The sequence below is a fragment of the Enterococcus sp. FR204 genome, assembly GCF_031143325.1.
Lineage (GTDB): Bacteria > Bacillota > Bacilli > Lactobacillales > Enterococcaceae > Enterococcus_B > Enterococcus_B faecium.
Genome location: NZ_JAKZIW010000017.1, coordinates 1 through 43052 on the forward strand (window position 1 = coordinate 1; position 43052 = coordinate 43052).

Annotated in this window: 33 protein-coding genes and 3 pseudogenes; 5 read left to right on the top strand and 31 right to left on the bottom strand. The window is 39.0% G+C overall.

What is annotated here, in order from left to right:
- Positions 1-154: 154 nt before the first annotated feature.
- The 3 genes from RG571_RS05900 to RG571_RS05910 form a co-directional block, all read right to left on the bottom strand.
- Positions 155-2230: a DNA topoisomerase III gene (locus RG571_RS05900; RefSeq protein WP_002339105.1), complete on the bottom strand. Its 2076-nt coding sequence runs from the start codon at positions 2228-2230 to the stop codon at positions 155-157.
- Positions 2163-2540, bottom strand: a complete 378-nt coding sequence (locus RG571_RS05905) for a DUF1033 family protein (RefSeq protein WP_002291196.1) — start codon at positions 2538-2540, stop codon at positions 2163-2165. Before RG571_RS05905 ends, RG571_RS05900 begins: the two co-directional genes overlap by 68 nt.
- Positions 2541-2668: 128 nt before the next feature.
- Complete coding sequence (locus RG571_RS05910; RefSeq protein ID WP_002323745.1) at positions 2669-3229, bottom strand: TetR/AcrR family transcriptional regulator; 561 nt, start codon at positions 3227-3229, stop codon at positions 2669-2671.
- Positions 3230-3378: 149 nt separating this feature from the next.
- Between RG571_RS05910 and RG571_RS05915 the strand changes: the two genes are divergently transcribed.
- Complete coding sequence (locus tag RG571_RS05915; RefSeq protein WP_002325116.1) at positions 3379-4671, top strand: multidrug efflux MFS transporter; 1293 nt, start codon at positions 3379-3381, stop codon at positions 4669-4671.
- Between the two features lie 59 nt (positions 4672-4730).
- On the opposite strand, the gene RG571_RS05920 is transcribed toward RG571_RS05915, so the two are convergent.
- From RG571_RS05920 to mnmA, 3 genes are all read right to left on the bottom strand, one after another.
- On the bottom strand, positions 4731-5846 hold the full coding sequence (locus RG571_RS05920) for an aminotransferase (RefSeq protein WP_002339107.1): 1116 nt from the start codon (positions 5844-5846) through the stop codon (positions 4731-4733).
- 13 nt (positions 5847-5859) lie between these two features.
- Positions 5860-7281 carry an arginine-ornithine antiporter gene (gene arcD / locus RG571_RS05925; protein WP_002286721.1) on the bottom strand — a complete coding sequence of 474 codons (1422 nt, stop codon included), beginning with the start codon at positions 7279-7281 and terminating at the stop codon, positions 5860-5862.
- Positions 7282-7526: 245 nt separating this feature from the next.
- A complete protein-coding gene (mnmA, locus tag RG571_RS05930) occupies positions 7527-8648 on the bottom strand; it encodes a tRNA 2-thiouridine(34) synthase MnmA (protein ID WP_002286726.1) in 1122 nt (373 codons plus the stop codon).
- A gap of 403 nt (positions 8649-9051) precedes the next feature.
- Between mnmA and RG571_RS05935 the strand changes: the two genes are divergently transcribed.
- Positions 9052-9651: a metallophosphoesterase gene (locus RG571_RS05935; protein WP_002318907.1), complete on the top strand. Its 600-nt coding sequence runs from the start codon at positions 9052-9054 to the stop codon at positions 9649-9651.
- Positions 9652-9788: 137 nt separating this feature from the next.
- On the opposite strand, the gene efmA is transcribed toward RG571_RS05935, so the two are convergent.
- From efmA to RG571_RS05960, 5 genes are all read right to left on the bottom strand, one after another.
- The gene (gene efmA / locus RG571_RS05940) at positions 9789-11075 is read right to left on the bottom strand and encodes a multidrug efflux MFS transporter EfmA (protein ID WP_308947554.1); all 1287 of its coding nucleotides are present in this window, start codon (positions 11073-11075) and stop codon (positions 9789-9791) included.
- A 270-nt stretch (positions 11076-11345) separates the two neighbouring features.
- A complete protein-coding gene (locus RG571_RS05945) occupies positions 11346-11690 on the bottom strand; it encodes a DUF1831 domain-containing protein (protein ID WP_002286736.1) in 345 nt (114 codons plus the stop codon).
- Between the two features lie 136 nt (positions 11691-11826).
- Positions 11827-12972: a cysteine desulfurase family protein gene (locus RG571_RS05950; RefSeq protein WP_002295158.1), complete on the bottom strand. Its 1146-nt coding sequence runs from the start codon at positions 12970-12972 to the stop codon at positions 11827-11829.
- A 178-nt stretch (positions 12973-13150) separates the two neighbouring features.
- On the bottom strand, positions 13151-14125 hold the full coding sequence (locus tag RG571_RS05955; protein ID WP_002286741.1) for a ribose-phosphate diphosphokinase: 975 nt from the start codon (positions 14123-14125) through the stop codon (positions 13151-13153).
- 79 nt (positions 14126-14204) lie between these two features.
- Positions 14205-15080, bottom strand: coding sequence for a dihydrolipoamide dehydrogenase (locus RG571_RS05960; protein ID WP_230340902.1), 876 nt, complete (start codon positions 15078-15080; stop codon positions 14205-14207).
- A 129-nt stretch (positions 15081-15209) separates the two neighbouring features.
- Between RG571_RS05960 and RG571_RS05965 the strand changes: the two genes are divergently transcribed.
- On the top strand, positions 15210-17117 hold the full coding sequence (locus RG571_RS05965; protein ID WP_002339108.1) for a M13 family metallopeptidase: 1908 nt from the start codon (positions 15210-15212) through the stop codon (positions 17115-17117).
- 540 nt (positions 17118-17657) lie between these two features.
- Here the strand turns inward: RG571_RS05965 and RG571_RS05970 are convergent.
- The 5 genes and pseudogenes from RG571_RS05970 to RG571_RS05990 all read right to left on the bottom strand — a co-directional run bounded on the left by RG571_RS05970 (position 17658) and on the right by RG571_RS05990 (position 23324).
- Positions 17658-20924: pseudogene (locus tag RG571_RS05970) on the bottom strand (LPXTG cell wall anchor domain-containing protein).
- Positions 20925-21195: 271 nt separating this feature from the next.
- On the bottom strand, positions 21196-21741 hold the full coding sequence (locus RG571_RS05975; RefSeq protein WP_002291217.1) for a cysteine hydrolase family protein: 546 nt from the start codon (positions 21739-21741) through the stop codon (positions 21196-21198).
- 11 nt (positions 21742-21752) lie between these two features.
- Entirely contained in the window at positions 21753-22445 is a 693-nt protein-coding gene (locus RG571_RS05980) for a 5'-methylthioadenosine/adenosylhomocysteine nucleosidase (protein ID WP_002291218.1), read from the bottom strand.
- 18 nt (positions 22446-22463) lie between these two features.
- Positions 22464-22748, bottom strand: a complete 285-nt coding sequence (macP, locus tag RG571_RS05985; protein WP_002339111.1) for a cell wall synthase accessory phosphoprotein MacP — start codon at positions 22746-22748, stop codon at positions 22464-22466.
- Between the two features lie 12 nt (positions 22749-22760).
- Positions 22761-23324: an NUDIX hydrolase gene (locus RG571_RS05990; RefSeq protein WP_002325125.1), complete on the bottom strand. Its 564-nt coding sequence runs from the start codon at positions 23322-23324 to the stop codon at positions 22761-22763.
- Between the two features lie 227 nt (positions 23325-23551).
- On the opposite strand from RG571_RS05990, the gene RG571_RS05995 reads away from it, so the two are divergent.
- Complete coding sequence (locus RG571_RS05995; protein WP_230340903.1) at positions 23552-24247, top strand: 5-bromo-4-chloroindolyl phosphate hydrolysis family protein; 696 nt, start codon at positions 23552-23554, stop codon at positions 24245-24247.
- A gap of 123 nt (positions 24248-24370) precedes the next feature.
- Positions 24371-25567: a toxic anion resistance protein gene (locus RG571_RS06000; protein ID WP_002318484.1), complete on the top strand. Its 1197-nt coding sequence runs from the start codon at positions 24371-24373 to the stop codon at positions 25565-25567.
- A 99-nt stretch (positions 25568-25666) separates the two neighbouring features.
- On the opposite strand, the gene RG571_RS06005 is transcribed toward RG571_RS06000, so the two are convergent.
- The 15 genes and pseudogenes from RG571_RS06005 to mazE form a co-directional block, all read right to left on the bottom strand.
- Positions 25667-27043, bottom strand: coding sequence for an amino acid permease (locus tag RG571_RS06005; protein ID WP_002286768.1), 1377 nt, complete (start codon positions 27041-27043; stop codon positions 25667-25669).
- A gap of 36 nt (positions 27044-27079) precedes the next feature.
- Positions 27080-27946, bottom strand: a complete 867-nt coding sequence (locus RG571_RS06010; protein ID WP_002286769.1) for a GRP family sugar transporter — start codon at positions 27944-27946, stop codon at positions 27080-27082.
- 88 nt (positions 27947-28034) lie between these two features.
- Positions 28035-29060, bottom strand: a complete 1026-nt coding sequence (sapS, locus tag RG571_RS06015; RefSeq protein WP_002286770.1) for a two-component system sensor histidine kinase SapS — start codon at positions 29058-29060, stop codon at positions 28035-28037.
- A gap of 17 nt (positions 29061-29077) precedes the next feature.
- Positions 29078-29752, bottom strand: a complete 675-nt coding sequence (gene sapR / locus RG571_RS06020; RefSeq protein ID WP_258430435.1) for a two-component system response regulator SapR — start codon at positions 29750-29752, stop codon at positions 29078-29080.
- A 180-nt stretch (positions 29753-29932) separates the two neighbouring features.
- On the bottom strand, positions 29933-30829 hold the full coding sequence (locus RG571_RS06025) for a class C sortase (protein WP_230340904.1): 897 nt from the start codon (positions 30827-30829) through the stop codon (positions 29933-29935).
- A 73-nt stretch (positions 30830-30902) separates the two neighbouring features.
- On the bottom strand, positions 30903-32600 hold the full coding sequence (locus RG571_RS06030; RefSeq protein ID WP_002339114.1) for a SpaH/EbpB family LPXTG-anchored major pilin: 1698 nt from the start codon (positions 32598-32600) through the stop codon (positions 30903-30905).
- Entirely contained in the window at positions 32593-33906 is a 1314-nt protein-coding gene (locus tag RG571_RS06035) for a pilin N-terminal domain-containing protein (RefSeq protein WP_308947556.1), read from the bottom strand. The genes RG571_RS06030 and RG571_RS06035 overlap by 8 nt, the downstream gene beginning before the upstream one ends.
- Positions 33906-38411, bottom strand: a pseudogene (locus RG571_RS06040) (SpaA isopeptide-forming pilin-related protein). The gene RG571_RS06035 and the pseudogene RG571_RS06040 overlap by 1 nt, the downstream one beginning before the upstream one ends.
- A gap of 297 nt (positions 38412-38708) precedes the next feature.
- On the bottom strand, positions 38709-39227 hold the full coding sequence (locus tag RG571_RS06045) for a phosphatase PAP2 family protein (RefSeq protein ID WP_002286782.1): 519 nt from the start codon (positions 39225-39227) through the stop codon (positions 38709-38711).
- Between the two features lies 1 nt (position 39228).
- On the bottom strand, positions 39229-39846 hold the full coding sequence (locus RG571_RS06050) for a YesL family protein (protein WP_258430654.1): 618 nt from the start codon (positions 39844-39846) through the stop codon (positions 39229-39231).
- The gene (locus RG571_RS06055; RefSeq protein ID WP_002286786.1) at positions 39843-40697 is read right to left on the bottom strand and encodes a carbohydrate ABC transporter permease; all 855 of its coding nucleotides are present in this window, start codon (positions 40695-40697) and stop codon (positions 39843-39845) included. Before RG571_RS06055 ends, RG571_RS06050 begins: the two co-directional genes overlap by 4 nt.
- A pseudogene (locus RG571_RS06060) lies at positions 40694-41221 on the bottom strand (carbohydrate ABC transporter permease); the annotation flags it as partial. The gene RG571_RS06055 and the pseudogene RG571_RS06060, both read right to left, overlap by 4 nt.
- Positions 41222-41327: 106 nt before the next feature.
- A complete protein-coding gene (locus RG571_RS06065; RefSeq protein WP_002339123.1) occupies positions 41328-41513 on the bottom strand; it encodes a hypothetical protein in 186 nt (61 codons plus the stop codon).
- Positions 41514-42362: 849 nt separating this feature from the next.
- The gene (locus tag RG571_RS06070; protein WP_002302307.1) at positions 42363-42704 is read right to left on the bottom strand and encodes a type II toxin-antitoxin system PemK/MazF family toxin; all 342 of its coding nucleotides are present in this window, start codon (positions 42702-42704) and stop codon (positions 42363-42365) included.
- Positions 42704-42934, bottom strand: a complete 231-nt coding sequence (mazE, locus tag RG571_RS06075) for a type II toxin-antitoxin system PemI/MazE family antitoxin (protein WP_002323011.1) — start codon at positions 42932-42934, stop codon at positions 42704-42706. Before mazE ends, RG571_RS06070 begins: the two co-directional genes overlap by 1 nt.
- Positions 42935-43052: the final 118 nt, after the last annotated feature.

The following is a 43052-nucleotide window of genomic DNA, read 5'->3' on the forward strand; positions in this document are numbered from 1 at the left end:
TTGTCACAGTCCTTTTTTCCGAATAAATGGTGTTCCAGAAGTAGCTTCTTCGGAAATAAGCCGAAATTTCACAAAAATTTGAGAAGCAATTTTCGTAAATTCCTTCTTATTTCTTGAAGCTGACCACTTCTGTCACAACCTCTTTCATATCTTATTATTTCTTCATTGCTGCTTTTAGTGCTGCTGCTAATGGGCTTTCTTCTGGTTCTTCTGCTTGTGCATATTTTTTCAGCAAGCGTCGTTCTTCATGTTTGGTCATTTTCTTCTTCTTCTGCTCTTTTTTATCAAGCATTTTTTCTGTCGTTCCATCGTGTTTACAACGGAAATAAGCACCGTTTTTACCTTCGATGATTTCCATTTTCCGGTGACATTGCGGGCATCGATGATTAGAGACTTTTGGATCTTTTCTTCTGCGGTAGTTGCAATCTGAATTGGTGCAGACATAGATTTTGCCGTCACGTGTGTTTTTCTCGCGCAGATTGGCCCCACATTCTGGGCATTTCTTTTGGGTAATCGAGAAATCTTGATATTCTTGTTTGCTTGATTTGATCTCATTCACCAAGCGTTTTGTTTCTTTTTCGATTCCATTCAAGAAGGTTCCTGCTTGTTTCTTTCCTGCAGCAATAGCTTCAAGGTCTTTTTCCCAGCTTTCTGTCAAATCTGGTGTTACTAAAGAGGGATTTACCAATACTAATAATTGCTTACCTTTAGGAGATACTTGCAGTCCTTGAGGGGTACGTTCCATCAGTTCAGATTTGATTAGTTTCTCGATAATCTCTGCACGCGTAGCTGGAGTTCCCAGACTGTATTTTTCCATTTGACCAAGCAAGCTTGCTTCTGACAATGGTTTAGGCGGTGCAGATAGTTCTTTTTTGATGGTGAAATCGGGATTGATTCTCATTCCTTTTTCCCATTTGACTGTTTCCGTCTCAGTTTCAGTTTCGCCTTTCCATCCTGCTTGGACGACACGATTTTGCCGAAAAATGAATCGTTCTTTACCAAATTCAACCGTAACTTTTGTTTGGCTGACTTTATGGGATTGAGCAAACAGTCCTAAAAAACGAGAGACAATCATTTGATAGATTTTTTGCTCTTCATTACTTAATTTTTCATAACGTGCTCTGTTTTCAGTTGGCAAAAGTGCATGGTGATCGGTCACTTTACTGTCTTGGAATACTTTTGTCTGTTGGACGATGGCTCCGTTTTTCAAATACTGCTTGACCTCAGGAGCAAAGTCGCTGACTGCTTGCAATCGTTCTTTCATCGTACTTTTCATGTCATTTGTCAGATATTTGCTGTCTGTACGCGGATAAGTAACGATCTTATGGGTCTCATACAAACTTTGTACAAGACTTAATGTTTTCTTTGCAGAATAGCCATAGCGTTGATTGGCTTCTCTTTGGATCTCTGTTAAATCATAAGGCAATGGCGCAGATTCCGTTTTTAATTTTTCTTGGACTTCTGTGACAGTTCCTTTGCTTGTACTGATCAATTGAACAAGTTTTTGTGCTTCTTCTTGTGTTTTTAAAGCAAATTGATTTTTTTGAAGCATTTTGGCTTGTTCTTTTCCAGCTTGCAACGTGATCGTGAAATACGTTTGTGGACGGAACTGCTCGATTTTCTTTTCTTGGTCTCTCACTAATGCTAGTGTCGGTGTCTGCACACGGCCTGCTGATAAATTATCCGCGTACTTCACAGTTAAGGCTCTGGTCACATTCAATCCTACCAGCCAGTCCGCTTTTGCCCGGGCAAGAGCAGATTCATACAATGCATCATATTCTTTCGCAGGTCTTAGTTGCTTGAATCCAGTTTTGATTGCTTTATCTGTTTGAGAAGAGATCCATAACCGCTTCACTGGTTTATTGAAATGCACATACTCTAAGATCCAGCGAGCAACAAGTTCCCCTTCTCTTCCGGCATCTGTCGCAATGACTGCTTCTGAGACATCTTTTCGCTGAGCCAGCTGCTTGATTGCTTTTAATTGATGTCCTGTTTTAGGAAGTGGTTTGATTCCTAGTTTTTTAGGGATCATTGGCAACGTGTCCATTTGCCAGCTCTGCCATTCCTTATTCAGATCTTCCGGCATTTTCAATCCTAATAAATGACCAAGGGCCCAAGTAACGATCACCTTGGGTCCTTCATAATAATTTTTGTGCTTTTGATTAGCACCAAGCACCTTGCTTAGGTCTTTCGCAACGCTTGGTTTTTCCGCTAGAATTAGTTGTTTCATAAAATTCCTTTCCGCTTTCTACTGTGATGGGCTGATGATTTTTCAACAACGCAAGTCCTTTGTATTGCTGTAAATCATCGTCACACTCTTCACACCAGCGCTCATCTCCGTCATTCCAAAAGGCGCTGAGAAAGTTACTTTTTGCATTGATATATTCATAATTTTGATGGATTTCGTTCCATTGTTTTTCGTACGCTTGTCGTGCTTCTTCGAAAGACTCGAATGTTTCTTCTGCTTCAATATCTTCTTCCCAGTCTTCAAAAAACCACCAAGGCTCATTGTCCCCGAACATGGTAATTACTTGATACATACTCGTGCTCCTTCTTTCAGCTTTTCTAGACTCATCTTAGTCACTTTTCAAGAAAGTTGCAAGAATTTTCTCTTATAAAAGGATCATTTAATGAACATCTTGAAAATGATATAAATGAATCTGATTGTTTAAGGCAAAGTAGCGATAAAGTCATTGATCATCCAAAAATAGCTGTCCTCTGGATCGATTGTCGGTTCTTTTGTAAAGTATCCTAAAAAACGCAAGGAAAGATAGCCGTGGATCATACTACGTAATTCTCTGCTTCGGTGGACTTTTTCTTCTTTCGTTAATTGAAAAGCCTCAAAGATCTGCAAAATGATCTGATTCGTTTCATGGATTCCATCTAATAAAACAGCTTCATTGGTATGCGGTACACTGATCAGTAACTCATACACTGCTTGATTTGAAAAAGCAAAGGATCGATAAGTTTCTGCATAGATCTGCAGTGCTTCCTGACCACTTTTTCCCACAAGAGCCCGACGCAGCTGGTCATTAAGTTCCTGCAGAAGTTTCGCTGTTAGCGCTGTTTTGACATCACGAATATTTTTGAAATGGTTATACAGCGAGGGAGCCTTGATATCCAAGCGTTTGGCTAAATGCTGAAAGGTTATTTGCTGAACATCCATCTCTTCTGCTAGTTCTCGAAAGCAGTCGATGATTTTCTCTTGAGACAGATTTCTTTTTTTCATTTCCATGTTTCCTCTCATAAAATAAATACTTCACTCTTTCAGTTTACCACGAAAAAGAAAGAGAAAAAAGAGACTTTCATTGATAAACTACATATTGTAGTTTATAATAAAGAGCTGTAGATGAAAATTTTCAGAAAGAAGGAGTCTAATTGGCTGCAAGAATAAAGGAAAAATTATTTAGGAAAAGAGAAACTTGGGAACAAAACTTGTTTGTCTTATGGTTTGGAACATTTATGGCTGGTATCGGATTTAGTTTAGTCATGCCTTTTATGTCACTTTACATAGATACGTTAGGTAATTATAGTACGTCACAATTGAACTTTTGGAGCGGATTGACTTTTTCATCTACTTTCTTGGTGACTACACTGATCTCTCCTTGGTGGGGAAAATTAGCCGACCAAAAAGGAAGAAAATTGATGCTGTTGCGTGCTTCATTAGGAATGGCAATCGTCATTTCTTTGATGGGTTGCGTGACTAGTGTGTATCAATTAGTCGCATTGCGTCTGCTTCAAGGGATTTTTTCTGGTTATATCAGTAATGCCACTGCCCTTGTCGCAACTGGGACGCCAAAAGAAAAAAGTGGTCAAGTTCTTGGAACCTTAGCAACTGGTTCTGTTACAGGAACATTACTTGGACCGCTTCTTGGCGGGATCTCTGCTTCAGCGTTTGGCTATCGCCCTACCTTTTTCATTACAGGGATCATCTTATTTTTCGTCTTCTTGTTGAGTCTGTTTTTCGTCCATGAAAAATTTGTCCCAGTGAAAAAAGAAAACATGGTTTCTGCCAAACAGATTTTCAAAGACTTGAAATATCCACACGTCGTCATCGGTATGTTCGTCACAACGATGATCATCCAAGCATCCAACAATTCCATTAGTCCAATCATCAGTCTGTACATTCGTCAATTGCTGCATGGACATGGGAATGTTACGTTGATCAGCGGAATCATCGCTTCGATACCTGGGATTGCCACTTTGATAGCCGCTCCAAGATTTGGTCGCTTAGGTGACAAGATTGGGAGTGAAAGAATACTTGCGATTGGTTTGGGTTTTGCGATTCTGGTTTATATCCCAATGGCATTCGTCACGAATGTTTGGCAATTAGCTGCCTTACGTTTTTTGATTGGTATCTCTGATGCTTGTCTGCTCCCTGCTGTCCAAGCATTGATCACAAAATATTCGCCTCATCAAGCTGCTGGACGGATCTTCAGTTATAACCAATCTTTCCAAGCAACTGGTAACGTAGTAGGGCCTATGATCGGCTCCAGTGTTTCCAGTGCATTTGGTTATCGTGGCGTCTTTCTTTCGACTTCTCTTCTTGTTTTGGTCAACTTCTTGCTTGTACGACACAATACACAAGAGATCCATCAGCAAGAAACTGCAGAAGAAAAAGCTTCAGGAGTCTCCATATCTTCAGGGCACTCTCCTTCTCATAGACAATAAGCGTAAATGAAAAACACTGCTTGAACAGTTGTCACAGACTGTCCTTGCAGTGTTTTTGTTTAGGCCTGTTTTTTCAAGAACTCAGATAAGAGGAATAATCCCTTTTCCAAGGTTTCTTTTTTACAACAGTAACCTAGTCGGGCATGCTTCGGTAAATCAAAGGCACTTCCTGGTACTAATAGTACTCCTGTTTCTTCTAATAAATTGATACAAAATGTCTGGTCATCTTCTTCGATGGCTAATTTAATGAAAGAAGTAGAGACGTAATTGGGAGCGACAAGTTCAACTTTCGGTTCATTGGCTACCCATTGTTTTAAAATCACAAGGTTCTCTGTAATGATCTTTTTGTTTCGCTCCAATATTTTTTCTTTATTCTTCAATGCATGTACAGCAAGATCATCTGACAGGACTCCGCCGCAAATCATCGTGTAGTCTCGATACTTTCGAAAAACTTCTGCCAACTCAGGTCCAGTAGCTGTCCAGCCAATACGAATACCTGGAATGGAGTAGGTTTTGGATAGGGAATTGGTTGCTATACCTTTTTCATAGACATCTACGATCGACAAGAATTCACCTTTATCCGTTAAAGGCGCATATACTTCATCTATCAATACATATGCATCTACTGTACGAGCAATTTCTGCGATTTTTTCTAAAGTTTTCCGATCTAGCAATGTGCCTGTAGGATTGTTTGCACTATTCAAACAGATGATTTTTGTTTCAGGTTTGACTAAGGCTTCTAGCTGTTCTAAATCAAACTGCCAATCTTCTTCCTTCAAATGAACAAAGTCAACAGCGGCACCTAAAGATTTGGGGATGTCATATAATTGCTGATAAGTAGGAAGCATCGAAACAACATGGTCTCCTGCTTCCACTAACGCGTATAGAGCTAAAAGATTAGCACCAGTCGCTCCATTCGTTTGTAAGATGTTTTCCGGATTGACGGTTTGATAAAGAGAAGCGACTTCTTCTTTGAAAACATCTGATCCTTCGATCCAGCCATAGTCCAATGGTTCGTTTTTGCGTTTTTCGAAAAATTCACTTACGCTAGTCCCATCTAAGCCAACGAGTTCGTCTAATGTCAATGCTTCGATCGAGCTTTGTGCAATATCATATACCGCTTTCTTTTCCCATTTATTTAGCCATTCTTCTACACCGAAATTTGCGATTTTCATGTTTCTTTCCCCCTTATATCTTGATCCAGCCTACAGCAAGCAACCCGATTGAAAGCAGTGCGGCCACACAAATCAGCCCAATCATTACTTTTTCTTTTCCCGTAATTTGATGTTTGGTTTCACGACAAGCGATCCAGTAGAAGCAAAAACCAGGAAGATAGGCAATACTACATAAAAGGACATAAGAAAATCCTGCTAAAATGATGCCCATCAATTCAAAAACTACAGCAATCCCACCGATCACTACTTGTTTTTTGATTCCTTCTTTTAAAGAAAACTGGACTTGATAGATCCCGACAAGTAGATAACAAATCAAAATTGCCGCTGTACATAAAGAATAGGCAAATTGATAGGCATAATCAGTAACTAAGAAAGTCAATAAGAATAGATTAGTCAAGATTGCAGTAACAACTAACGAATAAGTTGGGGCATTTTTTTTATTCGTTTTTCCCCAACCTTTCGGCAACAGACCGTCTCGAGCCATCAACATCGTTGTTTCTGCTGGGAGCATCGTCCAAGACAACCAAGAACCAATGATCGAAATAATCAAGCCGATATTGATCAGCGCTGCTCCCCAATTTCCCACGATTCCTTTTAAAATATTTGCCATAGCAGGTTGTGAAATAGTTGCTAACTCTTCTTGAGATAAGACGCCGTATGGCAAGATCGAAGCAAGGATATAGATAAACAATAAACAAAGCAGACCAATGATCGATGCTTGCTGGGCTTCTGAACGTTTCTTCGCGCGGTTGGCTAAAACACTTGCGCCTTCGATCCCTACAAAGACCCACATCATAACCATCAAACAACCTTTAATCTGCAACCAGATCGTTCCTTGCTGCCCTGTTCCATTCACTAGATTATCAGATACGTTACCCCAAAAATCAGCAGTGAATATATTCACTTTAAATGCGATAAATACAAATATTAAAAATAGGAATAATGGCACTAATTTACAGATCGTCACGATTGTATTGATGACGCTCGCTCCTTCAACTCCATTGTTTACTAATAAAGTCAGACCCCAAATAAAAATACTTGCAAATAAAATAGAAGGAACATTTTGTCCACCTTTGAATATCGGGAAAAATTCTCCCATGGCGCTCATCAGCATCGTTGCAAAAGCAACATTTCCCAGCCACGCAGACAACCAGTAACCCCAACCACTGATGAAGCCACCTAATTTACCAAATGAAGCTTCCGCGTAACCGAAAATACCACCATCTAGATCTGGACGTTTTTCTCCTAAATGATTCAGCGATAATACCAAAGCTAAAATACCAATCCCAACGATTATCCATGAAAGGATCGCTGGCCCTGGAGCTGCAGAACTAGCCAGATCACTTGTGATCCCAAACACACCGCTTCCGATTGACGAACTGACAACCAGAGCAACCAGTCCCCATTTGCTAATACCCGTCGATTTCTTTTCCATTTCCATCACCCTCACTTATAAAATTGAACAAATCACTTGCAAAAGATTCCCTTCTATTTTGCAACTGCTCTTGCTTAACAAAAAGCAACTTTATTCATATTATTGGATATTATGAACTTTTTACACAAGTATTTCAAGTATAAAATGAATAAAAATTAATTTTATTGCAAAAAAACAGCTATGCTATCCAAAAGAAAAGGTGTTTCTTTTGTTAGCCATAGCTGTTTTGATTCATTTAATATCGCTTAAACGTATTGTAAAACTTTTGTTTCTTGATATGCGTGGTCGATCAAACCACCACCCAGACATTCCATTCCATCATAAAATACAACTGCTTGTCCAGGAGTGATTGCACGTACAGGTTCGTCGAATACGACTTCTGCACGATTATCATCCAATAAGCGAACTGTCACAGGAACGTCTTGCTGACGATAACGGAATTTCGCTGTACACTTGAATTCTTTTGGCATTGGTTCATTCGTCGTAAAGTGGATTTCACTTGCATCCAAGCTTGTGGCATACAATGCAGGATGATGGAACCCTTGCCCCACATATAATGTGTTTGTCGCTAGATCTTTTCCTACAACAAACCAGGGTTCTTGCGAATCTCCTCCGCCACCGATCCCTAGTCCTTGACGTTGACCAATCGTATAATACATCAAGCCAGCATGTTGTCCTTTGACTTCACCATCAAGAGTGACCATATTTCCTTTTTTTGCTGGCAGATAGTTGCTCAAAAATTGTTTGAAGTTCTTTTCACCAATAAAGCAGATTCCCGTTGAATCTTTTTTCTTAGCAGTCGCAAGGCCTGCGCGTTCAGCAATTGCCCGTACTTCTGATTTTTCCATGCCGCCTAGAGGGAACATCGTTTTTGAAAGCTGTTCTTGTGATAATTGACTAAGGAAGTAAGTTTGATCTTTATTATTGTCTACTCCACGAAGCATGTGGACCACGCCGTTTTCATCGCGAGTGACTTGCGCATAATGTCCAGTAGCTACATAATCGGCGCCAAGATCCATTGCATAATCCAAGAATGCTTTGAATTTGATTTCTTTGTTGCACATCACGTCTGGGTTAGGTGTACGTCCTGCGCGGTATTCGGCTAGGAAATATTCAAATACACGATCCCAATATTCTTTTTCAAAATTCACAGAATAATAAGGAATCCCGATTTGAGCAGCTACTTTCGCTACATCCTTATAATCTTCCGTGGCCGTGCATACACCGTTTTCGTCCGTGTCATCCCAATTTTTCATGAATATTCCGATCACGTCGTATCCTTGTTCCTTTAACAAAAGTGCTGTTACAGATGAGTCGACACCGCCGCTCATCCCTACGACAACGCGTGTTTTGCTGTTGTCTGTCATGATATCACCATCATTTCAATTAGATTCTGAAACATCTACGAGTTGAAGGTCGCAACTTTTCAGTATTTTACATTATACGTCATATTTCTGAAAATTTCATCCCTTAATTATCAAGTCGTAAAAATACTGTTCTACTGGACCTATTCAGTACACAAACATGATAGTCAACCAAAAAATCACTCATCTTTTGAGCATTCGATATAAAAAATTGGCATACTCATAAAAAGGGCCAGCCTTTCGGCAATAAGGAATAATTTTATAAATTGTGAAAAACTATTTTTCAAAATTGCTTCTTATCGCTTAAAGCTGCACGTCTCATTTACAACCTTTTCTTTTTAGATGTTATGAGTTGCTCAGATAAGTGATTTTGTTTACTCTAAGAAAAAAGGGAGGCAAAAGATACATGAATTACTTTACCAGTGATATGCACTTTTTCCATGAACGCTTATTAGGAAAAAACGACTTTGCTCCGCGGCTCTTTGCAAATGTGGATGAAATGAACCAACAGTTGATCACTAGCTGGAATGCAGTAATAAAAGAAACCGACCATGTTTATCATCTAGGCGACCTTGCTATGCATCCGCAATATGAAAAAGCAAATGCAGAAATTTTGGAACTGGTCACTCAACTGCAAGGAACAATCCACTTGATCAAAGGGAACCATGACAGTCGCGCTTTTTTCCGTTATTTAGAAAAAAATGATCCTAGGCTTACTGACGGAAGTCCCAAATTTTATTTTTATGATGTAGGTGCCATCGTTAAATTCGACCATCAACAATATTACTTGACTCATTATCCGATGTTGCTCGGGCCTAACGACACTATCCGCAATCTTCATGGACATATCCATCATTACAGCGTACCTATCGAGAACGATGTCAATGTAGGCGTAGACGCACCGGAAAGAGAACTCTTAAAGGAAAAACTACCATTTGGCACTCCGTTATCTGAGCAACAAATCAAAGAAATCTATGAAGCAAAGAGGGAGTACGATAGGTCGTGAAAAAACTGCCCTATATCAAGTATTAAACAAATAAAGATAATTACTCATATTTTTCATTTGAGTAGGCTTATTGCCACAGGAACATTAGGATCAGAAATGGAGTTGTAACAAGACTTCTGTCACAACTCCATTCCATACTATTCGTCTTTTTGCTCATGGTGTTCTTTTACCAGTTTTTTCTGTAATTCTTTATCATAATTTCGGGCAGCTGACGTTAAAAATAAAACGATTCCGCATAATAAAATCCCGATTCCAGAAAACAAGAACATTTTTTCTACCCCTAAACGATCAGCTAATGGTCCTGCAAATAATAATCCAATTGGACCTGCCAGGTTCATCAAAGAGTTGAAGTTCCCTAAGACACGACCTAAAACATTCGATTCATAACTCTGCTGGATCATTGCCATCAGCAGTGTATTGAAATATGGCGTTGCACAACCTGCTCCTGCATTCAAGATAAGAAAGTACAAGAACCCTTGACTATCGTTTGGAACCAATCCGCTTGCACCGATCGTCAGGCCCATAATGATGTAGGCTATAATAATAGGTTTCATTCGGTCTTTCCATGTTCCTATAAAACTGATCAGTGCACCGCCTAAGAGCATTCCGACTGCGTAGACTACTTCCACTGCTCCCGCCTGTCCAACGGAACCACCAAAGTAATCTAGCGTCATCAATGGATACAGACTGATTGCTGGCATGAACAACAGAATCACAAATGCACCATTGATCGTTATGTACCATAACCCTTTATTATCCATCAATTGCTGCAGCCCAAATTTTGCATCTTTAAAAATAGTAAGCGGAACTTCCAATATTTCAGGAGAAACTTTTGGGATCTTCACAAAAATCAATAAGCCGACACCAAAAACTGCCCCCAATACATCTAATAAAATAAGGTAATTGACAGGAACGACTGAAAACAAAGCCGCACCTAGAGCTGGCGCAATGATGAAATTCGCTGATTGGACCATTCCTAACTGTCCATTCGTCCTTGTTATGTGAGAAGATGGAACGATTGTCGGCATAATCGACTGGATCGTTGGCATTTGGAATGTTTGTGCGACCGAACGCATAAACAAAGACACAAAAACTAGCCAAATCGGGAAGGATTCTGAAATCGTTCCGACTACTGCTAAAATAAGCGCGAAAATCGCTACAATAATATCCGTGACAATCAAAAGAGCTTTTTTATCCCAGCGATCCACTAGCGGTCCTACAAATGGGCTTAGTAAAACCATGGGAATCATTCCTAGTAAAGTAGCAAAACTCAAAATTGTCGCCGAACCGGTTTCTCTTGTCAAATACCAGATGATCGCATATTGGACGACCATACTAGTGATTCCTGACAAAAACTGTCCCGATAAAAAGAACAAATAATTTCTCTTCCAATTCGTTAAAACGACCGACTGTTCATTTTCCATAAACATCCCTCTTTTCTTTTTCATTTTGTATAGCGTTTGCACAACAATCATTATACGGGATTCTTTTTTCAAAAAATACCTTTTTCCCTAAATAACAAACGTTTCAATTTAAATTTCTTTACTTAGAAACAATAAATCAGCAAAATATTAAAAATAACAACATGTGTTAAATTTAAAAATAAAAAAGACAACTAATTTGCGTCGTCCTTACAAAGTTAGTCATCTAACAATAGGCCGTTTCAAAACTAGTTGTCTTTTTATATCCACAGATCATTCGACTTTTTCGAATAACCCACGGCTAATCATCCCATCCATCAGAAAATAAAATTTATCTTGGCTCATTTTCTGTTTTGGATCTTTGAAAATATTGACTGCTTTCAATCCATTTGCTGTAGTGATCGACATTTTCAATGTTTGAATATCTTTTGATACAGTGATTTTTAATTTGAATCCTTCTTTGCTTTGCGGCGTGGCATCTAATGGTCGGATCAATTGATAATTGCCTCCGTTTGTTTCTGTAAATCCATTATCGCGCAATGTATATCTTTTTGCATCAGGATGCAAACGATAGCTAATTGGTGCGCCCAGTACCGTTGCTGTTGTTTCAAATGCCATGATTTTCACCTCGATAAAATTAGTTTCTCTTTATTATAAAAGTTTATCCTGATTTTTACTAGGTTTTTCAGTTAAGTTCCCTAAAAAATGAAGGCGTTCTCTCAGACATCTGTTCATATAAGAATGACTTCACTAGTTATTTTTTGACAGCACGAACCAATTGATCAAGGAAATACTGGATGTCGTCTTCGGTATTTCCCAAACCAAAGCTGATACGGATGGATTCTTTTAGTATCGGTGTATCTTCTCCATACATTGCTTCTAATACGTGTGAAGGCTCGATATTTCCTGCTGTACAAGCTGAACCAGTAGAAATAGCGACCCCATTAAGATCAAGCTTCATCAGTAGCAAATCATTTGCTTCGCCAATTAAGCGAAGATTCAACACATGAGGGAGTTTATTCGTTAAATCACCATTTACTTGATAAGGGATTTCGTTTGCTTCTAATGTATCAAGAATCAATTGCTGGAATCCTTTATATTTGTTGTTACGTGCTTCACGTTCTTCAGGTGACAGCAGTTCAACTGCTTTTGCCATACCCCAGATCCCTGCTAAATTTTCTGTACCTGCACGCCGCTTTTCTTCCTGCTCCCCGCCTAAAAGCAATGCAGGGATATTTACTCCGTCTCGTTTATATAAGAAACCGACGCCTTTTGGCCCATTGATTTTATGAGCAGAGATACTTAATAAATCGATTCCTAATTCTTCTGGATGGATCGTTTGGTTTCCGTACGCTTGTACCGCATCTGTATGGAAATAAGCTGGATGATCCGCTAAAAGTTCACCGATTTCTTTGATTGGCATCAAATTTCCGATTTCATTGTTCCCGTACATCACAGAGACCAAGATTGTATCTTCTCGTAACGCTTTTTTGACCTCTTCGATCGACAGATTCCCTTTTTCATCTACAGGCAGATATGTAACGTCAAACCCCTTTGTCTCTAAATATTTCATGGTATTAAGAACAGCAGGATGTTCGATAGCTGTAGTGATTAGATGTCTGCCTTCTTTTTGACGCGAGAACGCTGTTTCTAAGATAGCTGTATTATCCCCTTCTGTTCCCCCACTGTTAAAGATGATCTCGTGAGGTTTTGCTTGCAGACTGTCTGCAATGATTTGTCTTGCTGTTTCCAATTTTTCATGCGCGTGGCGACCAAATCCATGTATGCTTGAAGGATTTCCAAACGTGTCTTGCATGATTGCCGTCATCGCTTCAATTACTTGTGGATGCATGGGGGTAGTTGCCGCATGATCCAGATAAATAGTTTTCACTTCATTCATCCCTTCCAAATTATTGCTAGGCACATTCTAGCATAAAATAGCGAACAAACCAAAGAAGAGCTCATTTTGTCTAGAGGACGTTTCATGGGCATAGAAAAAAGGAGCTGTAACAAAAGTCTTGTCGCAGCTCCTTGAAGCTGCTCACTTCTGTCACAACTTCTTTCCCTCTTTTTTTTGTTTATTCGAATTCTTTTTCTTCCAGACGGAATAACGGACTCATCGGTGTATTTTCATGGATGCGTTTGACCGCTTCACCCATTAATTCTGAACATGTAACGATTGTTAAGTTTTCTGGATGACGATTTTCTTCTGTGAAAACAGAATCAGTGATACAAATATCTTTGATTGGTGCATTGTCTAAAATACTTTTCGCATGATCGGACAATAATCCATGTGACGCACAGGCATATACTTCTTTTGCGCCGTTTTCTTTTAATACATTTGCTGCTCGTGCAAGCGTTGCTCCTGTGTTCAAGATATCATCTACCATGATACATGTCTTTCCTTGAACATCACCGATCACATAACCACCCTCAGTTGAAGCATCATCTGCATGATCTACGATGGCTAATGTGCTGTTCAAATATTCTGAAAGACTACGTGCACGCTGAACACCGCTGTTTTTTGGCGAAACAACTACGATGTCATCTCCCGTCAGACCTAATTGACGGTAATAATGAGCAAACAACGGCATCGTAAATAAATTATCTACAGGAATATCAAAGAATCCTTGTACTTGAACCGTGTGCAGATCTAAAGTCAGTACTCGAGTTGCCCCTGCTTCTTCGATCAAGTTAGCGATCAATTTCGCAGTGATCGGTTCATGAGGTTTCGCCGTGCGGTCTTGCCTAGCATACCCATAGTAAGGCAATACGACATTGATCGTTTTCGCACTTGCTCGCTTCATTGCATCGATCATGATCAGTAGTTCCATATAGTAGTCATTGACAGGTGCATTCGTTGATTGAACGATATACACATGATCCCCTCGAATACTTTCTTCGATATTGATGGAAATCTCGCCATCACTAAATTGCTTCACGACGCTTTTACCTAATTCTGTTCCGAACACTTTCGCGATTTTTTCAGCTAATGGACGGTTGCCATTCAAACTAAAAATCTTCAACGTGTCATCCTGATACTTATTACTCATGTAGTCCTCCCCAAAACTTCTCTATTCTTCGATAGTTTAACATATTTTTCCAAGATTTTCTGTTAATTTCAGCAAATTCTTAAGGAAGTGAAACTGTTCCGTTACTCCAACTGGCAGGAATGACTTTATGATAATCGCCCCAGTTGTCGTGTACTTTGTAATAACGTTCTCCTGTTTCAGTTTCAAAATAAGCGTACGCTGTCACCCAATGATTGCCATATGTACTGCCAAGTACTTTCAAAATACCAATCATCACAGGTTTGCCTTCACGTATACGTTTTGTAGCTCGCTGCCATGAACCTAGAAGAGTTGCTCGTGCACGCTCATGATTGCCATTCTTCTTTAAAAAACTAGAAATCCCTGTACTAACCTGAAAAGGAATCGTAGGAAGTCCTAGTGGTTGGATCTGGCTACGCAATGCCTTCGTCAAAACCAACGAATCAGCCGTATTTTTCTTGCGAATCTCATTTGGAAGCATCCACCCCTTACGATAGTCTTGATAATAGGCAAGGAGAACTGCTGCCGCGTAAGTACCACAAAGATAGCCTGAGGGGGTAGCCCATTTCTTATACCTCAAAAAACGTTCTTCTGGCAATCCCACCCAGCAATTTGCGAGTTCCTTTCCTGACCTTTTTTCTTCGATCAAAACGAGAATATCTTCTTTTCTGTTGATCCATCTAGATAACTCGATTGGCTCTTCATTGATCAGCTTCCATTTTTTACAAGAAAGACCCTCTTGATAAGTATATTTTGCTGGAGAATATTCTACCGGATGTCCTGATTGATCGATAATCACATAACTTTGATCTTCAAAAACCAGAGCTAAAAAAAGCAATTTACTTTTTCTTGACTGCAGCTGCTGAGTGCTGGCTAATTTTTTAATTTTTTTATCTACTTTGAAATATAAAGGTTTATCCACTACTTGATTCAGTTGGGATCGCCTCCTTTTTTTCATTATAAGTGAAGGATTGAAAAAAACAAATCAGTTTGATTGTTCGAATTTTCAATTTTTTATGTTCTATTTGTTAATTCCTTCATTTTGTAAGATAATGGGCACACGAAACAAAAAAGGAGCGATCGATGAATGAACAAAGAACGATTGAAACAAGATTTCTATGAAGCAGTCAATGAAGAATGGCAAAAAACAGCAAAAATCCCTGCAGATAAACCAGCTACAGGCGGTTTCCAAGATTTAGTTGACGGGATCGACCAACTTTTGATGGAAGAAACAGACGATCTGCTTGCCCATCCAGAAAAAGTGTCTTCAGAAAAAATGAAACATTTCCTTGCATATTATCAACTGGCAAACGATTATGACCGAAGAAATGAGTTGCATGCTCAACCACTTCAACCTATAATCGAAAAAGTTGAATCATTGCAGTCTTTCGACGAATTGAATAAGCAATTTCCAGAATGGCTGTTGGATACATTACCATTGCCATTTAATCTGGATGTAGATGCAGATATGAAGAATGCGCAAACGAACGCCTTCTTTGCTTATCCGCCTTCTTTATTCCTTCCAGATAAGACGTATTATGCATCAGACCATCCCAACGGTGCACAACTAATAGGCGTTTTCTTTGATATGGCTGTTCAGTTATTAGAGCTTGCCGGCAAAGAAAAAAGTCAGGCAGAAGCAATCACGGAACAAGCAGTGCAATTTGATAAATTGATTGCTCCTCATGTAAAAAGTGCAGAAGAAAACGCAGATTACAGCAAAATGTATAATCCGCAATCTTTTGATACATTTATTCAATACACAGATAAACTGGACTTGAAAAAACTTGTCACGGGTTTGATTGGGACAACTCCAGATAAAGTGATCGTAACTGATCCAGTGTACTTCGATCATTTGAATGACATCCTGACAGAAGCTCATTTTCCGTTATTCAAAAGCTGGATGATCATTAAAACAGTACGTTCTCTTAGTGGTTATCTATCAGAAGAATTCCGCCAAGTCAGCGGAATCTATTCTCGCGTATTGTCTGGAACAGACGAAGCAATGCCTCAGAAAAAAGCAGCGTATTACCTTGCCTCTGGACAATTCGATCAAGTAGTTGGCGATTACTACGGAAAAAAATATTTTGGCGAAGCTGCTAAAAAAGACGTAGAACAAATGGTGAAAAAAATGATCGCCGTTTATAAAAAACGTCTAGAAGAAAATGACTGGCTTGGGGATGCAACAAAAGAAAAAGCCGTCATAAAATTAAATAACTTAGGTATCCAAGTAGGCTACCCCGATAAGATCCCAGCATTATTCGACCAGTTCAAAACAGTACCTGCAGATCAGGGTGGTACTTTGCTTTCAAATACTCTTGTTTTCAGCAAACTCACATTAAAAGATCGTTTCAGCAAATGGAACAAACCAGTGGATCGTTCAGAATGGGAAATGAGTGCTGACACGGTCAATGCTTATTATCATCCATTTCGGAATGTGATCGTCTTTCCGGCAGCGATCCTTCAAGCACCATTTTACAGTCTAGAACAATCAAGCTCTGCTAATTATGGTGGAATCGGAGCTGTTATCGCTCATGAGATTTCCCATGCATTTGATAATAACGGCGCTTTATTTGACGAATATGGCAACTTGAACAACTGGTGGACAGAAGAAGATCTTACACAATTTCAAAACAAAGCACAAGCAATGATCGAAGAATTCGATGGTCTGCCTTTTGCTGACGGAAAAGTAAACGGAAAATTAACCGTTTCGGAAAATATTGCTGATGCAGGCGGTCTAAGCTGTGCATTGGAAGCAGCAAAAACGGAATCAGATCTTTCTATCGAGGAATTCTTTGTCAATTGGGCAACGATTTGGCGTACAAAAGCAAAAAAAGAATACCAACAACTTTTACTGCAAATCGATGTCCATGCCCCTGCTAAACTCCGAGCAAACGTGCAACCAAAAAACCTTGACGAATTCTATGAAACATTTGGTATCACGGAACAAGACGCTATGTATCTAGCGCCAGAAAAAAGAGTGCGAATCTGGTAAGAGGTTGTGCCAGAAGTGGTCAGCTTCAAGAAATAAGAAGGAATTGGGGAAAATTGCTTCTCAAATTTTTGTGACATTTCGGCTTATTTTTCGAAGAAGTTACTTCTGGAATACCATGTATCAGAGGTTGTGAAAAAGCCGCTTAGTTTCAAGTAGTAAGAAAAATTTTGTGAAAATGGCTTTCCACATTTTTGCATAAATTTGACTTACTACCGAGAAACTGGCTTTTGAACACCGTTTATCGAGAGGTTGTGAAATCAGCGTCCTGACCTGAGTATTAGAGAAAAAAACGGAAAAATAGTTCTTCATATTTTGCCGTTTGTTGAGCTAATACCGAGGGTCAGCTGATTGAACACCGTTTAGTGGAGAGATTGTGAAAAAGCTGTCCTGCATCAAGTAATAAGAACAGCCAATCAAAAGCAGCAAGGAGAACCTCATCTATAAAAAAATAGAAGGAAGTGAGACATCTATTGGTCTCATTTCCTTCTATTTTTACTTTCCTCAGTCAATTGTTTTACATCATAAAAGGAGAAATTCCACTTATTTTTTTCGCTGTTTCATGACATAAACAACTACACCGATTAACAAAATTCCTCCAGCTAATGCTAGCAACGGGTTATTAAATTCTCCCGTTTTTGGGAGTCCTTGAGTGCCATCTTTTTTACTTTCTTTTGCTGTCCTATCCGGATGAGAAGGTTTTCCATTTGGTGATTCATTTCCTGGATTTTCTCTTTCTGGTTTGTCATTTCCCGGGGGCACATCGGCAGTTTCTCGCACAGTGATCGCTTTTTGCTGGGTAACAGATTCTGTATGAGCAGACCATTTTTCCCCATCAAATATTTCCGAACGATAAGTGACTTCTAGCGTATATTCTCCTTTTGAAGGTGCTGAAAAAATAGCGGTATGATTAGAAAATTGAGCACTTGACTGTGTTTCAACGATTTGGATCTTTTCTGGGAAATAACGCATATCTTCAAAGACAGGCGTTCCTTGATTTGGTGTGAAAGTTGACACAAAAACTGTAAAAGGCTTCAGTTCAATGATATTTCCTTCTGCATTCTCCGCCACACCATTTGCTTCTTGTATAATAATCGGATTATTTTGTTCATTTGGTTTTGTCTAATTTGGTTCTTGTACGATTGCATACTCTGGATATTCCGAAGACGGTGAGGTTTCTCCGTCAAAAATAGCACCTACAGATAATGGAAGACCATCCACTCTTTCCTTTTCTGTTTGACGATTCCCCGGTTTAATCTGCATCAGTCCATGAACATGGATACTTCCATTTTCATAGCGCGTAACAGGCTGCTGACCTTCTTTCGAACATGTATTTAGAGACTCGATCCAATCTTTTGATACGGTATGTCCAAGAGTATTTTCTGATTGTTTCTCTCGTTCATTCCAATAGTAGTTCAACGAGTGGTAGATTTGATCTTCGTTTTGATTCAATGGGCGGATCTGCTCTCTCATCTCAAGATTCTCTGTTCGGAAAGATAAGATACCAGAAGCATGGTAGTCTGTGTTTCCTGCTGAAGAGGTATAAAGAGCCACATTATATGAACCGTTATTAAAACTTGTACTGCTATTGACGATAATATCTGTTCCGCTATTGGAATCGATTCCTTTCGCAAGATTTTCGAAAGACAAACTATTGATCAATTCATGAGGGCCCGTTAAAGAAGAACCGCCCATTTTGAATCCATTACCGTTACCTTCTCCCTCAATTCCCGGTACCCAGCCGTTTCGATAAGCAACTGAGTTTTTGATGATTACTTTTCCGATCGAACCTGTTTCATTTTTAGCAAAAAGGTCCCAACCGTCATCTGCATTATGATACGCGATACAACCGTCAAATACATTTCCTTCTCCTATTGTCAGTTTGGCCGCAAATCCATCGGCATCTTCAAATCCTGGATCGGCATTTTCAAAAGATGTACAGTTCTTGACTAAGTTATGCGCGGGCCATGCTTCGAAAGGATCATTTGAGCTACCGCTGATTTGGATTCCTGTATTTCCATTCCGATAAGCATGAATCTCTTCGATCAAATTATGATTTCCAGAAATCTGTAATCCTTTTTGCATAGCTGCACTATTTGTAATGTCAAACCCTCGTAAACCCCAGTAGTGACTGAACAGTGTCATCCCATTTCCAGTTCCTTTAAAATCAAGTACAGGACGCTTGTTTTCTGGATTTTTCTCTGCAATCAACTGAATCGGGTTTTCTCTTGTCCCGTTAACGCCTTTTGGAATCGTCAATCCTCTTTCGAAGGAATAAGTTCCAGGCGCCATGACGATTGTCTGCCCAGCATATGCGTATCTCAATGCTTGTGTTAGAGATAATGGATTTTGTCTGCTTCCGTTTCCTGCATCTGACCCTTCTGGTGTTACATAAACTGTCGAATATTTAGGTTTACGGTAGTCCACTATATGAAGAATCTCTTTTGTTTCATAACTAGTCATCTCTACGTATTCTTCTGGCGGATAGTTTTTATCTGGCGTAAAACTGAAAGTAAATTCGTTCGTTCCTTCCATCAGTTTTGTCTGATAATCAAATTCTCGATTCGCAGTGATAGCCAAGTCTTTTGCATTCTTAAGCACCTCTCCTGTTGCTTTATTTTTAATTGTCAATAATCCGTCAGCATTTGCTCTAAAGGACATAGTATGATCTTGGTTTCCTGAATGATTACTAGAGGTCACAGTGTAAATCGGATCAATCAAGCGAGTAGGTCTTTCTTGCCCAGGAGGATCTGTCGCAGGATCTGAGTAAGCAACTTCGATTCCTTCTACCTTGATCGTCATATTCCTTGCTGCAGCAAATCCTGCATAAATAACCGATTCATCTGAAGCGTATAATTTTTCCCAGTCATACATGACGTCAGAAGCCATTTCTTCTCCTGTTTCAGGATCGTAATAATATGCCTCTAAACCAGTATTCGTTTTTTTCATCTCTACGTCCAGTTTAGTAATCGAGTTCGTGGCCGGAAACAGATTCCCATGACCGTTTCCGAATATATTATAAGAACCTGTTTCTTTTTCCAAGAACCTTGCTGAAGTCTCTAAAGGTGTTGTTTCCACTGAGACACTCCCAGGAGCTGGCGCAGCTTGCGGATCTTCAGATGATATTCCTGTGATTGCCCGTGTCCCCAATCCAAGTCGCATCGTATATTTGCTGCCGCTCGTGTTGACCACTTCTTGTCTATCCGAGTCCCAGACATATTCGATCCGACTGCCTAGTATGGCAAATGAATTTGAATAAAATGCCTGCCCAAACAAATGATCTTTTGGTACTGCGTCTCTTACCATTAGAGCAAATCCTTCTTGGGCATTCGTATAGGTCCAAGATTCTATTTCGATCGTCGCCCGCATCCTAAAGTTGATGTCTTTGGGGATTGCTTGATAATAATAGGTCATTCCATCTGATCCGCTTGACTGGATTTTTCCGCCATTATTCGTGGAAGAGAGCCGCACGCCGTCTTCTAATGGTTCAATGGCATACCTACTAGCACTTGTGCTTTCTCCGAAAACAACCCCTTTCCACTCTTCATTTGCTTCTTCAGATTGCTTTTTTGTCTTTTCATTTTCTGATTCTTTCATCATAGGATCATTTCCTTCTTCCGTATCCATATCTTCACTAGTTCTTGGTACTTCCTCCATTGTTGACATTCCTTCAATGTTCACGTGTGCATTTTCTTCGTTCACAGACTGTTGTTCGTTAGCAGCAACTTCAACGACAGAAATTAAAACCGGGGTACTGAGCATAAGGAGATTCATCATTAGCGCACTGTATTTTATACGTTTTTTTAACAAGTGTATTCCTCCCGTAACAAATTAGAAAGCGTTTACTTAAAGTATTACCTAATTTATTTTCACTGTCAATAAAAAACAAAATTATAATAAGTGTATTTTATAAAAAGAAAAAATATAACTTAAGTTGTTGATAATAAAGAGATTTATTAACGTAAAAAGAATAATATTTTTTTAAAATAACGTATAAAAAAGAGCGTAAAACAAAGTCGTTTGTTTTATGCTCTTCTTTTATTATTTTGTGCTTTTTATTTTATCAAATCACTTTGTTTTTTTATAAAATTTCTGCGCCTAGTGTGGATTCAAAATGTCTCAATGCCCATTCATGTCCAACGGGATCGAAACTTGCCACGGCATCTTTGAAAATATGGAGTTTGTATCCAAGATTATACGCATCGACTGCTGTATGCAACACACAGATATCTGTACATACGCCGGTCAAATAAATATCTGTGATCTGGCGTTCTCGCAAACGGATGTCTAGATCTGTTCCACTAAAAGCGGAATAATGCCGTTTGTCTATCCAATAAACATTTTCCTCTTGCTCATAGTCTTGGTATAAACTTTTTAAAGAGCCGTACAATTCCCGTCCACCCGTTCCTATCACATTATGCGGAGGAAATAAGCGGTTCTCCGGATGAAAGGAATCTTTTGGATCATGCGCATCAATGGCAAAAACGACAAAATCCTTTTGATCAATAAACTTCTTTGTATGAGCAGTCAGCTTTTTTTCAATTACTTGTCCTGCTGTCCCAGTAGTCAGCTTTCCATCCTCTGCAACAAAATCATATGTGTAGTCAATCGAGATCAATGCGTTCATCTTAGTCCTCCTTATACGAGATGTTTGACAAATTCAATCACCATTTCTGCTGATCGTTTGCCTGCGTCTTCGATAAATTCGTCAAAGCTTTGTGTCGCCGAGTGATCTGCTGTGTCGCTCATTGCACGTACGATCAAAAATGGGATATTGAACTGACGAGCTGTTTGTCCAACAGCGGCTCCTTCCATTTCGCAAGCTAATGCTTCAGGGAAATTCGTTAAGATTTCTTTGATTTTATCTGGCGAGTCGACAAATGTATCACCTGTAACGATCAATCCTTCTTTTGCGTTCAAATTCGTTGCTTTTGCTGCTTTAACCATTTCACTGCGCAAATATGTGCTTGCTTCATAATATAGAGGCATTCCTGGTAATTGTCCTGGTTTGTAGCCAAATCCTGTTGCATCTGCATCAAAATAAGCTACTTTGTCTGATATAACGATGTCACCTACTTGTAAGCCTTCACCGATTCCGCCAGCTGAACCTGTATTGATCACCATGTTCACGCCGTATTGTTGGATCAACAGACTTGTGGTAATAGATGCTAAGACTTTTCCTATACCGGAACGTACAACGATCACTTCGTGGTTACCTAATGAACCTGAAATAAATAAAGCGCCTGCGCGTTCCCATGATAATGGTTCGCTTAGGTTCTCTCTCAAAATTTTTACTTCTTCTTCCATTGCGCCGATAATACCGATTTTCATCTTTTTAATTCCTTCTTTCTATATAAATGCGATTGCTAAAAAAACCACACATAACATTAGGATAACAATAATAAGAGATTTCATCAAAAAAGAGTTCCATTTGGTCGTCTTTTCCCGTTCGCTGATCCTTGTTTTCGTGATTGGTTTATTCTTTTTGCTTTCTTTACGATAAAAGCTAGCAATCTTTTTTTCTTCTTGCTGATAAGCTGTTTCTGCTTTTCGCTGTTTTTTTAATGACTCGCTTGCTTGTGCTTGTTGTCGCTTGCGAAGTTCGCTTCGCGTAATAAGCGGTCCTCTGGCCATAAGCCGATCCCTCTACTTTCCTTTGGTCAATAGTTCCCAGTATTGAATCGCATAAATCGTCTTTGCATCACAAATCAACTGATCTTTCATCGCTTGTTGCGCCTCTTCAAGAGTTAGATGATACAACTCCAGTACTTCGTCTTCATCTTGTGCTAAAGGATTCTCGACCTTCTCTACCCCTTGTGCATGATAAATATGAAGGACTTCATTTGCAAAACCTGGTGAAAGATACATCGAAGTAAGATGGCTCAGCGACTTCGCACGATAGCCAGTTTCTTCTTCTAATTCTCTAGCTGCTGTCATTTCGGGATTTTGTCCTTCTCCTGGATCGATTTTTCCAGCTGGAATCTCCAAAATCACTTTTTCTAAAGGTTTTCGAAATTGTTTGACAAGAAGCAGTCGATCTTGTTCGTCAAAAGCAATGATCCCAACACCGCCAGGATGAAATACCAGTTCTCTCTTCGAAGTTCCTCCATCTGGCAAACGAACTTCGTCTACAGCAACATCAATAATTTTTCCGCTATAGATTTCTTTGCGACTGATTGTTTTTTCTTCAAATTGCTCATTGTTCAGCATATCTTCTCCTGCTTTCTTTGTAATCATAACTGCTTTTTTTTCATTTTTCAATTTTTCTCAAAAATTCCTTATTAGTTTACCATAGATAAACCTTAGATTTTCTCTAAATATAGAAAATCCTTCTTTAGTCCGATACTCTTTCTAGTAGTCCGTATGCTAAAATAAGTATGTAATCGAATAACGAAAAGAATTCAATACTCAACGATAAATGACATGGAGGGTTTATTATGATAAAACGAAATTGGCCGTGGCTTCTAGCATTGGTCTTGCTATTTCTCTTTGTCCGAAACAATAGTTTTTCTTTTGTTCTAGGACTTTTATTGATAGGTGTAGTTTTAGTTTTGTGGGGACTCTTTGGTTCGCGCAGGAAAATTTTGTGGGGACTCTTTGGTTCGCGCAGGAAAAAGGGAAAACAAGAAGAAATTCCTGCACTGACTGACGAACTTGAAACTCACTATGAAAAAAGCGGTATGACAGCGAATGAAATTTCATTTTTTCGACAAACAATGAATCAAACAAAAAATGAGATCAATCAATTGCAAATGAATATGCAGCAGACAGCCAAACTTAAAGCAATCGATCTCCGCCATGATCCAGTCAAAGCAGCAAAAGCTTTATTCAAAGAATTGGTGAAAGAACCAAACCGACTGCATGAAGCAAGTCAGTTTCTTTATACGCATCTGCCGAATCTAGTTGATTTGACAAATAAGTATAATGAGATCAATGACCATGAGATCAAAAACAAACAGACCTATGAAAAACTAGAAGAAAGCACGCAGATCATCGACCAGCTGTCAGCTTTAATCGCACAAGATTATCAAAAATTCGTTGCTGAGGATCTAGATGATATCGATGTAGAGATATCTGTTGCGAAACAGAGCTTAAAGCGTGATAATAAATATGAACCAGAACAAAAGGATTAACTCTTTTGTTCATAAAAGAAGACTCGGAACATTCAGATGATGTCTGGCTGTTTCGAGTACTTTTTCTAAAGTAGAGACATTCATGTAAGAATCGAGAACAGATTCAACAAGGAGGAATTTTTTATGGATCATAAACCGACTGAAACAAAAGATGTTACACCAGTTAACGATACACTTGAAGATTTATTGAACAACCCGTTTTCAACTCCAATAGATACGCTGACCACTTCACAACAAGCGGAGATTGATCAGCTCCAAGAGCAACAGACAGCTGCTCGTTTAATTGACAAACTACCGGCGGAACGCCAAGAACAAGCTAAACAGCTAGCAGCAAAAATCGATGCTAATGATGCACAGTCTGTCATCAGCTACGGATCGGCTGCCCAAGCAAAATTAAGTGAATTCTCACAATCGATGTTGAATCATGTGCAAGCACAAGATATTGGTCCTGTAGGAGATTCCTTAACTGAACTGATGTATCGTCTCCAAGAAGCCAATCCTGACGAACTGCGTGCCGGAGAAGGGAACATCTTCCAGCGTGTCTTCGGGAAGGTCAAACAATCGATCTATGAAGTGACAGCAAAATATCAAAAGATTGGTGCACAAATTGACAAGATTTCAGTGAAATTAGATAAAGAAAAAGACGGTCTGCTAAAAGATAATCTGATGTTAGAACAGCTTTACCAGAAAAACAAAGACTATTTTGATGCACTGAATATTTATATCGCTGCTGGAGAATTGAAAATGGAAGAACTTCAAACAACGATCATTCCAGAAGCGATGAAAAGAGCAGAAGAAACTGGCGATCAGATGGATGTTCAGATTGCCAATGATTACACGCAATTCCTAGATCGTCTGGATAAACGTACGCATGATCTTCGCTTAGCTAGACAGATCACGATCCAGCAAGCACCACAAATCCGTTTGATCCAAAACACAAATCAGGCCTTGGCTGAAAAGATCCAAGCATCTATCGCTACAGCCATTCCGCTGTGGAAAAACCAAGTCGTGATCGCATTGACCTTGCTTCGTCAAAAAGATGCAGTAACTGCTCAACGCCAAGTCTCTGAAACAACAAACGACTTATTGAAGAAAAATTCAGAAATGCTGAAAATCTCAGCCATCGAAACAGCGAAAGAAAATGAACGTGGAATCGTGGATATCGAGACCCTTCAAACCACTCAAAATGATTTGATCGAAACAATCCAAGAGACATTGCGTATCCAAAAAGAAGGAAAAGAAAAACGTCGTCATGCAGAAGTAGAGCTTGGACACATGGAAGAAGATCTGAAACAAAAACTGTTGGATTTAACCCAATAGATCACCTTTCGCTTGTTACTAAAACAAACGCCCATCAACAGTGTAATAAACTGTTGATGGGCGTTTTTCTTATCTTTCTTCTAACTTCTCCATTGGAGTCTATTTCTCATTCATCTTGCTGTGTCCATAGCCATAGCCAAAATAAATGATCAGTCCAATAACCATTACGATACCGAACACGATCCATGTCACAGTTTGCAGACGAAGCATCAATACAATACAAGTCAAGATGGAGACGATTGGCAATAGCGGAACGAATGGCACTTTGAATTCTCCAGCTTTTGGCTTGCCAAACATTTTTCTCAACTTCAGTAAGCCTAGACTAACAAGCATCAAATAGGCGAGCGCCATGATATTCGTTAGTTCCGCTAATACATTCAATGGGAAAAATCCGGCAAAGAATACAGCTGCCACACCAGCGGCATAAGTCGCTTTTTTCGGTGTACGATGCTTTTGATCGATTTCTGTCATAAACTTAGGAAGTAAGCCATCCTTGCTGACAGCAAACAGTAAACGAGCAAGTGAATACATCATCGAGATCGTTACCGTCAGTAGCGTTAAAATTGCCCCTACAGCGATCACCGCGCCCACTGTTCCATGTCCTACATACCTCATTGCAAAAGCCACTGGGTCATTGACTCCTAGTTCAGTATACGGAACGATTCCTGTCAAGATCAGCGTCACGATGATGTAAAGGACAGTAGCAATCAGTATCGAACCAATGATTCCTCTTGGCACATCTTTTTGCGGGTTTTTGACTTCCTCGGCTGCCATTGCAACGGCATCAAATCCCAAGAAAGCAAAAAACACAAGAGCTGCACCATCTAGCACACCGGAAAAACCAAAAGGCATGAATGGCTGCCAGTTATCAGGTTTAACGAAAAATATTCCTACAATGATAAACAACGCGATGATACCAAATTTGACATATACCATGGCATTATTCAAACGTAATGCTTTCTTGGCTTCAAGCGACACGATGTAAGTGACGAATATCACTACGAGCACCGCAATCAAGTCAATGTATGTACCATTTTCCGGATTGTACCCGCCAGTTAATGCTTGTGGAAGTTCGGCCCCTAAACTTTTCAAAAAACCTTGCATATAGCCAGACCATCCGGAAGCAACAGAGGAAACTGCTAGTAAAAATTCCCCGATCAACAACCACCCTGTCAGCCAGGCAGCAAATTCACCAAATACAACATACAGATAGGCATATGGCCCACCAATCACTGGCACTCGCGAAGCAAATTCTGCGAAACTTAATCCAGACAAAATGACAACGATTGCAGCTAAGACAAATGAAAGTGACAGTGCTGGACCAGCATTTTGATTGGCCGCAACCCCTGTCACCACAAATATTCCCGTACCGATGATCGCACCAATTCCAAGCATGATCAAATCAGACGTTTTTAGTTCTTTTTTCATCTCACTCGTATGATTGAGATTGATCTCTTTCTTACGAAACAAATCCATTGAAGTTCCTCCCCATTTTAGGTTGGAAAACAGCGATTAAACTGTTTTCATATACCCTAAAAGGATACCACCTAAAATGACTAAAAGGCAACCAACAATAACATAAATGAGCTCTTTTTTCGTTTTTCTTTCGCCAAGGATGAAAATCCCACCTAAAGTAGAGATAATGATCCCCATTTGTGAAAGTGAGAAGCCAACAGCTAAACCAAGTGATTTGACTGTTAGAAGCATGCAGATGTTTCCTAAGCCCCATAATAATCCACAGATCATGTTTTTCCACACAAACTGATCGACTTTAACTTTACGGAAAGCAAAGAAGCTTGCGCCTAAGATCATTCCGATACTTTGAGGTAAGATAATTGACATCGCATCCAAATTCGCCCAGTTGACGATGATGGTATATACACCATAACCAATCGTAGAGAAGATCAATGCTCTAAAACCCTTACCAAAATCAAGCATTTTATTATCTGTATCTATTTTTCCTTCGTCATCTTGTCGGGCAGTCAAATACGCACCGCTTACAAGAAGAGCTAAAGCAATAATACCGTATACATAATCTTTCGTTTGTGTCCATTCATGGAAGAAAACGGCTCCCGCAATCGTATTCAAAATTAATTGAAAACCAGTAGACAATGGTAACCCTACAGAAACACCCATGTACTTCATTCCATGGAACTGTCCATTTTGTCCAACACTCCAAGCTAAGCCGGATAAAAATCCGATCAAGAAAATCCAAGGGGTGATTACAGGACTAACAACGAAAAAGACAACTAAAGAAAACAGAAATGCACCGATCGTCATTCCTAGTGTTTGTTGATTGGCATCGCCACCAATTTTACCACTTACTAAACCAATACTACCCCATGCCAACATAGGGACTAATGCTATTAAAATTTCCATAACCAATCTCCTTTTATTTCACATGATAAGAAACTTATCAGCGAAAACGTTAACAACACAAGCACTTTTTTTCGTTTCTAACGATTTTCTAACGTTTTTCATTATAAAAATTTAAGATTGGGAAAAATAAAGTCATTGTTGTCCCTTTTCCTTCAGTTGATTCAGCCGTCAAATGGATACCTAATTTTTCGGCCAGATTTTTTGCTAAATAAAGTCCTAATCCTGTTGAATGTGTTTTGCTAAGTCGACCATTTCTCCCAGTAAATCCCTTATCAAAGATCCGTTTCAAGTCTTCCGCTGGGATACCGATCCCTGAATCTTTAACTGAAAGGCTGACTCCTTGTGCTTCCTTTTCTATGCTCACAATGATGTTTCCGTGATCCGGCGTATATTTGATGGCATTACTAAGCAATTGGTTGAAGATAAAAGCGATCCATTTAGCATCGGTCAAAACAGTATGATCCTCACCAACGATCTCGTAGCGAATATTTTTTTGGATAAAATAATTTGCCTGACTGCGTATCACAGGCTGAATGATTCCTTTTAGTCCATATTCTTGGATGAGGTAGTCCCGCGAAAAACTGTCTAGTCTTGCATAATACAAAACTTGTTCTACGTATTCATCGATTTTTGATAATTCATTTTCTAGTAATGTATACTTTTGATCGTCAATATCGAACTCGATCGAACGAACTAGCAATTTAGAAGCGGAAAGTGGCACTTTGATTTCATGGACCCATGAGTCAATATAATCTTTTTGGTCTTGTTGATTACTGATTGCTGATTGCATTACTTCTTGGTGTTCACGGATCAGCTGATTGATATATTCTTCCACAAGTTTTTCTTCTTCTGTTCGTCCACCGCTCAAATAGTTTTGCAAAGGGGAAGTTTTTTGTATGTCGGCTAATTTTCCCCACCATCTTCTCTTGCTCAAGTAACCACCCAGCAGATAAAAAATCAGAAAGACGCCCTCAATCAAAGCTAAATAAGCAATTGTGCTCAAATCAACTTTGATGTTTGGCGCCAGCCACATCACAAAGATCGTCAATGCAATAAAAAACAGCCATCCCAAGATCAATGTCCACTGATCTTTCAAATATTTAAAAAAATTCATCTTAACCGCTCATCCTTTCAGGGAACGATATATCCCTGTCCTACTTTTGTTTCGATATATCCTTGGATACCTGCCTGTTCGATTTTTCGGCGTAACCGATTGATGTTGACTGTCAATGTATTGTCATCTACAAATCGTTCGTCATCCCACAGTGCTCGCAGCAATTTTTCCCGACTTAAGATCTTTCCATTGTGCTTCATCAAAATAAATAATAGACGATATTCATTTTTGCTCAAATCAATGATCTCTCCGTTGATTTCCATACTTCCGTTGTCAACATTCAACGTAATGCCATTGTGGCTCATCATTTCACTAGATAATTCTGTGTAGTTGTAAGAACGGCGAAGTAATGCATTGATTCTTGCAATCAGTACATCGATTTGGAAAGGTTTTGTCACAAAATCATCTGCCCCCATGTTCATAGCCATGATCATATCCATATTCGTATTCCTGCTGGAGATAAAAATGATCGGTACTTTCGATACTTCACGTATTTTTTGACACCAATAATAGCCATCCAAAACGGGAAGATTAATATCTAGTAATACAAGCTGTGGTTCTTCTCTTTCAAAGTCTGAGAACACTTGATTGAAATCGGTCGTTCCAAAGGTTTCAAATTGCCATTTCTCAAGTTCCTCCATGATCAATTGTCGAATAATCTCTTCGTCTTCGACTACCATGATTTTTGCCATAAAAGATCCCTCCATCTTTCTTCTTGCTACTACAATATCAAAGAAGCCCTTGTGAAACAAGTTGGCTTACCTGGAAAATGTCATTTTAGTAAACGTTAAAAAAAACTGGAAATATGCGATTTAATCGCTTTTGTCTTTTCAATACAGCTTAAATTTATTATGTTATTCTTAACAATTGGTCTATGATCTGTTATTTTTCCTTAGTTGTTTTTGTCTTTTAAATTTCCAATAACACCAATAACCGAAAAGCGTTAGCACTAGCAATATACCTAGAAGGAGTATAAGTAATCGATAAAGATGGTATTTTTTTGTCTGTTCTATCTTTGAAGAGACTTCTTCTGTAAAGGGAACTCGCCTTCCTGTCACTAGTAATCGGTGAGTGTTCACGGTGTAAGGTGTACAAGTGATAAGTGTGACTAGATCCTGCTTTTCTCTGATTGCTAATGTATTTGTTTTTGTTGGAAGGACAACAATTTTCTCAACGACTTCATAAGCGAGCATCCGACCATACACTTCAAGATAGAATCGGTCATCTTGCTCCATTTCTTCAAGATCCGTAAAGAGTTTTTTCTCAGCAATACCGCTATGGCCGGTAATCACGGAATGTGTACTCTCTCCTCCAGTTGGAAAAGAGGTGCCTTGCAGGACTGTCGCTCCTCTATCTAACAAAAGATCATTCGTTTCATCAAATAAAGGCAAGCTAACATTGATTTTCGGAATATAGATGGCTCCGATCATATGTTGTTCGTAATATTCTTTTCCTGGATTTTGGACATTTCTAACCGCTTGCTCAAAAGGATCTTTGACTTGTCCCATTCCTGGGATTACTGATGTATGAGCAAGCGTCTGATTTTTCTTTTCATGCACTGCTAATTGTTGCTCATGTTTTTCTTCTTTATCGCGTTCAAGCTGCTTTTGATAATTCTCGATCCTTCTTTGATCCAAATAATTGCTGAGAGCATCTGCTAAAAATGGATATGTAAAAACTGCAGCTCCGGCAAGAAACATCACTGCCATAAATAATTGTAATAAAAGACTGATTTGGGTTTGAGGTCTATTACCTATTTTCTTTTTCATTTTCTTCACCTTCTTATTTAAAAAAACTGCAGCAACCTTTATAAAACCGATTGCTGCAGCTTATTTTTGTTGCTTATACTTCAGACTTCATTTTAGATTTACGGTACCAGCTGTACGCTCCAATCATCAAACTTATTCCGATTAGTAAGAATGCCAAGAGCCCGTTCCCACCAGTAGCAGGAAGTGACCCGCGTTTCATATTCGGTACTCTTTCTGGCCCTGGATTTTCTACTCCTACGATCTGAATTTCTTCATTATAGCTTCCATAAGAGATGATAAATTCAGTAAGGGCTGCCTCACCTGTTGGAAGTACATAACCTTCTGGCGCCATGGTCTCTTTCATTTGATAGGTTCCATAATCTAACCCTTGAACCTCAAAGTATCCATTTCCATCTGCGACAAATTCTGTTGCTTGTCCGCTTGTTGCCCACTCAATTCTATCTGCTCCTGATTCATAAACAGCTAAAGGCGACTCCCCTTTATAAAATATTGCGTATTCAGAACGGTCTTCATTCCACAATTCGAATCTTGCATCTTTAAGCAATTCACTGCTTGATGCATCATATTTTTCAAACTTTCTTCCACCTGTTGTGACTTTCTCTGGCGGCTCTACTCCTTCTTCATAATCAAATTCATCATTTCGTCCGATTTCAATAACCGCTGTGTTGTTATGGAAATCATCCGCTTCTAGTTCTGTGGAAACCTTCAAATTATACGTGATCGTTAAATCTCCTCCACGTGCATCTGCTAATCTACCTAAAGTATCTACTTTGGCTACTCCATTTTCTTCTGTCAAAATCGTCACGACAAACCCGTTGTTTACTACTTCTACTATATAATCTTGTCCTTTTGTTAAAATCGTCTCGCCGGCTCGCACTTCTATTTCCTGATCATAATAAGTTAGACCAACTGTAGGCGTATCTGTGATTTTGTAATTTTTGATAACAGCGCTTCCGTTTTCAAGGACAGAATCGATGAAATAAGGAATAGGTGCTGTGATCGTGTAAGAAGCCGTTTTTCCTCTTTCTAGATCAATATAAGAAATCGTTTCTTGTTCTCCAGCTTCATTAATAATCGTTACTTGTCTAAGGTCGCTTTCCTCTACATTCATCTGTTTATCTGCTTCTCTGATTTCGTTTTTCGGATACAAATGCACATCTGTATTGTATGTGTCTTTCCATGTAGAACCATCCCACACACCATTCACCATATCAGGCATCATCACTGGCATCATGACAACCATTGGAGACGCGATTCTGGAAATATGAGCTGGCGAATAAGTTTCTAAGAAAAGATAGACTTTATCTCTAGAAGAAGGTGCTTCTTCCGTCACTTGGACGGTAGAGAATACCGCTTCTCCAGCTTCATTCGTTGTTTGTTTGTCAATACTTGTCAGTCGATATTTTAAAAACCAACTTTCTGTGTGCCGTTTTTGAATCCATTCAATCGCTTCGGCAGAATTAAGACCGTCTTCTCGTTCCGGTGTTAAAGGATTATCTCGAATCAAATCGTAATATACTTCCGTTACGTCAAACAAATCAAAATCGACTCCTGGAATATTTTCTTCACCAAAATCCGTAGAAACCAATCCGCTATTCGGTCGTTCTTCCGGAACAGATGAGAAACCTTTTTTGTGTAATGTAATCGTCACTTCACTTGGTTTTTGTGCGACTTCTTCGGCTTTGACTAGTTTTCCGTTCCCGAAAATCCCTATTCCCGCAGTAACGAGTAACAGTACACTCATTCCCGTGACAATCATTTTTTTATTCATTTTTTTCTCCCCGTTCTTTTTTTATTAATAAAACAGCACCTAACAATAAAAGAATTCCTAGTAAAGAAATCAACGTTCTTGCTTCATTCGTTTGCGGGAATACGGACCATTTTCCTGATTGACCTGGATTGCTTGGACCACTCGGCTCTTTCGGTTTGTCCGTTGTTTCTTTTACGGTCTCGTTATAAACACGTGGTGTTGCGGATTCATAGGCAGAGACTGGAACTTTCCCGGATTCTAATTCAGCCATCTCCTGTCCGTTAACTACTACATATTGTGGTTGGCCTTTTGCATCCACCCAAAATTCAGGGATGATGACCTCGATTCTCTTACTTGCTTCATCCATCTCGTAACCTTCCACACCTTTTAATTCTTCAAAATAATAGGTGCCAGAAGGCAAGAAACGTTGTCCTGTCGTAACAAGGCCCTCATTATCCGAAATGAATTTGCTTACATTTTTGTCATTCAAAGGATCATTGTCTGCTGGTTTGATCCATTGATTTTTCAAGTCATTAGCAGGAGCCATATCTAAATAATATTTCTCCCCTTCTATCATCTGATATAGAGCAAAAACAGCACCTTCTAATGGTTTTCCTTTTTCAGTTGTTCCTCTTTGACGTCCATACTTGAAGAAGTATGGATCTCTTAGATAACCGACATTTTTAGGATAGATATGAATCTCTTGCAGTTCCTCGGTTGATTCTGTCGGGTGATAAATTGGCAAAATAGCAGCAATTGGGATAGCTGTCTGATCGATATCAACATCCAATCCAACTTCTGGATCAATCGATTCTTCGAAAATCAAATAAACTGCATCCCGATCTTGGTTTTTCTTAGGTGCTTTGATACGTGCAATCCCGTCTCCTAATCCGCCAACCGTATCTTTCCCAGTTGTTACCGAAGTCCCTATTTGGACAAGCCTTTCTTCTGTGATTAGCTGACGGATATTGTTTCTGTTCGTTTCAGCGATTTGCTGGACGAATTCTTTAGGAGTCATGTTTTCAGCATCTTTTTTTTCATGATAATAATCGGTCATGTCGTAAATGGCAAATGTCGCTCCATTTAGTGGCACCGTCTGTGAAATGATATCTGCTGTTTCCCCTGCTTCCTCAGAGATAGCCAAGCCATCATTTTCATGGTATTCAAATTGATCGTTATAATCGATATCTCGAATCATCCGTTTATGCAACACGAATTCCACGACATCTTCCCCTGATTCTTCTGCCGACATCGCCTGTGGAAGAAGGACTGCTGCAAGCGGTAGTAAAACAAGTAATTGAAGCATCAAACACAACAGCTTTTTCATTACCTTGCTCCCTCCTTTTTAGATTGTCTGACAAACAAACCATAGGCTGCTCCTGCAAGCGCCATGAAGAATGCAGCAAGCAGGATATAGAATAATCGTCCGGATCCTCCTGTAGCAGGCAACGGATTTTCAGGATCGTTCCCGACACTAAGCTGTAATCTGATTCGATTTGTCTCCAAAAGTTCATATTCTAACTCTTGCTGTAGATCAGGCGTCTCTGCTTCTTCGTTTGGATAATACGAAATCTCAACTTTTAGTGTACCCGCTTCTTTTCCTGGAACTACCCGATCATTTTCTATGTCAGGTTCTTCTCGATAACTAATTTCTAAAATAAAGTAACCTGGAAGTTTTCTATAGCTGTCAGGTGACTTCACTTCCTTGATCCGATAGACCCCTTCCAACAAGTCTGAAGCATTGAATAGGGAAGAATCGTTTGGATCTGGTGCCAAGCCTCCCTCGATGATTTCATACTCTCCTGCACTATTTTGTTTCTCAATTGAAAATTCTGCGCCTTCAAGACGTCGGCTATTCATACTGTTAATTTTCAAAAGTTCCAAATCGATTGGCGCTAGTTCATCTTCTAAGGTTACTTGTAGTACACCATCGATGATTTCATAGCCTTCCGGCAAGGGAGCAGTTTCGTTTTCGATGACCGTATCTTCAATGATAAACTTACCTTCTTCATTCAGTGCAAACTGGAACACTTGACCAGATAGCCGATACCCATTTGGTGCGACAGATTCCGAGACCTCATATTCACCGATAGACAGATGCAGAGGTTGGTCGTAATTTAAATCGACATACTTTTCTACTCCTACGGCACGAGAATAGAAGTATCCGATCCCAGGCAAACGTTTCGATTCTTCTGGTTCTAACGGATTACCAGTGTATGCTCGATACAGCGGGAAGGAAGAATCCCCCACTTTCCTGATATCGAAACCTGCACCATCTAATGTATGGCCTTCATGGTCTAATTTTCTCACTCGGATCTCCCGATAATCAAACGTATTGTAAGCAGTGAATGCTACCCATAAACGATCCTCTTCATCTGTTGTATACGTGAGATATTGCCAATTTTCTTCACCTGTTTGCTTGAGCTGGATAGTCCCTATACCATTATCGTAAAGTCGCAAGATCCATGTGTCATTTTCGTCAGGTTCTTTGAAACCTTCTGGGTTCTGGCTCTCAATGATTTTGTATTCTGCATAGTTGGTAGTTTCTTCACTATCCTTATAAACAAATGAATCTGGCTCTCCGATTGGATGAATAACTTTCTCACCATCCACGATTACATATTTCCCCTCTTCATCTACTGAATAGAACGTGAGCCTCCCTTTCTCTTCCTCCACTTCGTTCACACCAGAAAGCCCTTTCGCTACTGGATATCCGATTTCCAGTCCGTTACCATCTGTTTCATAAAGTTCAAACTCTGCGCCATTGATTGGCATATTACTGCCTTCAATTAGTTTATTGATATTCATGTGGATTGGCTTGAATTCATTTCGCATTTCCAGTTTGACATACAACTCATCATACTCTGTGCCTTCTATGTTGGGCTCTTGTACAACAGAAAGCTTGTGATATTCTCCTTCATAATAGGAATTCGGATCTTTACCTTCCGGTCCGCCGACTCTCGAACCAGATGTATATTCATCTACAAGCTCGTAGTGACCTAACATCTCATCTTCGTTGGCTGCATATTTTTTGATTTGGAATTGATACGTCTCATCTACTAACTGATAACGTGGTGGTCCAGCGATCTCTCTGATCCAAAATATGTCGCTGACTGCTCCAGTTTCATCTCCTAAAATCGGCATCTTCGTTTCAAAGATCGCTATTCCGTCCGTGGTCGTTTTACTTGTTTCGATTGGTTCGGCTTCCCCACTCTCTGGATTTTGGTCATATAATGCAAATTCGACTCCAGCCAACGGCTCGCCATTTTAACCCTTCTTGCTGACTTGGAAATTACGGCCTTTATGTTCGTAACGAATGGAAGGAGATGGGAAATACATCCGTCCAGTAGTGATATCATTCTCATAATCCTCCAGGTTCTGAATATAGGCCATATTGTTCACTGTGTAAAAATTTCCGTCTTGAGCTCCCGCATCAAGTTTTACTTGGTACTTGATCCTGACCATTTCCCCTTCACCTAAAGAAATCGGAGAAAATTTATAAGCTTGGTTTTCCCGTCCGACATGCGTTGTCGGAGTCGCCACTACTTCTGGTGGGGCTTGTCCATGACGTTCTTCATCCCATATTTCTGGCTCTTGGTACTTCATGCCATTTTCTCCTGGATCTAGATGGTAAAACTGAATATCTGCCGATCTGCCAGCTCCAAATGGTGAGACATTAAAACCAGTTTCATCATAAAGTGTGGCTTGCTGGATCGTTCTCTTGAAGGTAGAAGAGATATCCTCCAAGGCTGTAACAATGTCATTCTTGTTGTTCGCATTGTAATATCGCGGTGTTACGCCATCTTCTTCTAAATCAGCAATATTTTTCAATACATTTCGTCCAATAGCATCTAGTCGTTGTCTCCCGCTAACGTTTCCATCGATTCCTAAACCAATGGAGAAGATACTTGGCGGGTTCTCTTGATACTTGTTTTTCAGCCAATGATGATAAGCAACTGTGTTGATCGCAGATGACTTTTCTTGCGAAGTAGGACTGCCATTCGTATTGTTATTAGAAGAACCATCACCAACCCAGTGAGTCGCTTTATTATCTCCTTCTTTTACCTCTCCATAACGATAGTGTACATTTACTTCTTCTGGACGGTTAAAGTCAGATGCGTAGGTAACTGGATGAGTAAACCCTGCATTAGAAGTATTCCCAGAAAACTCCTCAAAATTTCTGAACAAAACGCCATTATCTTCAGCAATCTTATCTTCCATCACAGTCCAGTTGCTCCAAGCTCCATTAGTGCTCGTACGATAACTTGACTGAATCGGTGCATAACTGAAGGTCGGTGTCCCATCTCCCACAACGATCAGGATTTTTTCTGGATTTCTATTTTCTCCGCCATTGTCTTTATACAATGTTTCATAGCCATTTTTAAGCCCTAGTGTAAGCGGAGTTCCTCCGATTGGTGTACGATTTAATGCTGTATTCTCACTTCCCGTCAAACGATTGATATCATTTGTCAATGGAAAGATGTCCGAACTGATTTGCTCATGGTTATTGATAGCTGTACTATTATGGTAAAAATTCACCATACCGATTCGAATATCCAGACTCGGGTCAGAGAGCAGATCTTTACTCATTTCGTTTACTGCCTCAATCAACGCAGCATTTTTAGTTTGACTATTGGTCCCAGCGGTTAATTCACTCATACTCGCTGACTTATCTAGAACAAAAACGATATCGATTGGACTGATTTCCTTTTTCTCGCCCCCGATGACATCTAGATAGACATTGTAAAGGGTTGTTGCATCTTCAGGATGTAGATCAGATGCTGTGCTGCTTGGCAGAACAGGTTCTACCCATTTTTTGATGTACGCCCCGTTATAATCCAAGTAACTGTTTTCAAAATTCCGTTCATTTCCCCAAAGCTGAACGGTTTGAGCTGGAACGTTTCTATCTTCTTCGCCTGCAGTTGATCCATTATTAGTAGCATAGTCGTAATTTCGCCAGTTCGCTCCCCCGTTTGTATAATCACTATCATCGATCAGGTTCTCTCCGTCATATGGCGAGCCTTTGTCTCCTTGATAGCGTTCATTGCTTTGTGTCCAATTTCCTAACACTTTTGTATAGTCATTCGTTGTAAATTTCGGGTAGCGATGCTGTTCGTTTTCAACTTCTCCGCTAGGATAGATATATTCATAGGGGTCTTGCGTAGCTGTTGGCCCAAGACGCTCCAAAATACCGTTGAATAACTGGCGTTGAATGCGCTGGAGTGCTTGACCGCTGGGTACGATTGGTTCGTCCAGCTTTTCCATCTCATTTTCTTCGCTACGTTGAATTTCAGCGGAATCTTCTGTATCAGTTTCATTTTCTTGTAATTCTTGGTTATCTATTCTTTCATCAACCACCACTTGAAGAGGTAGTTCCCCTTCGTTCACATCGGGGATCTTTTCTGTTTCAAAAATCAATGTGCCGGTTTCTGCTTCTTTTGAATAAACTTTTCCGACATACCATTCTTGACCATCGATTGTCTCGACTTTTAGGTCTTCTCCATCTTCATCATAGGAGGATAGACCTGTTCCACGAACGTTTTTTACGGTACCAATCCCGGCGGCTGCCGCATCGATTGCTAAACGTATTCTACCTTCATTGGCACTTTCCTTTTTTTCAAAAGCCAGATGCCATTCAAGGGTTTCTTCTTTTTCAATATACTTCCCTTCAATTTTTGCATAGTCCTCATCTAAGAATACCTCATCCTCCTTTGTTTCTGTTGACTCAGCAGCTACATCCAGTGTCGCCATATGATAGACTGACTGGAAATATGGTCCAAATAGCAAACTGACAGTTACTAACTGCAAAAGCTTCAATTTTAACCCTTTCACATCCTTATACTCCTTTCAAAAATATTTGTCTTCTTTCACAACAATCAACAAAACAATGCCCATCTAATTATAATTTAATTTAATTTTAATTTTAAATCAAATAATATCCTTTTTAGTTAAAAAACACCAATTATACAACGTTTATTATTAAAATTAAATTATAAAATTTTATAACATTCTCATTTAACAAAACTTAAGTTATTAAGACAGATGAATAAACAACTACGCTTTCCTCGAAACAAAAAAATAAAGCACAAATGCGCATTTACGCACTCATGCTTTATTCGTACAATTAATTCAGATAACGGCAGCGCATAGGATGCCAATAACACTTCCTAAAATAGCTCCTCCTAAAATGTCAGTAGGATAATGTAAAAGTAAAAAAATCCTCGAATAAGCGATCAAACAAGCAAATAAAAAGGCTAATATTCCTGCAACTGGACTTAATTCGAACAACGCAGCTACTGATAAAAAGGCTAGCGCTGTATGTCCTGAAGGAAAAGAAGAAGTCTTCGGTTTACTTGTGTAAAGGACAAGCCGACGATTTTTTTCATAAGGTCTTTTCCGTCTTGTCGTTTTTTTGATAAAAAGCAAACCAACAAAAAAATAGATCAAACTGCCGATAAGAATGGCTAGACCATATTCTCTAGTATCAGGTATCAAGACTAAAACAGCAGCAAGGAGCAACCAAATAAAACCACCATTAGAGATATTACTGATAAATTTCAAAAAATTGATTTTTCGACTATCCGTTTTCCGTTGCTTGGCGAACTTGTTGATAATACTATCATCGATTTTAGCAATCAAACGCAACATGTTATTCCTCCTTTTTAAGAACCTTTTCTTGCGTACGATGGATAAAAAGCAGGACTTGAAAATAAAACAAGAAACTGAAACCTAATAAAGCAAAATAGATTGGTCCTGCAAACCAGAATGCGACAAGAAGGATCAACGTGCCTGCCAAATAGAAAAGCGCGCTTTTGAAATCATTAAAAAACAAGAAAAATGCAGTAATCCAAGAAGCTTCTTTTTGTTCCAGTTGAAGCAAGATTTTGCAACTAAAGAGAAGCGCGCTTAATAGAAGCAAAAACAACGTAGTATACATCAATGTATAGCCAATTCCCCCACCCCAATAGCGGAAAATCCGATAATCGATGAATAAAAGAAGAAAATAACTACTTGCTAAACTATCTTGCTTTCCATAAAGAGAGAAGTTCTCACGAAACTTTTTCCAGAATAGTGAACCGAGCTTTTTCTCTTCATTTTTTTTGTAATGATAAATCATATACAGAACTGTTCGACTTGCAGTTCCTAATGTGAAAACAGGCAAGACACACAGGAACCATAGTAGCTGTAAATGGATAAGACGTGGAATCCATTCAATGATTTCTAAGAAATAATCGTTGACTTTTTTACCAATCGATCGATTCATCATCCTTTTGAACCTCCTGTCAAATCCATCCCTTCAATGAAATAACGTTGTGCAAAAAAGAACAGCAAAATCGTCGGGATCAAGACAAGTGTTGCTCCTGCCATCAGATAATTCCATTGTGTCGTTGCTTGGTTCTGAAAAACTTGCAAGCCAATCTGTAACGTGTATTTTTCTTGATCTTGGATATATAACAGAGGACCTAAGAAATCATTCCAAGCTGCGTTGAAGGAATTGATCGCAATGGTAATCAAGGCAGGTTTCGTCAATGGAAGCATCAAATGACTCCAAATGTACAAATGATTCGCTCCGTCGATTTCAGCAGCTTCGATCAATTCATTATTGATCGATAAGTAAAATTGACGCATCAGAAATATATTGAACGCATTGCCGAAGAACGATGGAACGATCAGGGGCAAATAAGTACCTACCCAGCCGATCTTGGAGAATAATACATATTGAGGGATCATCGTTACAAACCCCGGGATCATCATCGTAGAAAGAACCAAAGCAAACATCAGCTTTTTCCCAGGAAAATCAAGCTTCGCAAATCCATAAGCAATAAAAGAATTTGAAAGGACATTACCGATCACTACTAGCACAGTGATGAATAATGTATTTCTTGCATAGCGCCAAAAAGGAAAGGCGGCAATCGTATCCAGATAGTTTTCCCATACGATTTTTTCTGGGAAAAAGGTCGGAGGATAACGAACGATTTCTTCCATTGGTTTCAATGAAGTAAACACCATCCAAAGCAATGGAATGATCAAAATGATTCCTATTACTGTCATGAGGACATAACTTAGTATTTTTTTTGTTTGCCGATTCACACTGGTCTTTTTGAAATAATCCATCATTTGCCGTCACCTCCAGAATAATAGACCCACTTAGGTGCAAGCTTCAAATTGACAAACGTCAGAACCAACACGATCAGAAACAGGATCATTGACATAGCCATCGCATAACCCATATCAAAAGCTACGAACGCCTTGTTCCACATATGCAGATTATAAAAAAGCAAAGAATTTGCAGGTCCGCCTGTTCCATTTTTCGTCATGACATAAGCTTCTTGAAAAATTTGGAAAGAACCGATCGTAGAGGTGATCACATCGTAAAAAATAATAGGAGTGATTAATGGCAAAGTAATACTTTTGAACTTTCCCCAAACGCCTGCTCCATCGATTTCTGCTGATTCATATAAAGATCTAGGAACATTTTGTAATGTAGCTAAGTAAAGTAGCATTGCTCCCCCAGAACTCCATATTTTCATCAAAATCAACGCAGGTTTCGTCCATTGTGGATCAAACAGCCAAGCTGGTCCAGGGATATGGAACCAGCCCAGAAATGTGTTGATCAATCCTGCAGATGGAGAAAGCAGCTGCACATCTGTTGCAACTTCACTTTCTGTCTCATCCAGATAAATGATTAAGGAATCGGGAATTGCAATATCTTCAGCTGACGCTGGAATAGTTGAGCTAAATTAGTCATCATATCTTTATTATAAAATAACTAACAGCAAAAAATACGATGAAAAACAAACTTGGAACTAATGTATCATTAATAAATGTTGAAAGATTCAGCAACTCATTACTGTATGATTTTAGCAGCCCAACCAACATATACCCTATAAAAGCTAATAAGATGGTTAGGAATCCTTTAGAATTTTTACTCATTCATAAACACTTCCTTAAATAGCTTTTATTATAGAAGGTATTGTAAATAATAATATTGACAAAAAGTGACTCAAAATAAAAAAAACCTTACATTATACTGGAATGAACTGTATTGATAGTGTACCTAAAAGCTCTACTGACATAAGATCGTGTAATCGGTAAAGTAATTTTATTAATTATACGGGATGTAATCAATTAGAGAATAAACTAATCATAAAAGGTACTTTTACATTCATAATTGTCGCTTTGAGATTCTACTTTGGTTCACTATCTGACCCAATTGCACATTTTCGATCATTACAAGTATTGGTGTCGTTAGAACAACTAAATAAAAACTAGCGGTAGATTTTTCAGAATCTATGCTAATTTCTGTATGGATGTTCCAGTGATGGCAAATTTCTCTTTTCATTGTTTTTCTTGTCGCATGATATGCCTTTTTGTGTTATTCAGTTAAACTATAGAAATTCTTTCCTAGACAGATCTTGATCCCAAATTTTACGTTTTTGAGCATCGATATAGTTTAAAATGACATTACTCATATCTAAAGAGTTTAGATTTTTTAGGACTAAAACTGTCAGTTGTTCTTTTTCTTCTTTCTGTTAAAGTATTGTCGCGACTTTTCGTATACGTTAAGATATGTCGTGAAAAAACAAGTTTTGTGACACAAAAAAACGAATGACTTGAGGAAATCACCTCAATCATTCGTTTAAAATGCTATATATTCTTTAGTTTAAGATACGGAAATTAATCCCATCGACCACACTAGTAGAATGAAGGACATTTACTTGGCCTTTTTTTAATTTCGTTATGTTTAGCATATAAAAATATTATAGAGTTTACTTACAATGCTTAAAACATATACTGTATAATCTGATCAATTTTAGCCATGTCTTGCAATGGTAAGTTTTCTATTTTTTTGAGTTTTCGTTCCTTAAAATCAAGAGATTTTAATTGTGAAATAATTACTTGTCCTTTTATATCTAGCTCTTCAGGTAATGAGTAACGTGTCGGTAAATTCTTTATAGTGGAAGTAATTGGACATATGACCGAAAACATTGTTTTACGGTTAAATTCATAACGAGAGACGACTAGTCCTGGTCGTCTTTTTTGAATTTCTTTTCCTACGGAGGGATCAAAATCAATCCATACAATATCACCTTTTTTAGGAATATAAATTCTTTCTTCTGACACTATAAAATTTCTCTCCCTTCAGGAGTTAAATCTTCCCATTCGTCTTTCTCATAATACTCGGCCTCTTCCCCACCACTAAATGGATCTTCAATTTTTGGAACTAACGTAATTGTTCCATCATCAGAATACACAACGATATATTCTTGGTTTTCTGAAGGTTTCTTTCCGTTATCAGAAGGTAAAGTTACCACTACAGAACTTCCTTGTAATCTAGATTTTGTAACAAGCATTATCATCACTCCCTTAATAAAAGTATACTATATAACACTAAGTAACGCAAAATTCCCCTTTGTAAACTATCTAGAAAATTGTTTTGTTTAAAGTATATCTTATTGGATATAAATAGAA

Excerpts from the sequence above, each read along its gene's own strand:
- RG571_RS05900 (WP_002339105.1), bottom strand. The coding sequence starts at position 2,230 with ATGAAACAACTAATTCTAGCGGAAAAACCAAGCGTTGCGAAAGACCTA.
- RG571_RS05905 (WP_002291196.1), bottom strand. The coding sequence starts at position 2,540 with ATGTATCAAGTAATTACCATGTTCGGGGACAATGAGCCTTGGTGGTTT.
- RG571_RS05910 (WP_002323745.1), bottom strand. The coding sequence starts at position 3,229 with ATGAAAAAAAGAAATCTGTCTCAAGAGAAAATCATCGACTGCTTTCGA.
- RG571_RS05920 (WP_002339107.1), bottom strand. The coding sequence starts at position 5,846 with ATGAAAATCGCAAATTTCGGTGTAGAAGAATGGCTAAATAAATGGGAA.
- arcD (WP_002286721.1), bottom strand. The coding sequence starts at position 7,281 with ATGGAAAAGAAATCGACGGGTATTAGCAAATGGGGACTGGTTGCTCTG.
- mnmA (WP_002286726.1), bottom strand. The coding sequence starts at position 8,648 with ATGACAGACAACAGCAAAACACGCGTTGTCGTAGGGATGAGCGGCGGT.
- RG571_RS05935 (WP_002318907.1), top strand. The coding sequence starts at position 9,052 with ATGAATTACTTTACCAGTGATATGCACTTTTTCCATGAACGCTTATTA.
- efmA (WP_308947554.1), bottom strand. The coding sequence starts at position 11,075 with ATGGAAAATGAACAGTCGGTCGTTTTAACGAATTGGAAGAGAAATTAT.
- RG571_RS05945 (WP_002286736.1), bottom strand. The coding sequence starts at position 11,690 with ATGGCATTTGAAACAACAGCAACGGTACTGGGCGCACCAATTAGCTAT.
- RG571_RS05950 (WP_002295158.1), bottom strand. The coding sequence starts at position 12,972 with ATGAATGAAGTGAAAACTATTTATCTGGATCATGCGGCAACTACCCCC.
- RG571_RS05955 (WP_002286741.1), bottom strand. The coding sequence starts at position 14,125 with ATGAGTAATAAGTATCAGGATGACACGTTGAAGATTTTTAGTTTGAAT.
- RG571_RS05960 (WP_230340902.1), bottom strand. The coding sequence starts at position 15,080 with ATGAAAAAAAGGAGGCGATCCCAACTGAATCAAGTAGTGGATAAACCT.
- RG571_RS05965 (WP_002339108.1), top strand. The coding sequence starts at position 15,210 with ATGAACAAAGAACGATTGAAACAAGATTTCTATGAAGCAGTCAATGAA.
- RG571_RS05975 (WP_002291217.1), bottom strand. The coding sequence starts at position 21,741 with ATGAACGCATTGATCTCGATTGACTACACATATGATTTTGTTGCAGAG.
- RG571_RS05980 (WP_002291218.1), bottom strand. The coding sequence starts at position 22,445 with ATGAAAATCGGTATTATCGGCGCAATGGAAGAAGAAGTAAAAATTTTG.
- macP (WP_002339111.1), bottom strand. The coding sequence starts at position 22,748 with ATGGCCAGAGGACCGCTTATTACGCGAAGCGAACTTCGCAAGCGACAA.
- RG571_RS05990 (WP_002325125.1), bottom strand. The coding sequence starts at position 23,324 with ATGCTGAACAATGAGCAATTTGAAGAAAAAACAATCAGTCGCAAAGAA.
- RG571_RS05995 (WP_230340903.1), top strand. The coding sequence starts at position 23,552 with ATGATAAAACGAAATTGGCCGTGGCTTCTAGCATTGGTCTTGCTATTT.
- RG571_RS06000 (WP_002318484.1), top strand. The coding sequence starts at position 24,371 with ATGGATCATAAACCGACTGAAACAAAAGATGTTACACCAGTTAACGAT.
- RG571_RS06005 (WP_002286768.1), bottom strand. The coding sequence starts at position 27,043 with ATGGATTTGTTTCGTAAGAAAGAGATCAATCTCAATCATACGAGTGAG.
- RG571_RS06010 (WP_002286769.1), bottom strand. The coding sequence starts at position 27,946 with ATGGAAATTTTAATAGCATTAGTCCCTATGTTGGCATGGGGTAGTATT.
- sapS (WP_002286770.1), bottom strand. The coding sequence starts at position 29,060 with ATGAATTTTTTTAAATATTTGAAAGATCAGTGGACATTGATCTTGGGA.
- sapR (WP_258430435.1), bottom strand. The coding sequence starts at position 29,752 with ATGGCAAAAATCATGGTAGTCGAAGACGAAGAGATTATTCGACAATTG.
- RG571_RS06025 (WP_230340904.1), bottom strand. The coding sequence starts at position 30,829 with ATGAAAAAGAAAATAGGTAATAGACCTCAAACCCAAATCAGTCTTTTA.
- RG571_RS06030 (WP_002339114.1), bottom strand. The coding sequence starts at position 32,600 with ATGAATAAAAAAATGATTGTCACGGGAATGAGTGTACTGTTACTCGTT.
- RG571_RS06035 (WP_308947556.1), bottom strand. The coding sequence starts at position 33,906 with ATGAAAAAGCTGTTGTGTTTGATGCTTCAATTACTTGTTTTACTACCG.
- RG571_RS06045 (WP_002286782.1), bottom strand. The coding sequence starts at position 39,227 with ATGTTGCGTTTGATTGCTAAAATCGATGATAGTATTATCAACAAGTTC.
- RG571_RS06050 (WP_258430654.1), bottom strand. The coding sequence starts at position 39,846 with ATGATGAATCGATCGATTGGTAAAAAAGTCAACGATTATTTCTTAGAA.
- RG571_RS06055 (WP_002286786.1), bottom strand. The coding sequence starts at position 40,697 with ATGATGGATTATTTCAAAAAGACCAGTGTGAATCGGCAAACAAAAAAA.
- RG571_RS06065 (WP_002339123.1), bottom strand. The coding sequence starts at position 41,513 with ATGAGTAAAAATTCTAAAGGATTCCTAACCATCTTATTAGCTTTTATA.
- mazE (WP_002323011.1), bottom strand. The coding sequence starts at position 42,934 with ATGCTTGTTACAAAATCTAGATTACAAGGAAGTTCTGTAGTGGTAACT.